At 53.5% G+C, this 57,671-nt stretch carries 49 protein-coding genes (2 of these 49 running past the window's edge); 26 read left to right on the top strand and 23 right to left on the bottom strand.

The window, feature by feature from the left end:
* Both ACK3CJ_RS20375 and ACK3CJ_RS20370 read left to right on the top strand, forming a co-directional pair.
* A protein-coding gene (locus ACK3CJ_RS20375; RefSeq protein WP_409524027.1) for an aldehyde dehydrogenase (NADP(+)) crosses the window boundary here: on the top strand, positions 1-1,399 show its 3' portion. 179 nt of this gene lie to the left of the window's left edge; only the last 1,399 of its 1,578 coding nucleotides appear in the window; the start codon falls outside the window, past its left edge; it ends in the stop codon at positions 1,397-1,399.
* Between the two features lie 96 nt (positions 1,400-1,495).
* Positions 1,496-3,385 carry a methyl-accepting chemotaxis protein gene (locus ACK3CJ_RS20370; protein ID WP_409524026.1) on the top strand — a complete coding sequence of 630 codons (1,890 nt, stop codon included), beginning with the start codon at positions 1,496-1,498 and terminating at the stop codon, positions 3,383-3,385.
* Between the two features lie 38 nt (positions 3,386-3,423).
* Here the strand turns inward: ACK3CJ_RS20370 and ACK3CJ_RS20365 are convergent, their stop codons facing one another.
* The 9 genes from ACK3CJ_RS20365 to ACK3CJ_RS20325 form a co-directional block, all read right to left on the bottom strand.
* Positions 3,424-4,926, bottom strand: a complete 1,503-nt coding sequence (locus tag ACK3CJ_RS20365) for an MFS transporter (RefSeq protein ID WP_409524025.1) — start codon at positions 4,924-4,926, stop codon at positions 3,424-3,426.
* Between the two features lie 13 nt (positions 4,927-4,939).
* Positions 4,940-5,401 (bottom strand): universal stress protein, encoded by a 462-nt coding sequence (locus ACK3CJ_RS20360; RefSeq protein WP_409524024.1) that lies wholly within the window; start codon positions 5,399-5,401, stop codon positions 4,940-4,942.
* A 57-nt stretch (positions 5,402-5,458) separates the two neighbouring features.
* Positions 5,459-7,072 carry an antiporter gene (locus tag ACK3CJ_RS20355; protein ID WP_409524023.1) on the bottom strand — a complete coding sequence of 538 codons (1,614 nt, stop codon included), beginning with the start codon at positions 7,070-7,072 and terminating at the stop codon, positions 5,459-5,461.
* Positions 7,073-7,353: 281 nt separating this feature from the next.
* On the bottom strand, positions 7,354-8,028 hold the full coding sequence (gene narL / locus ACK3CJ_RS20350) for a two-component system response regulator NarL (RefSeq protein ID WP_151702359.1): 675 nt from the start codon (positions 8,026-8,028) through the stop codon (positions 7,354-7,356).
* 11 nt (positions 8,029-8,039) lie between these two features.
* A complete protein-coding gene (locus ACK3CJ_RS20345; protein WP_409524022.1) occupies positions 8,040-9,938 on the bottom strand; it encodes a histidine kinase in 1,899 nt (632 codons plus the stop codon).
* Positions 9,939-10,181: 243 nt separating this feature from the next.
* The gene (locus ACK3CJ_RS20340) at positions 10,182-10,421 is read right to left on the bottom strand and encodes a DUF2442 domain-containing protein (RefSeq protein WP_409524021.1); all 240 of its coding nucleotides are present in this window, start codon (positions 10,419-10,421) and stop codon (positions 10,182-10,184) included.
* The gene (locus ACK3CJ_RS20335) at positions 10,402-10,632 is read right to left on the bottom strand and encodes a DUF4160 domain-containing protein (protein ID WP_409524020.1); all 231 of its coding nucleotides are present in this window, start codon (positions 10,630-10,632) and stop codon (positions 10,402-10,404) included. Before ACK3CJ_RS20335 ends, ACK3CJ_RS20340 begins: the two co-directional genes overlap by 20 nt.
* Positions 10,633-10,845: 213 nt before the next feature.
* Positions 10,846-12,015, bottom strand: a complete 1,170-nt coding sequence (locus ACK3CJ_RS20330) for a hypothetical protein (protein WP_409524019.1) — start codon at positions 12,013-12,015, stop codon at positions 10,846-10,848.
* A gap of 248 nt (positions 12,016-12,263) precedes the next feature.
* Positions 12,264-12,566: a helix-turn-helix domain-containing protein gene (locus tag ACK3CJ_RS20325; protein ID WP_409524018.1), complete on the bottom strand. Its 303-nt coding sequence runs from the start codon at positions 12,564-12,566 to the stop codon at positions 12,264-12,266.
* A 352-nt stretch (positions 12,567-12,918) separates the two neighbouring features.
* On the opposite strand from ACK3CJ_RS20325, the gene ACK3CJ_RS20320 reads away from it, so the two are divergent.
* The 21 genes from ACK3CJ_RS20320 (at position 12,919) to ACK3CJ_RS20220 (ending at position 35,722) form a co-directional block, all read left to right on the top strand.
* Positions 12,919-13,689, top strand: a complete 771-nt coding sequence (locus tag ACK3CJ_RS20320) for a response regulator (protein WP_409524017.1) — start codon at positions 12,919-12,921, stop codon at positions 13,687-13,689.
* On the top strand, positions 13,658-15,595 hold the full coding sequence (locus ACK3CJ_RS20315; RefSeq protein ID WP_409524016.1) for a sensor histidine kinase: 1,938 nt from the start codon (positions 13,658-13,660) through the stop codon (positions 15,593-15,595). Before ACK3CJ_RS20320 ends, ACK3CJ_RS20315 begins: the two co-directional genes overlap by 32 nt.
* A 250-nt stretch (positions 15,596-15,845) precedes the next feature.
* Positions 15,846-16,712, top strand: a complete 867-nt coding sequence (locus ACK3CJ_RS20310) for a formylglycine-generating enzyme family protein (RefSeq protein ID WP_409524015.1) — start codon at positions 15,846-15,848, stop codon at positions 16,710-16,712.
* A 212-nt stretch (positions 16,713-16,924) separates the two neighbouring features.
* On the top strand, positions 16,925-17,206 hold the full coding sequence (locus tag ACK3CJ_RS20305; RefSeq protein ID WP_409524014.1) for a hypothetical protein: 282 nt from the start codon (positions 16,925-16,927) through the stop codon (positions 17,204-17,206).
* Positions 17,207-17,401: 195 nt separating this feature from the next.
* Positions 17,402-17,965 (top strand): hypothetical protein, encoded by a 564-nt coding sequence (locus ACK3CJ_RS20300; protein WP_409524013.1) that lies wholly within the window; start codon positions 17,402-17,404, stop codon positions 17,963-17,965.
* A 76-nt stretch (positions 17,966-18,041) separates the two neighbouring features.
* Positions 18,042-18,686 carry a dCTP deaminase gene (gene dcd, locus ACK3CJ_RS20295; RefSeq protein WP_409524012.1) on the top strand — a complete coding sequence of 215 codons (645 nt, stop codon included), beginning with the start codon at positions 18,042-18,044 and terminating at the stop codon, positions 18,684-18,686.
* A 154-nt stretch (positions 18,687-18,840) separates the two neighbouring features.
* Complete coding sequence (locus ACK3CJ_RS20290) at positions 18,841-19,341, top strand: hypothetical protein (protein ID WP_409524011.1); 501 nt, start codon at positions 18,841-18,843, stop codon at positions 19,339-19,341.
* Between the two features lie 61 nt (positions 19,342-19,402).
* Positions 19,403-19,585 carry a hypothetical protein gene (locus ACK3CJ_RS20285; protein WP_409524010.1) on the top strand — a complete coding sequence of 61 codons (183 nt, stop codon included), beginning with the start codon at positions 19,403-19,405 and terminating at the stop codon, positions 19,583-19,585.
* 11 nt (positions 19,586-19,596) lie between these two features.
* On the top strand, positions 19,597-21,219 hold the full coding sequence (locus ACK3CJ_RS20280; RefSeq protein ID WP_409524009.1) for a hypothetical protein: 1,623 nt from the start codon (positions 19,597-19,599) through the stop codon (positions 21,217-21,219).
* A 59-nt stretch (positions 21,220-21,278) separates the two neighbouring features.
* A complete protein-coding gene (locus ACK3CJ_RS20275; protein ID WP_409524008.1) occupies positions 21,279-21,683 on the top strand; it encodes a hypothetical protein in 405 nt (134 codons plus the stop codon).
* 192 nt (positions 21,684-21,875) lie between these two features.
* On the top strand, positions 21,876-23,177 hold the full coding sequence (locus tag ACK3CJ_RS20270; RefSeq protein ID WP_409524007.1) for a hypothetical protein: 1,302 nt from the start codon (positions 21,876-21,878) through the stop codon (positions 23,175-23,177).
* Positions 23,167-24,618, top strand: coding sequence for a hypothetical protein (locus ACK3CJ_RS20265; protein WP_409524006.1), 1,452 nt, complete (start codon positions 23,167-23,169; stop codon positions 24,616-24,618). The genes ACK3CJ_RS20270 and ACK3CJ_RS20265 overlap by 11 nt, the downstream gene beginning before the upstream one ends.
* A 314-nt stretch (positions 24,619-24,932) precedes the next feature.
* On the top strand, positions 24,933-28,685 hold the full coding sequence (locus ACK3CJ_RS20260; protein WP_409524005.1) for a nitrate reductase subunit alpha: 3,753 nt from the start codon (positions 24,933-24,935) through the stop codon (positions 28,683-28,685).
* Positions 28,682-30,241 carry a nitrate reductase subunit beta gene (gene narH, locus ACK3CJ_RS20255; RefSeq protein WP_409524004.1) on the top strand — a complete coding sequence of 520 codons (1,560 nt, stop codon included), beginning with the start codon at positions 28,682-28,684 and terminating at the stop codon, positions 30,239-30,241. The genes ACK3CJ_RS20260 and narH overlap by 4 nt, the downstream gene beginning before the upstream one ends.
* Before the next feature lie 12 nt (positions 30,242-30,253).
* Positions 30,254-30,988, top strand: a complete 735-nt coding sequence (gene narJ, locus ACK3CJ_RS20250; protein ID WP_409524003.1) for a nitrate reductase molybdenum cofactor assembly chaperone — start codon at positions 30,254-30,256, stop codon at positions 30,986-30,988.
* Between the two features lie 17 nt (positions 30,989-31,005).
* Positions 31,006-31,683, top strand: a complete 678-nt coding sequence (gene narI / locus ACK3CJ_RS20245; RefSeq protein WP_409524002.1) for a respiratory nitrate reductase subunit gamma — start codon at positions 31,006-31,008, stop codon at positions 31,681-31,683.
* A 92-nt stretch (positions 31,684-31,775) separates the two neighbouring features.
* Positions 31,776-32,585 (top strand): peptidylprolyl isomerase, encoded by an 810-nt coding sequence (locus ACK3CJ_RS20240; RefSeq protein ID WP_409524001.1) that lies wholly within the window; start codon positions 31,776-31,778, stop codon positions 32,583-32,585.
* A gap of 47 nt (positions 32,586-32,632) precedes the next feature.
* Entirely contained in the window at positions 32,633-33,295 is a 663-nt protein-coding gene (gene moaB, locus ACK3CJ_RS20235) for a molybdenum cofactor biosynthesis protein B (RefSeq protein ID WP_409524000.1), read from the top strand.
* Positions 33,292-34,563 (top strand): gephyrin-like molybdotransferase Glp, encoded by a 1,272-nt coding sequence (gene glp, locus ACK3CJ_RS20230; RefSeq protein ID WP_409523999.1) that lies wholly within the window; start codon positions 33,292-33,294, stop codon positions 34,561-34,563. Before moaB ends, glp begins: the two co-directional genes overlap by 4 nt.
* On the top strand, positions 34,529-35,305 hold the full coding sequence (locus ACK3CJ_RS20225) for a Crp/Fnr family transcriptional regulator (RefSeq protein ID WP_409523998.1): 777 nt from the start codon (positions 34,529-34,531) through the stop codon (positions 35,303-35,305). Before glp ends, ACK3CJ_RS20225 begins: the two co-directional genes overlap by 35 nt.
* A 48-nt stretch (positions 35,306-35,353) precedes the next feature.
* The gene (locus ACK3CJ_RS20220) at positions 35,354-35,722 is read left to right on the top strand and encodes a putative zinc-binding protein (protein WP_409523997.1); all 369 of its coding nucleotides are present in this window, start codon (positions 35,354-35,356) and stop codon (positions 35,720-35,722) included.
* A 19-nt stretch (positions 35,723-35,741) separates the two neighbouring features.
* Here ACK3CJ_RS20220 and moaA read toward each other — a convergent pair whose 3' ends face one another.
* From moaA to ACK3CJ_RS20190, 6 genes are all read right to left on the bottom strand, one after another.
* Entirely contained in the window at positions 35,742-36,749 is a 1,008-nt protein-coding gene (gene moaA / locus ACK3CJ_RS20215) for a GTP 3',8-cyclase MoaA (RefSeq protein WP_409523996.1), read from the bottom strand.
* Between the two features lie 263 nt (positions 36,750-37,012).
* A complete protein-coding gene (locus ACK3CJ_RS20210; protein WP_409523995.1) occupies positions 37,013-37,381 on the bottom strand; it encodes a helix-turn-helix domain-containing protein in 369 nt (122 codons plus the stop codon).
* 123 nt (positions 37,382-37,504) lie between these two features.
* Positions 37,505-38,380, bottom strand: coding sequence for an S-formylglutathione hydrolase (gene fghA / locus ACK3CJ_RS20205; RefSeq protein ID WP_409526629.1), 876 nt, complete (start codon positions 38,378-38,380; stop codon positions 37,505-37,507).
* 233 nt (positions 38,381-38,613) lie between these two features.
* Positions 38,614-39,726: an S-(hydroxymethyl)glutathione dehydrogenase/class III alcohol dehydrogenase gene (locus ACK3CJ_RS20200; RefSeq protein ID WP_409526628.1), complete on the bottom strand. Its 1,113-nt coding sequence runs from the start codon at positions 39,724-39,726 to the stop codon at positions 38,614-38,616.
* 141 nt (positions 39,727-39,867) lie between these two features.
* Positions 39,868-40,926 carry a CobW family GTP-binding protein gene (locus ACK3CJ_RS20195; protein WP_409523994.1) on the bottom strand — a complete coding sequence of 353 codons (1,059 nt, stop codon included), beginning with the start codon at positions 40,924-40,926 and terminating at the stop codon, positions 39,868-39,870.
* 40 nt (positions 40,927-40,966) lie between these two features.
* Positions 40,967-41,854 carry a LysR family transcriptional regulator gene (locus tag ACK3CJ_RS20190; RefSeq protein ID WP_409523993.1) on the bottom strand — a complete coding sequence of 296 codons (888 nt, stop codon included), beginning with the start codon at positions 41,852-41,854 and terminating at the stop codon, positions 40,967-40,969.
* A gap of 254 nt (positions 41,855-42,108) precedes the next feature.
* On the opposite strand from ACK3CJ_RS20190, the gene ACK3CJ_RS20185 reads away from it, so the two are divergent.
* On the top strand, positions 42,109-43,266 hold the full coding sequence (locus ACK3CJ_RS20185) for a GlxA family transcriptional regulator (RefSeq protein WP_409523992.1): 1,158 nt from the start codon (positions 42,109-42,111) through the stop codon (positions 43,264-43,266).
* 41 nt (positions 43,267-43,307) lie between these two features.
* Here ACK3CJ_RS20185 and ACK3CJ_RS20180 read toward each other — a convergent pair whose 3' ends face one another.
* From ACK3CJ_RS20180 to ACK3CJ_RS20150, 7 genes are all read right to left on the bottom strand, one after another.
* A complete protein-coding gene (locus ACK3CJ_RS20180) occupies positions 43,308-43,919 on the bottom strand; it encodes a histidine phosphatase family protein (protein WP_409523991.1) in 612 nt (203 codons plus the stop codon).
* A 10-nt stretch (positions 43,920-43,929) separates the two neighbouring features.
* Positions 43,930-44,757: a phosphonate ABC transporter, permease protein PhnE gene (gene phnE, locus ACK3CJ_RS20175; RefSeq protein WP_409523990.1), complete on the bottom strand. Its 828-nt coding sequence runs from the start codon at positions 44,755-44,757 to the stop codon at positions 43,930-43,932.
* Positions 44,754-45,539, bottom strand: coding sequence for a phosphonate ABC transporter, permease protein PhnE (gene phnE / locus ACK3CJ_RS20170; RefSeq protein ID WP_409523989.1), 786 nt, complete (start codon positions 45,537-45,539; stop codon positions 44,754-44,756). The genes phnE (ACK3CJ_RS20175) and phnE (ACK3CJ_RS20170) overlap by 4 nt, the downstream gene beginning before the upstream one ends.
* Positions 45,527-46,282 carry a phosphonate ABC transporter ATP-binding protein gene (gene phnC / locus ACK3CJ_RS20165; protein ID WP_409523988.1) on the bottom strand — a complete coding sequence of 252 codons (756 nt, stop codon included), beginning with the start codon at positions 46,280-46,282 and terminating at the stop codon, positions 45,527-45,529. Before phnC ends, phnE (ACK3CJ_RS20170) begins: the two co-directional genes overlap by 13 nt.
* An 88-nt stretch (positions 46,283-46,370) precedes the next feature.
* Positions 46,371-47,390 (bottom strand): phosphate/phosphite/phosphonate ABC transporter substrate-binding protein, encoded by a 1,020-nt coding sequence (gene phnD / locus ACK3CJ_RS20160; protein WP_409523987.1) that lies wholly within the window; start codon positions 47,388-47,390, stop codon positions 46,371-46,373.
* Between the two features lie 249 nt (positions 47,391-47,639).
* Entirely contained in the window at positions 47,640-49,007 is a 1,368-nt protein-coding gene (locus ACK3CJ_RS20155) for a sigma-54-dependent transcriptional regulator (protein ID WP_409523986.1), read from the bottom strand.
* A 9-nt stretch (positions 49,008-49,016) separates the two neighbouring features.
* On the bottom strand, positions 49,017-50,981 hold the full coding sequence (locus tag ACK3CJ_RS20150) for an ATP-binding protein (RefSeq protein WP_409523985.1): 1,965 nt from the start codon (positions 50,979-50,981) through the stop codon (positions 49,017-49,019).
* A 205-nt stretch (positions 50,982-51,186) separates the two neighbouring features.
* Between ACK3CJ_RS20150 and ACK3CJ_RS20145 the strand changes: the two genes are divergently transcribed.
* Positions 51,187-53,442 (top strand): LemA family protein, encoded by a 2,256-nt coding sequence (locus ACK3CJ_RS20145; protein ID WP_409523984.1) that lies wholly within the window; start codon positions 51,187-51,189, stop codon positions 53,440-53,442.
* Between the two features lie 21 nt (positions 53,443-53,463).
* Here the strand turns inward: ACK3CJ_RS20145 and ACK3CJ_RS20140 are convergent, their stop codons facing one another.
* Positions 53,464-54,369: a LysR family transcriptional regulator gene (locus tag ACK3CJ_RS20140; protein ID WP_409523983.1), complete on the bottom strand. Its 906-nt coding sequence runs from the start codon at positions 54,367-54,369 to the stop codon at positions 53,464-53,466.
* Positions 54,370-54,542: 173 nt separating this feature from the next.
* Here ACK3CJ_RS20140 and ACK3CJ_RS20135 point away from each other — a divergent pair, with 173 nt between their 5' ends.
* A protein-coding gene (locus ACK3CJ_RS20135; RefSeq protein WP_409523982.1) for an indolepyruvate ferredoxin oxidoreductase family protein crosses the window boundary here: on the top strand, positions 54,543-57,671 show its 5' portion. 435 nt of this gene lie beyond the right edge of the window; 3,129 of the gene's 3,564 nt are visible here — the first part of the coding sequence; its start codon is at positions 54,543-54,545; its stop codon lies beyond the right edge, outside the window.

Below are 57,671 nucleotides of genomic sequence, written 5' to 3'. Positions count from 1 at the left end.
AACATCACTTGAAGAGCGAGCTGCTTTCTTAGAAGAGATCGCAAACCAGATCATGGGCATAGGTGATGAGTTAATTCTTCGCGCCATGTCTGAAACGGGATTGCCTCGTTTGCGTCTGGAAGGCGAAAGGGGGCGGACAGTCAATCAACTAAAACTCTTTGCTGATGTTGTCCGTAGCGGTAATTGGTTAGATATCAGGATCGACCAGGCATTGCCAGACCGCCAGCCACTACCCCGATCAGATCTTCGCCAGCGACAAATCGCGTTAGGTCCGGTCGCCGTATTCGGCGCATCAAACTTTCCCCTGGCATTTTCAGTCGCTGGCGGGGATACCGCATCAGCCCTGGCGGCGGGCTGTCCGGTGATAGTTAAAGCCCATTCTGCTCACCCTGGAACGTCTGAATTGGTCGGTAGAGCCATTCAGACAGCCGTGAAATTAAAAGGCCTTCCGGAAGGCACCTTCTCGATGTTATTTGACTCAGGAACGTCAGTAGGTGCCGCTTTAGTTGCTCATCCTACCATTAAAGCCGTAGGTTTTACGGGCTCTCGTGCGGGCGGTACCGCATTGATGAAGATAGCATCTGAACGTGCCGAACCTATCCCGGTCTATGCAGAAATGTGCAGCATTAATCCCGTGTTTTTGATGCCGGCAGCTTTGCAAGCTCGAGGCGCGGAGATTGCCAAAGAATTTATCAGCTCTTTGTCGATGGGGGCAGGCCAGTTTTGTACCAACCCTGGTTTGGTGATTGCTGTTGATGGTGATGAGCTGGATGTTTTCATGGAACACGCATCAAATGAGCTGGTTAAGGTCGCAGCACACACTATGCTGACCCCTGGTATTTGTGCAGCGTATAGAAATGGCGTCGATCGCCTCAAACACCACCCCAAGGTGACGGCGGTAGGCGAAGGGCAAACAGGTACTGAATCCAATCAATGTCAGGCAGGGCTCTATGAAGCAAGCACCGAAGATTTCCTCAGTGATGCCTCCCTCTCTGAAGAGATTTTTGGTGCAAGTTCCCTGGTGGTTCGTTGCCGGGATATAAGTGATTTTAATCTCATCGCAGAGAGCCTGGAGGGGCAACTGACCGCGACTCTTCAATTAGATATGGAGGATTATGATTCGGCAAGATCATTACTTCCTGTTTTGGAACGTCGCGTTGGACGGATCTTGTGTAACGGATTCCCAACCGGTGTAGAGGTGTGTCATGCCATGGTTCATGGCGGGCCATTCCCCGCAACATCTGATCCCCGTATGACCTCGGTAGGTAGTGCTGCAATCAACCGATTTTTACGGCCTGTGTGTTACCAGGACTTTCCCGATGAGTTAATTCCGAATGCACTCAAAGATACGAACCCACTAAGGCTGTCCCGGCTTATCGACGGACGGCGGCAGATTTAAATCGGAATCCGTGACTTCGCAGAAATATCCTGTACAGACTAGTCATTGCCTGTGAAGTCACGGAAGCAGTAAAAAATACTTATAAGAAGAGTGGCGATGATTACGAATCTGAGTTTTCGTATCAAGCTTTTGATATTGTTGCTGTCGGTGATGACCGGCGTTGTTCTGCTCGCGGCAGTCGCCTTCAAGGGGCTGCAGACACAGTCTGCGGCGGGCCATCAACTGCAGCTGCTGTCTGCGATCAAATCCAATGTTGATACGCTGGCACTGTCGATGCTGGAGAGCTCGGAGCAGCTACGTTATGTCAGTGATGCCAGCTACCCGGCCTTTACCCGTCTGCTGACCGGTCACCGGCAGCAGTTCGTCGCACAGTTGCAGGTCGATATCCGGCGCCTGCCTGACCTTTCAGACCGCGTGATGCTGCAGGTCACCGAGGAGCTGCTGATGCGCTATTTCGACACGCTGGAGCAGGTGTCGGCGCAGCAGCAGGCAGCCGGTTTCGATATCCAGTCCGGGCAGCGCGGTGCAGTGCTACGGGCCGGGGATACGGTGATGGAGAAGATCTCCTTCCTGTCGATGGTGCAGAAGGCATTTCTCAGTGTCCGTGATGCCGAGCGCCAGTATCTGTTCGATGCCAGTGCCGAGCATGAGGCGCAGTTCGAGCAGCAGTACGAGGCGTTTCTGGAACCCTTCTCCGCGCTCGGCGGCCTGGAGGAGATGTTCGGAGAGCACACCGATGCCTATCGGGCGGAGGTGGAGCGCTTCACGCAGATAAGTGGCGAGCTGGAGATAAGACATGGTGAGTATCTGCAGGCGAAGCAGGCGTTCAGTCAGCAGCATGCGCAGATCTCCGAGCGGCTAACCGAAGCGGTGGCCAGGGCGCAGGAGGCGGCGCAGCGCAGCTCGGGTCAGGCCGGTGCCACGCTGCTGCTGGTCGCGCTGGTGGTCGCATTCGGCACGCTGTTGATGTTGCTGCTGATCGGGCGTAGCGTCAAGTCCACACTGGCGGCAACCATCCGGGATCTGGGACGGGTCAAGGAGGGGGATCTGACAGTACGGCTGGCGGTCAACAGCCAGCGTAATGATGAGTTTGATGCCCTGTGCCGGTCGGTGAATGAGATGTCGTCAGGGCTGGGGCTGGTGATCGGCGATGTGATCCGGATCGGCGCGGATGTTGATCGCCGGGTAGCAGATCTGAATGGTGAGCTGGACAACATCGCCGACAGCAACCGCTCATTGAGTCAGCAGACCAACTCGCTGGCCGCCTCCACCGAGGAGATCTCTGCAACCATTAGCGGTATCTCCGATACCACTGCCCAGTTGAGCGGACAGTCGCGCGAGACGCTGAACGCTTCCAGTTCCGGTGCCGATGTTCTGCTGCGCCTGCTGGACAACCTGACTGAATCCAACCGGATGGTGGATCAGACCGGTCAGCAGTTGAATGCACTCGGGCAGTTGTCGCAGGATATCGACAAGGTGATCGGCATGATCAATGATCTGGCCAATCAGACCAATCTGCTGGCGCTGAATGCTGCGATAGAGGCGGCGCGGGCCGGTGACGCGGGGCGCGGTTTCTCGGTGGTGGCCGATGAGGTGCGGTCGCTGGCCGAGAAAACGGTGGATGCCACCTCGCGCATCACCGAGATCGTCAGTGCGATTCAGCACTCTACCGGCAGCACCATCCAGTTGATGAACTCCTCGCAGGAGAAGCTGCAGGCCAGCGAGCAACTGGGCGGACAGGCGGAGCGGGCGATACGCGAGATCGAATCGCATGCCGAAACCAGCTTTGCCTCGGCGGCGCAGATGGCACACTCGGTGCTGGAGGTGGCAAAGACAGCACTGCATATGAGCCAGGAGATGGCCTTCATCGCCCAGCGCTTGCGCAGTGATACCGATTCGATCCAGACCATCGCCAGCAACACCCGCCAGATTCACGATATGTCAACCGATCTGAGCCGAAAGGCGTCGGGTTTTCGGGTAGCGTGATTCCCTTGCACAAGGGCGGAGTTATTTGGTCTCTGCCCTCAGGTTGCTTTTGAGCCGTTCGCGGTCAACTCCTGCTCCTCAATCATCCGATCAACAGATGACACATAGTACTCATCATCAAACGCGCCCTCGGGCTCTTTCAGCCAGATAAAGCAGATGATCCAACTGATCAGTGCTCCGCCGGCAATGATGTAGAAAAACTGTGAGGGAGTGACAAAGGTGAATATAGTCAGGTAGACCACCGCACCCACATTGCCATAGGCACCTGCCATGCCGGATATCTGACCGGTCAGGCGACGCTTGATGGATGGAATGATACCGAAAGTGGCGCCCTCTGCTCCCTGTACGAATACCGAGGTGAAGATGGTGATCGCAATCGCCACGATCAAGGGCCAGGATGAGTTCAGCATGCCCATCATCAGGAAGCCGACACAGATCCCGAACATGTAGCAGAGCATCACGAAGCGCCGGTTGCCCATGCGATCCGACACCATGCCGCCCATGGGGCGTGCGACGAGATTGACGAAGGCAAAGGAGGCGGCAATCAGTCCTGCCGCAGCGGCGTTCAGCCCCCAGGTCTCTTCGAAAAACATCGGCAGCATAGAGACCACCGCCAGTTCGGCACCGAAGTTGGCAAAATAGGTAGAGTTGAGTGCGGCAACACTGGTGAAGGGGTACTTGTCATCTTCGGGTACACCCTTTTTCAGGATCGGGATATTAACGCGCAGTATCTGTACGATCTGGTAGATAACTATGGCAACGATCACCAGATAGGCGATCAGGGCCCCAGTTGCAGATATGTATCCCATCATCTGAATGCGCCAGACCAGAATCGCCAACACACCCACCAGCGGTATAGTCCAGATGATCAGCTTGATCATATCGCCCCAGGTGCTGACTTCCAGCGCGGCGGCCTTGCGTGGTTTTCTGTGTGCTTTTTCATCCGGGCCATCAGAGATGGCGAACCAGTAGTAGATGCCATAAGCGGCCATGACCACGGCGCTCTGTGCAATCGCCCAGCGCCAGCCTTCGTCACCGCCGTACATGGTCAGTGCGATAGTCGGCAGTGACATGGCGGCGGCGGCCGAGCCGAAGTTACCCCAGCCGGCGTAGAAACCCTCGGCAAATCCGATATCCTTGGGTTTGAACCACAGGGCAGTCATATGGATACCCACCACGAAACTGGCCCCGATGGAGCTCAGCACCAGACGCGAGATCAGCAACTGCATCATGGTGTCACCGAAGGCAAATACCAGGGCGGGGATGGACATGGTGACCATCAGAATCGAGAAGACTCTGCGTGGGCCGAAGCGGTCCAGCGCCATCCCGACCAGTATCCTTGCCGGTATGGTCAGGGCAACGTTGCAGATGGCGAACAGGCGGATATCGTCGGGCGTCAGCCAGTCGACACTTCTGAGCATGCTGGATGCCAGAGGTGCCATGTTGAACCAGACATAAAAAGTGATAAAAAACGCAATCCAGGTCAGATGCAGCGCTCTGATCTCCGGATTGCGAAATTTGAAAACGGCGGAAACTTTCATGACGGCATATCCTTTAAGGGCTGGGCAGTATCAACAGTGGGCATTCAGCACGGCGTGCCAGAAATGAACTCACGCTGCCGAAGGTCATGTAATCCAGTTCATCCACGAAATAGCTCAGTGACTGGGCAATGAAGCCGCCGTCCGGCTGGTGGCTGTGTCGGGCAATGACCAGCAGATTGGGTACCCTTTTCTTTGTCGCCTTCAGAATCATCTTGCGCGGGTCACCCTCTCCCAGCATGATTTCGCAATCGAGCCCTTCATCCTGGACAAATTTCATACCCCCCTCTATCGCCTGTTTCAGTTCTCGGTACTCCTGCTGAAACAGCTCCTCATTGGCATCTGTTGAATCGAGTGGGTTTTCCGCCACACCGATCAATATGATCTGCGGTCGCATCGCGCCAAACAGCGTCAGCACTTGTGCCAGCGCTAGTTTGGCGTTGCGGGAACCGTCGTACGCAACCATAATTTTCATCATCAGTACTCCCGTGCGTGATCCGGCCAGCACTATCTGGCTGGCCGGGAATCGGGTTGATCAGGGGTTTTTCACATAGGCGTTCTTGCGCAGGTAGAACCACCAGTTCACCACCAGACAGAGCGCGTAAAACACGGCAAAGCCATACATCGCCATCTCGGGTGTGCCGGCTTGAATCTGCTCGCCCATCACGCGCGGAGCGATAAAGGCGCCATAGGCGGCAACGGCTGAGGTCCATCCCAGAACAGGTCCTTTCTGATGCATGTCGAAGATCACGCCGATGGTGCGGAAGGTGGAGCCGTTGCCGATGCCACTGGCCGCGAACAGCACAATGAACAGCAGCAGGAAGGCGGCAAAGTAGGCATTGGGATCAGTTGAGTTGTAGGCCAGCATCATCACATAACCGGTGGCGACGGATGCAAACACCATCACAACCGAGATAACCTGAGTCACAATGGAGCCGCCCACCTTATCGGAAATCCAGCCACCGAGTGGACGTATCAGGGCTCCGACAAAGGGGCCTATCCAGGCCCAGGTCAGCGCGCTGGGGCCGTCGGGGTTGCGAATACGGGTTACTGTGCCATCGGCAGCGATATCCATCATGTTACCGAAGATTACTGTGATCGACAGGGGCAGGGCCGCCGAGAAGCCGATGAATGAGCCGAATGTCAGGATGTACAGCACGGTCATGGACCAGGTGTGCTTGTTGTTGAAGATGGCAAACTGCTTCTGAATATTGGGTTTGATATCACCCGGTATCATGCGCAGCATCAGCAGGGTGATCACAATGGTCAGCGGCAGAGCGACCCACATATTGAGAATGCCGAGACCAACAGGGCTTGGCAGAAAGAGATACAGGCCGATGGCAGCCGCGATAAATCCGACCAGATAAAGGCCGATGATCTTACCGAAAGCTCCCAGTGTTGAACCTGGATCCGGTGTAATAGTGCGTAGGTTGTTCATGCCGAACCAGCCGGCAAAGGCCAGTGGAATCAGGAATACCAGCCAGATAAGCCCGGCATTCTGGATCCAGGTGGGGGTGCCGACTTCAATGCGACCGATCAGTGTGCCGCTGGCGCGCTGCAGTTCCAGTGGGTCACCGGCGATCACGCCGAATACACCGGCGGTCATCACCAACGGAATCAGGATCTGCATGGTGGTGACACCGAAGTTACCCAGCCCGGCATTCATGCCCAGGGCATAACCCTGCTGGCTTTTCGGGTAGAAGGTGCTGATGTTGCTCATCGAGCAGGCAAAGTTACCGCCGCCGATGCCGGACAACAACGCCATAAGCTGGAAGACCCACAGGGGAGTGGTGGGATCCATCAGTGCCAGACCGGTACCGGCGGCAGGGATCATCAGCAGCGCCGTGGTCAGGAAGATAGTATTACGCCCCCCGGCGATGCGGATCATGAAGGAGGCGGGTATCCGCAAGGTTGCCCCGGATAAGCCCGCAATCGCGGTCAGTGTGAACAACTGGGAGGCTTCGAAGGGGAAGCCCAGGTTGAGCATCTGGACCGTGATCATGCCCCACATCAACCAGATGGCAAAACCCATCAGAAGACTCGGGATGGAGATCCACAGGTTGCGATTGGCTATCCGCCTATCGCTTTGCTCCCAGGATGCCTGATTTTCGACATCCCATTGATAGATGTCTTGATTGCTATTGGCCATAAGTTGTTTCCTGTTTTCCGTTCACTAAAGGAGTAAAAAACAACGCGGAATAACGGCTGAAAAAGCCCGTTAATGCTTTTACTGGCTTTAACCATACGCCGGGAAACAGGGAACAAAAACAGCCTGAAAATGCCCAGAAAAGGGCTTATATCACTTTGGTGATACTCATAATTAATTTTTCAGGATTATGTTTTATATGGGTTTTTTATGCGCGAACCTCTCTTTTTGTGAAGAGAGGTTGCAGGGAAGGGTTTTTGTGGGTACTTATTATTAACCGGACATTACGAGCGTGTAATGCCCTCCTGAACGGCCCAGACAGCCACCTCGACACGTGAACGCAAATGCAGCTTTTTCAGCAGATTTTTGACATGCACCTTGACCGTGCCTTCGGTCACATCCAGGCGTCGGGCAATCATCTTGTTGGACAGGCCTTCTGCGATCAGGCGCAGTATCTGCATCTCGCGCGCCGTCAGGCTGGAGATATCCGGTCCGGCCGGTCGGCTGCGCTGGTTGCGCAGGGCTTCGGCCAGCAGAGCAGTCAGGCGTTCGCTCACCACCATGCGTCCGTGCGCTGCCTGGCGCAGTTGCACGACCAGATCCTCCGGCTCCATATCCTTCAATAGATAGCCATCGGCACCAGATTTCAGGGCTGCCACCACATCCTCCTCGTGATCCGACACGGTGAAGATCACGATACGTGACATCACCCCTTCTGCACGCAGCTGCTTGAGGGTTTCGATACCGTTGACCTCTGGCATGTTCAGATCGAGCAGGATCAGATCCGGATCCAGCTCCAGTGCTTTTCTGACGCCATCGCGGGCGTTGCTGGCTTCACCGATGACCACCATGTCATCCTCCAGCTCCAGCAGTTGTGTGATGCCGCGCCTCAGCAGGGGATGATCATCGATCAACATCAGTGTAGCGGGTGAGTCTGTGTGGTCTTCCTGAACGGTCATGGGGCTATTCCTCAGGTGATATCGGTTGCACGGCTGCTGAAAAAGGGTTTGATTCGACTCGGGCCACTGGCCGGGCTGAAGGTGAGGTGTACTTCAACCCCGCCTTCAGGATGGTTGGCAATGCTCAGGTTTCCACCGAGTGTCATGGAGCGATCACGCATGATGATCAGGCCATAATGCTCATCCGGAATCTTACCATCGGTCAGCCCGATGCCGTTATCGCGAACGGACAGGTGCATGCAGGCTTCCTTGAAAAAGATACTGACCTCAATGTGACTGGCCTGCGCATGTTTTTGCGCATTGGACAGTGCCTCGCGAGCCACCTGCAGGACATGCACCTCCTCATTCGGGTTGAGGATGTTGGGCGGCAGATCGTAGTGCAGATCGACCGGGAAACCCAGCCGTTCGGAAAACTCCGCCACCGTCTGCTTGAAGGCTTCGTGCAGCCCAGGCTTGTCGAGCTGCAGGCGGAAGGTGGTCAACAGCTCTCGTAACTGCCGATAGGCACTGTTCAACCCGGTGCGCATCTCTCCGACCACCGTTGTCTGGCGCTCGGTCGTGCTCTCTTTCTGCTGCAGTTTCTGCAGTCGACTGACCTGAATCTTCAGATAGGACAGCGATTGCGCAAGTGAGTCATGCAGCTCACGTGCAATCACGGTGCGCTCCTCCAGCAGTGACAGTTGCTGCTGTTCAGACATCTTGTTGTGCAGATAGATGGCGGTACCGAGCTGATCAGCCAGTGTCTCCAGCAATCGCAGGGCCCGTTCACTCAGGACCCGACCCTTGGGATAGCTGATCTCAAGCGTGCCCAGTTCCTTGTTGCCTGCGGTGACTGGCAGAACCAGTTGATCCAGTGCTGCTGCCTTTGGCGCTTCATCACTGGCGCTATCATCAGCCAGACAGGCATTACATGAGTAGTCCTTGCAGTAAGCGGGTCGTGTTATCACCTGAGTACTCATCACCGGTAGCGAATGCTGCACTTCGGACACGTTCAGATAGAGGTTGGTAGGGCCTATCTCCAGCAGCTTTTCCAGCTCTTTCAATACGGGGATGGCACCACGGCAGAGATCACCACCATTGTCATACAGGCTGTGGTTGGCATCGTGCAACAGTTGCAGGGCGCGATGGCTGCGCTCAAGCTCCAGTGTTTTCTTCTTCACCCGGCCCTCAAGATTGGCATAGCTGGCAGACAACTGGGCGGCCATATCATCGAAGGTATGGCCCAGTGCACTCAGTTCATCTTCACCATGCAGCTCGGAACGGATATTGAAGTTGTGATTACCGGCTTCATTGACCAGCAGCATCAGCCGCTTCAGCGGCTTGACGATCTTCTTGCGGATATCATCAACCGAGATCAGGATCATCGCGATGGCAAATGCCAGACAGGTGAACTGGATAAACAGCAGTAACCGAATCTTGGTCTCGGTATTGTGCTCCAGCAGGGAGACCATCTGGTCTATCTCCTGAAACATCGCCTCAAGGTCCTGTTCGTACTCCATGAACTGAGCCGTGGAAAGCTGCTCCAACCCGCTCAGCCGGGGTAACAGCTGTTCATGCCAGATAGACCGGATCTGCAAATATTGAGTATTCAGGCGCTGATCGGTGGCCTTGGGGATTGCGTTGGTCAGATCGTCCAGTTCCAGTCTTTCGCTGAAACCATCCAGCGTTCGCTGCAGTTGTTCGGACATCAGCGCTCTTTCCGGCTGCTCATTAAACGACAGTTCATGCAGCGTATTGATGATGCGATAAGTCTGCATCCTCAGTGAGCCGGCAATATTCAGCGCCGCCGCATCGCCTCGCGTTCGATCTGCCACGATAAAAGAGGCCAGAATACTGATCAGCGCCATCAGATACACCGTCAGCATATAGGCGGAAATTCTGGCGACTATGGAGTGTTTGATCGCTTGCATGGGCTCTCGATGCTTGGTTCGGGAAAGCGGCAGTCATTAACACCTGATTAAGTGTAGTCGCTGCTTAGAGTAGAGAAACCATTCTATTGGAAGTGGTATGCATAACCAATGAATTGGACTACCTCTTAAGAGGTAGTTTGGAGCTATTGGGAGGTAGGGGGTTAGAGTGAGTTTGGGGTCAGAGTAAAAATTCGGTGTATTTGCCGATGATAATCGCACCCTGAAAGGTGCAATTGATTTAAACTAGGCTATTTTCCTAATGGTCACTTCCAACATGGCTGCAATACTGAGTTGGTAATCCAGTGCAGGCCACTCAATACCGGTTGCATCGCAAATAAATACATAGTCCCGTAGCGCCTTGACAGGAGACTGCTCTAGTTCAGGGTACCAAGACATCGGGGTTGAAATGCGCCGACCATCCACAAGATCAACATGCAAAAAATGATCATCAAAATGCACCTGTTTACCGGCCAAACCATTCATGCCATGCCTCCAAAAATTCTTTTTCATGCTCTCTTATGACTTCAAGACAGCTCTTAAGTTCTTGTTGTTTCAGTGAAGAATAGACCACAGATAAGTTGACTAGCTCTATCTTTGCCCATCCATTGCCTTTAATAACATGCACATGGGCAGGAGGATGTTCATTCGCATAGAAAAAGATCTTAAATCCATTTTTATTCAGCAGAGTTGGCATCGTGTCCTTACTCCCAACCGTTACAGCATCAATATATACCCAAACACCTCTACCTGACCAGCTCAACCGGCAGTGAGTTTGTGGGGTTGAGTTTTTGGGGGCAGAGAGAGTTTTTGGGGTCAGAGGATTATTCAGAGTACGGCCACGTCCATCAGCGTCGTTTCCGGCGTCGGATCGATGAGGATGTCCAGGTCGCTGCCTCCGGTGCAGCCATTACTTACATAACCCCGCTTCGGCCAACCGCCGCACCAAGGCGCGACGTTTGCTGTGTGGGGTGAGAAATTGCTGCAAATCCCGCTCAAATGCGGCGTGACTGGAGGTGAGGGCGTAGCCATCGGCCAGCTCGCCAATGATTGTCCTGGCCTGATCGTAGCCTGAAGCCCCGCCACGTCTTGCGTGTGCATCTGCGGCTTCCCAGTGAGTCCTGGCTTCTGCCATGATTTGCCGCAAATGGGCTTCACGTAGCCGTTGTTGCTCGGCCGCCCGCTCTTTGGCTGCCTGGGCTTCGCGCTCCTGCCGCTGTACGGCGGCGGCTTCGGCCAGTACGTACAACTCAGCCACGGTGCGCCTGGGTGCGTTGGACGGTAGTGTGGGACGCTGTGTATGCAGCCAGGCGTTATAATGTGAATGAACCCACCTTTCGGCCTCCCGCCCTTTTCCCGTGGCTATCTGCTTGAACACAGCTTTCATGTCTGCATCAGAGCAGGTCTCCAGCCAGGCATTAACATGGCGATGTTCGTTGGCACCTGCGGACGAAACATCGGCGCTGCCGATAGCCGCAGCAGCCAAGAGGTCGGGATTAATTTCCAGAAACTCCATCAATGCTTGCTGTGCGGGAGACAGGTCCGCCAGACCGGGAGGGACCTCTGGCTCCAGTACGGTATCGTCCTCCTCGACGGCGCCAGCCAACCAGCCCAGATAGAGCGGCCGCAAGTCACCGCGCAACAGCTCTTCCCGCAGAGGGACGAGACGGATCATCCAGCCGCTGCCGTCGTCTATGGCGAAGCGGGTATCGTCCAGGCTTTCATTCAGGTGCCAGTTGAAAATCCAATGTGTCTGGCTCTCGTCGATACTCAAGGTGCAAGCGGACTCATACGGCTCGAGCTCGGCTTTGCGAAATGTTGTTAGGGGTATCCGCAGTGCCAGCTGGCAACTGCACCAGTTGGCGGAATAGACAAAAGCATCAAAATAGCGCCGCATCCAGTCACTGGGGTTGGCCTTGAGATTACCCCATTGATAGTGGTTGACGAAGCTCGCGGGTGTAATCATGGCACGGGTGGAGACCGCACGCAGATGTGCCATTTCAGCCTGGCTGAGCGATCGATCAATGGCCGCAAATTCGTAGTATTGATACTCACTCATATGGGATCCCCCTCCCCCCAAAAAAGGAGGATGTTCGGTAGTTATAAGGCAAAGCGAATATATGCATGGAACAGGGAAGCCACTCTATTCGAGGTGGTAAACGTAATCAACGAAATGACCTGCCTCTTAAAAGGTGGTTTGTAACGATAGGGAAGTCGCTGGCTGAGTGGTCGATCCATGGCTTTCAGGATATGCCCGATGTCGTCCAGGACGCGTAGCGCTTTGGTTATGCCGAAACGGCTTCAGCCAACACCACATAGAGTATCGAGTTACACAGAAAATCCGTAGTGAGTGCCGTCAGGGAGTTCCACATCGAGGCGTAGCTTACCACCAGAGGCTTCAACGTAGCGCTTAAGGGATGACAGCCTTAGATCTCGACCAGGCTTCTCCATATCGGAAACTGTCGGCTGTTTGACGCCGAGAGCGGCTGCAATATCCCCTTGAGTCAGGTTCATACGCTCACGAAGCTCTGCCAGGTGGATGTTCAGCAACATTTCAGTGGCCGCTTTCTGTGCTTTTGTAACAACCTCAGGCTTTTCTGCTGCCAGTATTTGGTCAAGAGTTCTTGCCATAACGTTATGACTTCTCCTTACTTAATATAGATGCAATGCTATATAGATTCAAACCTATAATCAAGGAAGTCGGTCATCTGGATTATCCGGTTGCCAATGGCCTGCACCTTAACATCGATGATAAGGACAGCAGCTTGAGCTATGAGATGGCCATTTGCAGGATAGACTTTGTGTAATTGACTTGACATAATCGATGCAAATCAATGCAGTGTGTAAGGGTATAGCCTTACAGTAAGGCTGGTACAATCTTTGGCGGTGTCATTGTTTGGAATGAGGTTATTGTCCTGTACTGTAGTTGACTGTGCATCTAATGGTTCATAGTCTCATGTGCTTTCCGAGGTTCTCGAATAGCGTGAGTCAGTCCTGTATAAATATTGCGATCGTTGAAGATCACACGGTGTTTCGCCAAGCACTGGCAGCAACCATCGAATCCACTCAGGATATGGTTGTGTCCTGGGTAGCCGAGGATGTAGATGAAGGTCTGCGTTTACTGACGGAGTCTCGTCCAGACATCCTGCTTGTTGATCTCGGCTTGCCCTCTGGTTCCGGGATGACGCTGATCCACGAAGCGCGTCGTTGCTGGGGCGATACCTGTATAAGTGTCGTATTGACTATGACTGGCAATGAGACTCACTTGTTCAAGGCAATTCGTGCCGGTGCCAAGGGTTACCTGTTCAAGTCTGACGACGAATCGAACTGGTTGTCCGCGCTATCTACACTCGCCAACGGTGGCGGGCTTATGCATAGCAGGCTGGCCAGACATGTGTTGAGCGAACGGGAAATCAAGCTGGATGACTTATCTCGGCAGCTGTTGGATCTGTTGGCGGCAGGGTATTGTCTCAATGAAGCTGCCGAACGCTTGTCGCTCACATCCCATGAAGCTGCAACTCAGGTTTGTCGTTGCTATGCCCGTATACAGGAGTCAATGCCAGGGTTGTCAGCTCGTGAGACAGAGCTGCTGGTTTTGCTCAATCAAGGTTATTCGTTCCGACAAGGTGCGCAGCGGATGAGCATTCAGGAGTGCACCGCCAAGACACTGGCTGCCCGCGCTTACCAGAAATTGGGCGCAACCAATCTTCAAGAGGCGCTTTATGCTGCTCGGCGTGAACATCTTTTCCGCTGATCCAGCTCGAAAGGATCTGGCGTTTCGCCGGGTCATTGCACTATTTCTATTGCCTCTTGGCGTTTACATCGGTATTACCGTGTGGCAATACCGGGTAACGCCGAACATTCAGCTTGCCGACAATCTCGCCACCTGGCTGGAACCGCTGGGAGAGGTTGATTTTACCGAGGACTACCTGCAGCAATTGACAGTCCGGCCCACGGATTTTGCTGCCGCGCACTGGACGAAGTCTATTTCTCCCCCTGTGGCTGCCGCACAGGTTTCTTCCGACACCTCGAAATATCGTCTCTGGTTGCGTATTTCAATTCCAGAAAATCTTGTTGTTCAGTCGCAACACGAAGGGCGCCTCAGTGTTCTGGTCAATCGTGTTGTCGGCAGCGGGCCGTGGAGTGCCTGGTCGGAAGAGGCTCATTTGCAGGCAGCCCGGCGGGATTGGGGCATGCAGTGGAATAAGCCCATGCGGTTGATGCTTCCGCTTGGTACACGTGAAGTGTATCTCAGCCTGCCCGTGATACCCTCCGAAGGATACGCCTTTGGTACCATCTCCATCGGCATGGCAGACGATATCAATCTGGCCTGGGAAGCCAGAAATATGTGGATGGCAGATCTTCCCAGATCAACGTCCATCGTGGCGATACTGATGGCCTTGATGACCTTACCGATGGCGCTGCGACACCGGCACGAAAAAGTGTATGTGCTGTTTTCGGCAAACTCACTGGTATGGTGTCTGACAAGCCTTCAGTATTTCCATGATCATGCCGGAAACCCCGGGTTGAACACATGGCTCGGGCTGGCAATGGATCTATCCATTAACTGGAATGTCGCACTCACACTGCTTCTGGCGTTCGAGTTTCAGCGCGACCGGGGTAGCACTCTCAGCAGTTGGTTGCTGCTCTATGCTTGCATCAGCACCCTGTTGGCAATACTTATGATGTTGATTGGGAAATATTCATTCTTTATAAACCATCACGCTAATATTATTGTCTTTCTCTTTGGGCTTGGGCTCTATTTCAAAGCATGGCTGAAATCACCAGACCGCGATGGATTTGTAGTGCTATTGGCTATGCTGTCTCTGATTGGCACAGGTATTCATTCGCTCCTGTACGTTTCGAGTCTGACCCACCCCGACCATGTTCATACCTTCCCGTTTGCCGTCTTAGGCAGTTGTTTTGCCTTTCTCTATGCAATAAGCCGACGTTCAGCCCTGGCTGTAGAGGTGGCAGACCAGTATCAAACCGAACTGCAAAGCCAACTCAGTGAGCAAAAAACGCTACTTGAAACTCAGCATCAACAGATAGCTGAACTGGAAGTCCAGCGCCAACTGTCTGCGCAGCGCGAGGCGATGCTGCAGGATCTGCATGATGGTCTGGGCAGCAACCTGACCAGTGCTTTGTTTCAGGCACGCAAGGGTGAATTAACGCAACACGACACAGTACTTTTGCTGCAGGAACTGGCTAATGAACTTCGGGAACTCAGCTCAGTGTCGCCAGCGCTTCTCAGCATAAACGACATACTGGCAGAGTTGCGCCAGCGCATTCAGAAACGCTTAACCCAAGGTGGTATCGCACTTGAATGGCGGGTTGCGACTAAACTGCCTGGCCTGGATCAATTCCCTGAAGGCACCGGGCAACATTTGCGGGCAATGCTGAGTGAAGCTATTGCCAATGTACTGAAACATGCGAATGCCAGCCGTATCGTGGTGTTTGCAGAATGCATTGAGAATGCGTTGTGCATTGAAGTCACTGACAACGGTTGTGGCTATGTCCAGGACGTACGCAAAGGTGGACGAGGTTTGGCCGGTGCCCGCCATCGCGCCAAGCAACTTGGCTGCGAATTTGGGATTGAGTGCCTGCCAAAAGGGGGGAGCCGGTTCTGGATAAGAGTGCCGAGAGTAAAGCTTCGTTAAACGCTTCGTAATATTCCTTGTTAACAATCATCTATCTACTGTCCCTGACTAATCTCTCTGCTGCCATTCTCAGCGTTTCCATCATAACTTTTCGCTCAGAACTCCTGCGCATGTCATTCGATCGAAGGACAGACAGACAAAATAGTGAATTGTAAAGTACATATGCATGCTGAAGATAAGGCGAACCAGCCAGATGATTGGGTGGTGAGATGTTCGAGGCAAGGCGTTTGCAATCATGTCAGGAGTCAATATGAACAAAGCAGCCCTACTCATCGCAGCAACACTCTTCAGCGCTGGTGCCCTCTCAGCACAGGCGGCAGAGAGCACTAATAAATACGGCATCACCATGGTCGATATCCCTGCGGGCAGCTTTCTGATGGGCTCCTGCAAGGTGACTGCCGCGATGCAGGAAGAGAATAAAAAGCGTGCTTTCCTCGGCCAGCCAGCGTTAAGCACCGACTGCGCCTCTCCTGATAAGGATGCATCTGACAATGAAACTCCGCAGCATCGTGTCAGCATCAAGGCGTTCCAGATGGGCCGGACCGAAGTCACGTTGGGGCAGTTCAAGAAGTTCATTTCTGATGCCGGGCGTACCAATCTGCTGAGTAGCGACTTTATGAAATACAACAATCGGGGGGATAACGCGCCGGTGGTGTATGTGAGCTGGAATGATGCACAGGCCTTTATCGACTGGCTGAACCTGGTGGATGGTAGCGGTTGGCGCCTGCCCAGTGAAGCAGAGTGGGAATATGCCTGCCGTGCCAACACCGGGTATCGCTTCTGCACCAGTGCAAATGACTTATCTGGGGGGGGGTGGTGGGATGGCAATAGCGGTGGTCGTCAGCATCCAGTGGCGCTGAAGGAGGCCAATGCCTTTGGTTTGTACGATATGAGCGGTAATGCCTGGGAGTGGGTGCAGGATTGCTGGCACAACAGCTATAGCGGCGCGCCAACGGATGGCAGTGCCTGGACTCGTGGCTGTGATGGTGATGGGCGCGTGTTGCGCGGCGGCTACTGGAGCGACAGTCCCTGGTACAGCCGTGCCGCCTACCGTTACAACTTCACGCCCGGTAATCGGTACAACTACGGCGGGTTCCGTCTTGCCAGGACACGTTAATGCTTATTCCTTTAATCCCTTACCCCTTGATGGGGTTTTGGGGGCGTAGCTTCCAAGGACGATGATATGGCAGCGAAAGTGGTGAGCAAATGCAAGAGTTTGGTTGGCCTCGGCGGTGACTCTGGGCTGACAAGATGAAAAGCAGCCCCACTGCGTTTTGAACCAAAAACCGAGCGTGGTGGTTAATCTAACGGTAGGAAAAGGAAAGCAATATGAAAAAAACGATGTTGATCTCAGTCATGTTTACGGGTCTGGTGGCGGTCTCTTCTGCACATGCCGGAGCATTGGGTTCTGGTGGAGTCAAGGAATCCTATAACGCCGGCAGTAAATCCTCCGGTGGGCAAACCATGTATCGGGTGAACTGCAACAGTGGCGGCGGTGGTACGGTATTCCAGAAATCGGATGGTTACTGGTATGACTCATCCGGCAGCAATTATGGAAACAGCTATCGCAACCTGTCGCTATCTGATTTTGCACGCAAGGCTTGCAGTTGATTTAGGTGTGATTTTCGGAGCTGTTCTGGCCTTTATTTGAATCGTCATTTTGGGGGTTCAAATAAAGAGCCTTTAAAGCAGGTATTGATACTTGTGGATGAAATATTACCAAGATCACATATGATTTATGTCTAGCTTGCCAGGCCAACAGTTCACGCTGAGTACGAGTCGGATGCTCTTAAGGAAAATTAAAAAATGAAACCTTATTTTGTAATATTCACGCTATTTTTTACAGCACTTCCGGCACATGCAGGATTTTTTTCCAGCGTATTGGGTGGTGTTACGGCTAATGCAATAACTGGCTCCGGTGGCAGTGTGGTTTCTGACTCAAAATTAAAGCTAATTAATGCCTATATATGGGACATGCACATCAACGGTACCTATGAAGATGGCTACGAATATTACCTACCCTATTTAGATGATAGTAGTTCAGTTAGTTATCTTGATACGTTGGCTTTTGCCTACAGTGATAACGGTGATAGGGATAAGGGAGTTGAACTGTATGAAACCAGAATTTTGCCTCTACTGCGTTTTGAAAGCGATGAAGTCAAGAGCGCACTGGAAGCAAACTACAAGAAAATCAGTGGTGCGACCGAGGTCAACTATTTGAAAGCACTTACCAGAGCTGTCGAATGGCAACAGGAGAATAAAGATGTTGATAAAAATGGCTCATGGAGTATAACTGAGTGGCTGATTGTGATAATTCTGCTTATAAGCCTTTTCTATAACTACCGTTTACTTAGTGTTACAAGAAAGTGAAAGGATGTTATTTGATACGAGTATAAAAGTGGTCAATAATTATTTTATACACATCGTACATATGTAAGGATGAGAGATGGTACTTGGTGATCGGCAAATAAAAGAAGCATACGAAAATAGTGAAATACTTATTTCACCTTTTGATGAAAATCAAATCCAACCTGCGTCTTATGACCTTCGAGTGGGTGAAGAGGCTGTTACAACTAGTCATGAGGGAATAATAAATATAAAAGATAAAGGGTTTTTGAAGCTAAAGCCTGGTGACTTTGCTGTGATAACAGTGTATGAAGAAATTAAATTAGGTCCCCAATACGTTGGAAGGTTTGGCCTGCGCTCTGGTTATGCACGACGTGGTCTTATAGCAACTACAGGTCCGCAGATTGATCCTGGATATCATGGTAGATTGATTGTTGGAATCACTAATCTTACACCTCAGGATATAACTGTCGCTTACCTTGATAAGTTTCTTTCCGTTGAGTTCCATAAGTTGGATAGGGCTGTATTAAAACCCTATTCTGGACCATATCAAGGAAGGTTTAAGCTGTCAGCAGAGGAAATTAGAATAGTAGCCGAAAAAGATGGGGTGCCTTTAGTGAAGGTGCTTCAATCAGTTGAAGAAATTAGAAAAGAAGTTCATGGTCTTTCTACGAGTACATCATTAATAAAATGGGTGATCGGTATTGGTGTTCCAGTGTTGGGTGTTATTTTGGCAATTAAGTAATGTTGAGCTATATATTTTTGATGAAAAAAGTCAAAGCATGATAAACACAACTTATATATGCATTGCACGAATAATACTATTTCTTACAGCAATCACGCTGTTATCAGCTTGTGCCAGTTACCCGCTGGGTATGAGTGAAGGGGAGTGGCAGAGCTTGTCGTCTGAACAGCAGTTGCAAGCGCGGCAGCAACAGGCTGAGCGGGATAAAGCTGCTGATGTGCGCCGGTCAGCAGAGGCCGCTGCACGGCAGGCAGAAGCGGCCAGGCAAGCGGCTGAAATGGAAGTAAAGCGTAGTAATGCTGCTTATGGTGAGCGGTTGCAGTGTGTTCTTCAGCCTGCTGAGGCCTGGTTGAATCGCAAGTGGCGGGCTATTGAGCCTCAGGCACTTGACCTGGTGTCAGGCATGGAACTGCCTTTAGTGCTCAGACAGCCGAGCAAGGGCGGGGTACGTTATAGCAGCAAAGCCTATGCTCGCTTTAATGGTCAGGAGCTGACTCTGTGTCAATATTCCGAGTCGCAATCTGCCACAGGGCGCTGTGTTCGCATACTCGGCAATTCTGCTGATTACCGCCGTGGTATTCGTCAAAATTTTCAGGTTGAGCAGTTCTTGCGGGGGCATTTGCGTTGCGAGTTAGTGGCACCGAGGAGAAGATGAAAATGTGAGAGTCACTTGCTAGTAGCGCATAGGTTAAAATTCTTTGAAACAAGCAGGAGTCATGACACTAAAAGCTAATGCATTTACACCGGATCTACCCTGTAAATCAGATACTTTAGTGAAAAACGACAAAAGCATGCAAGCAAAACAACATTATAGTCAAGTAAAACTGGCGGCCGGTTATAGTGCCGATCAATTAGTGCAAAAAAATTTGAATCCAGGAACAGTAAATTTTAACCGGTGAGTAGTGTTACTATGCGTATTCTAGCCTTATTTTTCATTTTATTAACCATCAGTGCCTGTGGCAAAATGATGTACCCTGAACTTTACCGTGAGGATGGTACGGGAGGCTGGAATGGGCAATATGCAGCATTTGATGGTGTAGATTACGAAGATTTTCGTACGTTCATATTAACGGATGATTTGGATGCTGTGCTGAGTTACACTCACAGTTATCCCAGTCAAACATACAGCTACATTACCATTGAACGTCTTGCAAAGTTTCTCAATCGTGAAACCGCTGAAAGTGAGTGGTTTAATAATTATATTCATCAGATGGAAGAGAAGAAAACTCGCAACCCTCATGCGACTCATTATTCTGAAGATACTCTTTACACGGTGCTTGTCGTTAATCACTTCATTCAGCCAAAGCTAATTGAGCTTGCTCAACAATATCGGTCCACCGAGTTATTGTTGCGTGCATTGGTGCTTGATATGAAGGCTATAGGTAACAGATATGATTTGCGTTTTTCAAACCGCGATAAAATATTTAATTTGATCACACTTTTGGCAAGTGAGGAAGAATTAGTAGAGATTCTAACTGAGTTTTTTACTCCTTATGATCCTATTGCCAACCGGCATGTTTATCGAGATGCGTTCAAATCCCATATTAATAATAATCAAGCGTTTGTCGCCAGCATCAAAAATAATTATTTGAATTATTTACTCTCTGGTGATTCGGTGTATTTGACTGCACATATGGCAGCGATAAAACAAGGTCGTGCTGTGGGTGATGCACGTTTTTTTAAGGACTATTTCATCTATTCAGTTCAAGACTTCACTAATATTTCGCGTTTTTTTAATGATCTAAAATTTTGTGATAATTGTGACACCGCTAACTTCCATGAAGCAATATCTAGAGCAGAAAAGTTTGGCTATAATTTGACGTTGACAAACTTCATGAGCTCTAATGAGTACCGTCATTTTTTCAATCAATTTGGCTATAAAGTTGCTGAGCGTACTAAAGGTAGCGCCTACGGGTTGGTTGTAACATCAAATAAAAATTCTGTTTCTGTGGAATTAGCAGCACAAACACGTTGCGATAAAGCAGACCAGTTAACCAGAAAGGAAAGGATTGGATTTTTTGAAGGTATTGGGCTTTCGATCAGTAATCCGAATCAATACGCCTCCGAAAAATTTGTCACCTATCAGAATTACCGCTGTCAGGTACAAGAATCAGATAAGCGATCACTAATACAAATTTCTCAAGGACATACTGCTCAATTAAACAAGGGGTTGCACGGCTTTAATTTCCGAGATGTGATTGGAACTAATTATGTCTGGAGTGACATTCAACCTACGTACGTAGATGATTCATCGAATCAACCTATGAATACAGTTAGTAGTCGTCCTGCCGCATCCAATACAAGTACTAATTCAACGTCATCTGTATCGAATTTCTATGATGGTGGCTATCGAAGCAGTGCGGGCTACCCAATTATGATTGTGGAATGCCGAAATAAAGGACGGTTTAGTGTGTACTATGACCGCAATGATGGTGGACAGTGGAAAGATGCAGTTGGGAGTGCCTATGGAAGTCAATTCAGAGGTGTCCCGCTTAATCGCAGTACAGCAGAGCGCTTTTGTAATTCACGCTAATCATTTACGTATAGCAGCCTTAGGGTTGATTTTTTAAATTTCAATAAGAGTATAGAAAGATGAATATAAAGATTAAAGATTACTTACTGTTGATGCTCACATTATCTCTTGCAGGCTGCATGAATTTTAGTCTTGATCCTACTATGATTGGTACAAGTAAAAGCAGTGCAATTAACAGCGGTTTACAGCTTGCTATATTTGATCGTCGTCATGAACTTTGCCCTGATATGAACAGAACTAATACTAAGGCTGGTGTTGACGTATTCCGTCAACAAGTTGAAACTGTTTATTTCCATACGCATGTATATCATACATATTATAAAGACTCTTACGATAAATCCATGCGTTTATCGACAGCCGATCTTTGGGATGTGGTTGCGCCGGATATACGTATAAATAGAACGAAATGGTGTCTCAATACAGAAGATATACTAATTAAAGAAGGGGCTTATCTGTATAGGTAGCTGACAAAAAATAATGTTCCTGAACTCAGCTGTTGGCTGCAGTAAATATAATTAATTTTGAAATTTCAAATGCATGTTGGTTGAAATATATTCAACAAATATGAAAGTGATCTTAACTATGTTTGTGACAATGAAAGTGCATAAGCGAGAGTTGAAAGTAGCGCAGTAACTTCATCTATGCGAGGTAAACCTATGAAAAGTATGTTGTCTCTCTTTAATTTAAAGGTACTCATGGTGGTGCCTTTATGTCTCCCAACATCGAGTATGGCTGAATCTTCTTTAATTGATCGTTATATGCAGGCGCTGGAGGAGAAAATCATTGCTGTACAGGTTGAGGTTGAAGTGCTAGGCGAGATACTGGACCGCGCTACTTTACACCCAGGTTTTGTTACCGGTGACTTGTGGAATATTCCCAGTGGCCTGTATACGGAGGAGCATTATTCTGTTGTCAGTAACAATTACCCCTTGAGCCCATTCTGGGAGAAGGCGGTCCTTGAGTCCAGAGGGCCTGGCAACTTCGTTGAGCATAGAACTAACTATCGGCGTACCATTAATGGCGTCGAGTTGTTGCCAGGTAATGTAACGAGGAATTCAGGGTTGGGAATGCGGGCACGAGACAGATTATCGGCCTTGTCCAAACTAGATAGATCCTGGATTAGTGCTAACATGTATACTGGTCTGACCAGGTATATGGAGCAGAAAGGACCTAACTCTTTAAAACAGTTCGGCCTTGATCGCATGAGTTTGGCTGAACGTGAAGAATTTGATAAAAATTTAGAAGAAAATAGTGGAATTAAGCCCCTTTTAGATCTGATGATCGAAAAGTTGTTTATTGAGGGTTTGGACAAGCTATATGGTGGGCGTGTCACTTATGGCAACATGAGTAATGCTCAGACTAATAATGCTGGCCTGATGCGCTGCATGAAGAGTCTTGAGGACGCTTATGAGCCCGCTTTGCATCGCGAGCTACTTGCCAAATGTGACGGCCAGCAGTTGCTTGACTCCTACTATGATGCCTATCTGTTGCAAAGTGACTACGGGAAAACACCTCTCACGCCTTATGAGTTTTTCCGTAGAAACGCAACGTCCATAAGCTTTGACCTCAGCTATCAGTACTTTGTTGTCTCAGGTTATGCCGATGAACGCGAGCGTTTCAGTCAATTGTATGACCTGGAGCAGGTGCTGACTGGGCTGGTTGAAAAGGGTTTGGCGTATGAAGAGAAGCATGGCAGCTTCCGATATTTCATTGACACTCAGGTGGGTGATGGCTATCCGGGCGCCATTGCGGTCGATTTTGATAGTGGTAATGGAATGTGGTTGACTCCTCTGTATATGGCCGGGCAAGACATCGCCGAACAGGTAGCCCGCATCAACGAAGCAATCACCAGCACCTTTGAACTGAGCAGAGAAACCTTCGATATCATTCTGGATGATTTCATCATGAACTATTCCAAGCAGCGTCCGAGCACCGCGGTACAGTCGGATGGCTTCTAGGTTTCTCGCTCTATGGTTGCTGGTGCTTTATTGGCTGGCTAGCCCGGTACATGCTTATGTGTACCCTGGCAGCTACACTATTAATCTTGTTCTTAATGATGGTCGTTACCGTTTCCCCGTCATTTATCAGCTTGAAATAGACCGTACCCAGCAAGTGCAGGGCAGTGTCGAGTATCCCACTTTGCGCTGCAGGGCCATGGTGCCGGTGCAATCCATCAATGCACCAAATACTACTTTGCAGGAGCAACTGGAAGGGCAGCGGCCTTTCTGTGTGGCACGTAGCGTACAACTGACTTTTGCAGTAGGCAGCCTGCAACCAGAAAAACCGGAATATCTGACCTTGGTGCCACCTTCGGGCGAAAAAATAGCGGCGGTGGAGCATTACGAGTTTATCCCCAGTAGCCTGGGAGCCTTCTTACTCGCCCATCAGCTTACGCACCCGGAGCAGATCAACGTAGGCACGCCCGGCCTGGCTTTGGAGTTCATTGCCGATTTCGGACAATCGGATCCGCTGGCCCGCTCTTTGCTGGATGCTTTGTTCCATGCAGCGCAGCAAAAGGTCGATATCATCAGCGATTGGCAATTACAGCTAGTGCGGGAATATCCCGAGCATGCGGCCCATGGTGTGCTGCTTGGTCGTTTGTTTGCTGCCCATAAGGAGGGCAGTTATGTACAGCTACTACAGTTTAGCCAGCAAATGGGGGATTTTCTGGATCTGAGTATCGTTGAGAAGGAGCTCGGACGCTTGAGCCTTGGTTTGCCAGCGTTAACTGAGTATGAGGTTGGCAGGACAGCTGAGCTGCAGGGGCAGCGCTATTATGCCGATGAGCAACAGTTGGTCCTGCATCTTCACAATGTGGAAGATATTGCATCAAGCTATTGGCGCCTGCACGTGCCTCATGGGCTTCACGAAGAGCTGCAACATTATCTCGACAATCCGATGCTCAATCTAGCACAGGTACTGCCCGATCTTATGGATCCTGCCTCTTTTGTGGAGCAGCAATATTTTGCTCGAATCAGTGCTGAGGATCGCGCTGAACTCTGGCGAGCTTTTCTGCAGCGCTACCCAGACTCTATCCAACGTGATATCGCGGAAAGTGCCATCGCACGTTTGAACAGACAAGCCCGAGCTGATCAGGAGCGGCTTGCAGTTGAAGCTCAGGCGCGTGCAGAAGCCCGCGCAGCAGCTGCTGCACGTCGGGAGCAGCAAGTGCAGAAACGGCAGGCGGCATACCGTGCGTCCAAACATGTTGGTCAGGAAGTATGCAGGGACTTCACATTGTTTTTCTCTTCCAGTGAAATCAAAGGGTTTGTTGAGCAAGTGGTCAACCATCGGTTGCAAATTCGTATCCATTACAACGGCGGCAGCACTTTAACCAACTACCGAGAGCAAAATATTTATTGGGAAGACAGTAGCAATTGGCGGGCTTGTAGATATTGAATGTCACTGCATGCCCGCATTGTTGCCGGGAGTAACGACAGATAAATCAAGTAGCCTGCTGCTCCTATTGAAACATAGGTATACGCCCCCCCTCCCACCCCTTACCCCTCAAGAGGTAGTTTGCGTCTATCTGGAGGTAACCTTACAGATATTGTGTTGATCTTACGCCAGAATCGGTTGTGAAGAGTCGTCCTGTGCTTGTATCAGGGCGACACACTTAAGTGGCGGGCTGGACGTTCTTCCTGAGTTAACCAGCTCCGCAATCAGGTACGAAATGCTCGTACATCACATCCGAGGAGTCTGGGAGATCGACCATGAGTCACTTCATAGATCGGCTGAACTATTTCAAGAAAGCGAGAGCGCCGTTTGCCAATGGCCATGGCGAGACACAGGATAGCAACCGTGACTGGGAGGATGGTTATCGCCAGCGCTGGCAGCACGACAAGGTGGTGCGCTCCACGCATGGGGTTAACTGCACCGGTTCCTGCAGCTGGAAAATCTACGTCAAGAATGGCCTGGTCACCTGGGAGACCCAGCAGACCGACTATCCGCGTACCCGTCCGGATCTGCCCAATCATGAACCGCGTGGCTGCCCTCGTGGTGCCAGTTACTCCTGGTACATGTACAGCGCTAACCGCCTCAAATATCCGATGGCACGTAAACAGTTGCTGCAGTTGTGGCGAGAAGCCAAGAGCCAGCACGATGATCCGGTCAATGCCTGGGCATCGATTGTTGAAGATGAAGCCAAGACCAGCCGCTACAAAAGCATGCGCGGCATGGGTGGGTTTTTGCGTTCCACCTGGAGTGAGCTGAATGAGCTGATCGCGGCCTCGAATGTTTACACTGCCAAGAAATATGGCCCGGACCGTATCATCGGTTTCTCACCGATTCCGGCGATGTCGATGGTGTCCTACGCGGCTGGTAGCCGCTACCTGTCCCTGATCGGTGGCGTCTGCATGAGCTTCTACGATTGGTACTGTGACCTGCCACCGGCTTCCCCCATGACCTGGGGTGAGCAGACCGACGTACCTGAGTCGGCCGACTGGTACAACAGCAACTACATCATCGCCTGGGGATCGAATGTGCCTCAGACACGTACCCCCGATGCCCACTTCTTCACCGAGGTGCGCTACAAGGGCACCAAGACCGTTGCCATCACGCCGGACTTCTCGGAAGTGGCCAAACTGTCTGATCAGTGGATCAATCCCAAGCAGGGTACCGATGCTGCGCTGGCGATGGCATTCGGGCATGTGATCCTGAAAGAGTTCCACATCGATAATCCGAGTGAGTACTTCACCGATTACGTCCGCCGTTACACCGATATGCCCTATCTGGTGATGCTGGAAGAGCGTGAAGATGGACTGCATGCACCGGGTCGTTTCCTGCGTGCCAGCGATCTGGCCGAGAATCTGGGTGAAGAGAACAACCCGGATTGGAAAACCATTGCACTGGATGAGATCACTGATGAGCTGGTGGTACCCAATGGCTCCATCGGTTTCCGCTGGGGTGAGAAGGGCAAGTGGAATATCGAGCAGAAAACCGGCACCGACAAGCAGGATGTCAAACTGCGTCTGAGCCTGGTGGATGCGCATGATGAAGTGGTCAAGGTGGGCTTCCCTTACTTTGGCGGCATCGAGCATGAGTATTACAACCATGTCAAAGCCAGCGATGTCCTGAAGCACTACCTGCCTTCGCGCAGTGTCACGCTGGCCGATGGCCGGGTGGTTAAAGTGGTCAGTGTCTATGATCTGATGATTGCCAACTACGGCATCGACCGTGGCCTGCATGAGAATGATGACGGCGCGACCAATTTTGATCAGGTGGCACCTTATACACCCGCCTGGCAGGAGGGGATTACCGGTGTGCCACGCGATACCGTGATCCGCATAGCGCGTGAGTTTGCCGATACCGCGAACAAGACCAATGGTCGGGCGATGATCATTGTCGGTGCCGGGATGAACCACTGGTATCACATGGACATGAACTACCGTGGTCTGATCAACATGCTGATCCTGTGTGGTTGTGTGGGTCAGAGCGGTGGTGGCTGGGCGCACTATGTCGGTCAGGAGAAACTGCGCCCGCAGACTGGCTGGCAGCCATTGGCGTTTGCCCTCGACTGGCAGCGTCCGCCACGCCATATGAACTCCACCTCCTTCTTCTATGCCCACTCCGATCAGTGGCGTTATGAGAAGCTGGAAGTCAGCGAGATCCTGTCGCCTCTGGTCGATGCCAGTCGCTACAAGGGCAGTCTGATTGACTTCAACGTGCGTGCCGAACGGATGGGCTGGTTGCCCTCTGCGCCACAGATGAATACCAATCCACTGGGGATCGCTGCACAGGCCAAAGCGGCCGGTCTGGCGCCTCAGGATTATATGGTCAAGGCGATCAAGTCGGGTGAGCTGGCCTTTGCCGCTGAAGATCCCGATGCACCGCAGAACTATCCGCGAAACCTGTTTATCTGGCGTTCCAACCTGCTTGGCTCTTCCGGCAAGGGGCATGAGTACATGCTCAAGTATCTGCTGGGAACACGCCACGGTTTGCAGGGCAAGGACCTGGGTGAAGAGGGCGGTGCCATGCCGGAAGAGGTGAAATGGCACAAGGAGGTCAAAGAGGGCAAGCTGGATCTGCTGGTGACCCTGGATTTCCGCATGTCGACCACCTGTCTCTACTCCGACATCGTGCTGCCGACCGCGACCTGGTATGAGAAGGATGACCTGAACACCTCAGATATGCATCCGTTCATCCATCCATTGACTGCTGCCACTGATCCCGCCTGGGAAGCGCGCAGCGACTGGGATATCTACAAGGGGATCGCAAAATCCTTCTCGGATGCCTGCGAAGGCCATCTGGGTGTCGAGACCGATATGGTCACTCTGTCCTTGCAGCATGACTCTCCCGGCGAGCTGGGTCAGCCACTGGATGTGAAGGACTGGAAAAAAGGCGAGTGCGAGATGATCCCGGGTAAAACCGCTCCGGCCTTCCTGGCGGTGGAGCGCAACTATCCCGAGACCTATGCCCGCTTTACTTCGCTCGGTCCTGCGCTTGAAAAACTGGGCAATGGTGGCAAGGGCATCAACTGGAACACGGATGATGAAGTGGCACTGCTGGGTAAGCTGAATCACAAGCACACCTCCGGCAGCAATATCGGTCGGCCAAAAATTGAAACCGCGATTGATGCCGCAGAAGTGGTACTGACGCTGGCGCCGGAAACCAATGGTCAGGTGGCGGTAAAAGCCTGGCAGGCGCTATCGGATATCACCGGCCTGGAGCATACGCATCTGGCGCGGCCCAAGGCTGAGGAGAAGATCCGCTTCCGCGATATTGTGGCGCAACCGCGCAAGATCATCTCCAGCCCGACCTGGTCGGGGCTTGAGGATGAGCATGTTTCTTACAACGCCTGCTACACCAATGTGCATGAGTTGATCCCCTGGCGCACGCTGACCGGACGGCAGCAGTTCTATCAGGATCATGAGTGGATGCGTGCCTTTGGCGAAAGCCTGCTGGTGTATCGTCCACCGATCAACACCAAGGCGGTGGCACCGATGCTGGGCAAGCGCTCCAACGGTAATCCCGAGAAGGCGCTGAACTGGATCACACCGCATCAGAAGTGGGGTATCCATAGCACCTACAGCGATAACCTGATGATGCTGACACTCTCACGCGGTGGCCCGATCGTCTGGATGAGCGAGGATGATGCAAAAGAGATCGGCGTTGAGGATAACGACTGGATCGAGCTGTTCAACACCAACGGTGCCATCTCGGCACGTGCGGTAGTGAGTCAGCGAGTGATGCCCGGCATGGTGATGATGTACCACGCTCAGGAGCGCATCGTGAATGTGCCCGGCTCCGAGATCACCGGTACCCGTGGCGGTATCCATAACTCGGTGACCCGTGTCTGTCCGAAACCTACCCATATGATCGGTGGCTATGCCCATCAGGCGTATGGCTTCAATTACTACGGTACGGTCGGTTCCAACCGTGATGAGTTTGTCGTCGTGCGCAAGATGAAGCGTATCGACTGGCTGGACGGTGAAGGTAACGACTATGAGCAGGAGGCAGTGAAATGAAGATTCGCTCTCAGGTCGGTATGGTTCTGAATCTGGATAAGTGCATTGGATGCCACACCTGTTCAGTCACCTGCAAAAATGTCTGGACCAGTCGTGAAGGAATGGAATACGCCTGGTTCAACAACGTCGAAACCAAGCCCGGCATCGGTTACCCGAAAGAGTGGGAAAACCAGGAAAAATGGAAAGGCGGCTGGTTGCGTCGTCCGGATGGCCGTATTGAGCCGCGTATCGGTGGGCGTTTCCGCGTGTTGGCGAACATCTTCGCCAACCCGGATCTGCCGGGTATCGATGACTACTATGAGCCGTTCGATTTCGATTATCAGCATCTGCACAATGCGCCGGAAGGCAAGCATCAGCCGGTGGCGCGTCCGCGATCTCTGATCAGCGGGCAGCGCATGAACAAGATCGAATGGGGCCCCAACTGGGAGGAGATCCTCGGTACCGAGTTTGCCAAGCGCCGCAAGGACAAGAACTTTGATCAGGTGCAGGCAGATATTTACGGCCAGTTTGAAAACACCTTCATGATGTATCTGCCGCGCCTGTGCGAGCACTGCCTGAATCCGGCCTGTGTTGCATCCTGCCCGAGCGGTGCAATCTACAAGCGTGATGAAGATGGCATCGTCCTGATCGATCAGGATAAGTGTCGTGGCTGGCGCATGTGCATCAGCGGCTGCCCCTACAAAAAGATCTACTACAACTGGAAAACTGGCAAGTCAGAGAAGTGCATCTTCTGCTATCCGCGTATCGAAGCGGGCCTGCCTACCGTTTGTTCCGAGACCTGTGTCGGGCGTATCCGCTATCTCGGCGTGCTGCTTTATGACGCGGATCGCATCGAAGAGGTGGCAAGTACACCGGATGAGGGCGATCTGTATGAGAAACAGCTGGAGATCTTCCTTGATCCGTTCGATCCCAAGGTGATTGCTCAGGCGAAGCGTGATGGTGTCGAGGATAACGTCATCAAAGCCGCGCAGCAGTCGCCGGTCTACAAGATGGCGGTTGACTGGAAACTGGCGCTGCCGCTGCATCCAGAGTATCGCACTCTGCCGATGGTCTGGTATGTGCCACCACTGTCGCCGATTCAGTCTGCGGCGGATTCCGGCAAGATCGGTCATTCCGGCGTGTTGCCGGATGTCGATAGCCTGAGAATTCCGGTGCGCTATCTGGCCAACCTGCTGACGGCCGGTGACGAGAAACCCGTGCTGCTGGCGCTGAAACGCCTGCTGGCGATGCGCGAATTCAAGCGTGCTCAGCATGTCGAGAGAACCGAAAATCTGGAGGTGCTGGAGCAGGTGGGGTTGTCGGTCAATCAGGTTGAAGAGATGTATCGCTATCTGGCCATCGCCAACTATGAGGACCGCTTCGTGATTCCGACCAGCCATCGTGAGCTGGCGCGTGAGGCCTTCCCAGAACGCAATGGCTGCGGCTTCACCTTCGGTAATGGCTGCCAGGGTGGTGACAGTGGGTTCAGCCTCTTCGGTGGCCAGAAACAAACCACCACCATGGTGCAGAAACTCAGTGGGGTGCAGCAAGTTGACCCTGCATCACTGAAAGACTGACAGGAGAATATGATGAAAAGTCTGACTGTGATTGCACGATTGATGGACTACCCCTCAGCAGAGCTGATGGATGCACGCTGGGACATGATTAACTTCGTGCGAGAAGAAAAACGCCTGTCGCCAGAGGTGCAGGAAAGCCTGGTCGCCTTTATCGACCAGCTTTGCACGACGGATCTGATGGATGCTCAGGAGGCCTATGTGGCCACCTTTGATCGCGGCCGCGCCATGTCACTGCTGTTGTTTGAGCACGTGCATGGTGAGTCGCGCGACAGAGGACAGGCGATGGTGGATCTGATGGCGGAGTACGAGAAGGCGGGTTTGCATCTGGATGCCCGTGAGCTGCCCGACTATCTGCCGCTGTTTCTTGAGTTTCTGTCCACGCGTGAAACGCCCGAAATAGTCCAGTGGCTGCAATCGATTGCGCATATTCTGGTGCTGCTGGCGGAGCGTCTGCAGCAGCGTGACAGCGGTTATGCCTCACTCTTTGATGCTCTGCTGGGGGTATCTGATACTCAGGTGGACAGGCAGGAGTTGGCCGAGAAGGTCGCCACCGAGGAGCGTGATGACACGCCTGAAGCGCTGGACAAAGTCTGGGAAGAGGAGATGGTGCAGTTCATCGGTGATCAGGGCTCTTCCTGTGGCCAGTCGGATGTTGTCCGCCAGCGTCGCGAAGAGCTGGGGCGGGTGCAGACACTGCACCTGCAGAATCTTCAGCCATCCGCTGTGAATGCAGCGGGTGGGCGCTGAATACGAGGAGAGATGTCATGCAATATCTGAATAGTCTTTTGTTTGGGGTCTACCCCTATGTCGCACTGGCGATCTTCTTCATCGGCAGCTGGCTGCGTTACGACCACGCCCAGTTCACCTGGAAGACGGGTTCCAGTCAGATGGTCAGCAAGTCCGGGATGCGGCTGGCCAGTAACCTGTTTCATGTCGGGATTCTGGTGATCTTCTTCGGCCATCTGGTCGGCCTGCTGACCCCCTCCTGGGTGTATGAGCCGTTCATGTCAGCCGGAACCAAGCAGATCATGGCCATCGCCGTGGGTGGTGTTGCCGGGATCATGTGCTGGATCGGCTCCTTCCTGCTGCTCAAGCGCAGGCTGACCGACCCCCGTGTCCGTGCCACCGGCAGTGCTGCCGATACACTGGTGATCGCCATCCTGTGGGTGCAGGTCACACTGGGTCTTCTGACTATTTTCGCAAGCCTGGGGCATCTGGATGGTTCGGTGATGAAGCAGTTGTCTTACTGGGCTCAAGCGGTAGTGACCTTCCAGGGTAATCCGGCGGTGCATATTGAGGGTGTCAGCTTTATCTACAAGCTGCATATCTTCCTGGGGATCAGCATCTTTGTGATCTTCCCCTTCACCCGGTTGGTGCATGTCTGGAGTGCGCCGCTTGAATATATGACACGTCGTTATCAACTGGTGCGCAAACGCGGTTGATGAGCGGGGCCGGGTCAGCGCCCGGCTCATCGTACCGGCACCGTGCATTTGGTTGTTGCGGTGCCGGTATCACTGAATACAGGAGAGATAAGATGCAAACCATACCGGTTACTCAACTGGATGCGCAGGAGCTGGCGCAACTGTTTCCCGAAGTGCGCATCGCCGATGAAGTGCTGGCCGACGACGAAATCGCCCGCGAGATTCAGCACCACCCGCATGACAGCCTGGAAGAAGCCTGGCATGCAGCCGCCACCAGTCTGGTGGTGAAACGCCTGCTGGAGAAGCGTGCGATCGAGATGGGTCTGACCATCGAGGATGAGAGCCAACGCTTTGCGATGGTGCTGGAGCAGGAGCTGGACGTGCCTGATCCGGATGAGGCTGCCTGCGAGCGCTACTACAACCAGAACCCGCAACGCTTTCGCTCACCCACGCTGCTGGCCGTGCGTCATATTCTGCTGGCTGCCGCACCGGATGATCAGGAGCTGCGCGACAGCCAGCGTCAACTGGCAGACGTGTTACTGGCGCAACTGGCAGAAAACGCTGAGTCTTTTTCCCATCTGGCACAGCAGTTCTCTGCGTGCGAATCGCGCCATCAGGCAGGTCAGTTGGGGCAGATCAGCAAAGGTCAGACGGTGGAGGAGTTTGAACGCCAGATTCAGGATCTGCCTGTCGGTCTGCATGCCTCACCGATTGAGAGCCGCTATGGCTGGCATCTGGTCGCCATAGATCAACGCATCGAGGGCGAAGTGCTGCCCTATCAGGCGGTCAAGGGGCGGATTTTTCAGATGCTGCTGGAAAGTGTGACAAGACGTGCACTGAAACAGTATCTGCAGGTGCTGGCGACACAGGCACCGGTACTGGGTATCGACATGGGGCAAGGTGACTCTCCCCTGATGCAGTAATTTAAAGCAGTCATGTAAAACCTGACGCTGGATAGCCGGAGTAAGAGATGGGTCATGTAACGCAGAATACACCCTTTAATGCCTTGAATATTGCACTGCTGACCGTCTCTGACACGCGTGAGTTGTCGTCTGATGAGTCAGGTAATCTACTGCAGCAACGTATCGAGAGTGCGGGCCATCAGCTCGCTGAGCGGCAGATCGTGAAGGATGATATCTATCAGATCCGAGCGGTGGTGTCGCACTGGATCGCTTCTGAGCAGGTTCATGCCATAGTGATTACCGGCGGGACAGGGTTCGGTGATCGGGATAACACGCCAGAGGCGCTGTCACCTCTGTTTGATAAGCTGGTCGAGGGTTATGGCGAACTGTTCCGACAGCTGTCATTCAACAGCATCGGCACCTCGTCAATGCAGTCCAGAGCTTTGGCAGGTATCGCTAACAAAAAAGTCGTGTTTGCGATGCCGGGTTCCCCCAGAGCCTGCGCTCTGGCCTGGGATGAGCTGATTCAACCGCAACTGGATGCACGCCAGCGTCCGTGTAATTTTGTGGCCATGGTTGTGTCGCAGACCTCCTCTTGTCAGTCAAGAAGCAGTCAAGAGGCAATCAAGAAGCAATCAGAACCAAACAATAGCCAAATAATAGCCAAACAACAGCCAGACACGCGCCTGAGCGGAACTGTTGCAGTTAAGTCTGCGAGGAAATTGATATGAAACATCAGTGTGGTTGTGATGCCGGTGGTCATAAGCCGCTATTGCCGGTGGATGATGCCAGAAAGCAATTGCTGGCCTCGGCTGAGTGCCTGGTTGCGCCGGAGCCCTGCGCACTGAAATACGCATCGGGCCGTGTGTTGGCGCAGTCTCTGGTTGCCTTTGTGATGGTGCCGCCGCTGGATAACAGCGCCATGGATGGTTATGCGTTATGCCATGATGAGCTGCCGGATTCCCGGGTGATGAGCGTCAGCCAGCGCATCCCCGCAGGCGCACAGCCCGATTCTCTGCAGCCGGGTACCTGTTGCCGTATCTTCACCGGGGCGCCCATTCCTCGCGGTGCCGATACCGTGGTGATGCAGGAGCATGTGGAGTGCCAGGTGGATGGCAGCATTCGTTTTCCGACGATGATTCATCCTGAGTCTAATGTGCGCTATGCCGGTGAAGATCTCATGCCCGGTGATCATCTGCTGAATGCCGGGGTGCGTCTGGGGCCATCCGAGTGTGGTGTGCTGGCCAGTCAGGGCGTCGGTGAGGTGATGGTTTATCGTCGCCTTAAAGTGGCGATCCTGTCGACCGGTGATGAACTGATTCAGCCGGGTGTGCGTTGGACTCAGGGTAAACTCTACAACAGCAATCGCTATACCCTGGCCGCCGGGATAGAAAGCCTGGGCATGGAGGTCGTAGAGCTTGAAATAAATAACGGCATAGTGCCGGATACGCTAGAGGATACCCGTGCAGCCCTGCTGGATGCCAGTGAACGGGCAGACGTCATTATCAGTACCGGCGGCGTATCAGTCGGTGAGGAAGATTATGTGCGGCTCAGCGTAGAAGCGCTGGGTGAGATCAATCTCTGGGGCATCGCGATCAAACCGGGCAAGCCCTTCGCCTTCGGGCAGGTTCAGGGTACCCCTTTTCTTGGCTTGCCGGGTAATCCCGCTGCTGCAATGGTCACATTTGACCTGCTGGCCAGCGCCTATCTGAAACGCTGCCAGGGGCGCAGCCCGCAGCCGCTCAGAAGATTCAGCGTGGCCGCAGGTTTCAGTCGCGATAAAACACTGTCTCGTCAGGAGTATATCCGAGCTTCGCTGATTCCGGGCGATGAGTCGCAGCCAGGCAGTGGGCTGGTGGCGGTCTCGGCAGGTGATCAGGGGTCGGGTGTCTTGAGCACGGCCTGCCTGGCAGATGGTTATCTGGTGATCCCACCGGCAACGCGTATCAACAAAGGTGAGTGGTATGATTTCCTGTCCTACGCAGATTTCCGCTGGTAAGTGTATTGAAGTAGAACTGCCGGATCCACATCAGCCGGGGGAGCAGACTAAATGCAGAGACAACTGCCTTATCCGCCAGCACTCACTTTTTTGCTGCCTCAATGATGACAGCTTTACCACCTTGATCAGCCAGGCCCGAAGCATCCGCTTTGCTGCTCATCAGATGATCTATCGTGAGGGCGAGGCGGCCAGTCGCTTTTACCTGCTGCTGGAGGGCTGTGTGAAGCTGTTCAGGCCCACGGCGGATGGCAGCGAACGTGTGATAGACGCAATTCAGTCGTACCACACGCTGGGCGAAACCGATATTTTCTGTCAGACCCACTGTTACAGCTGCTTTGCCGAGACCCTGCAACCGAGCCATGTGATCAGCTTTCCGGCAGCGGCCTATCGCGAACTGGTGGCCGAAGACAAACAGAGCTCAGAAAAACTGATCAACTATTTTGCCGAGTCGCTCAAGCGCAAGAATTTTGATCTTGAAGTGATGATCAACTGTGCCGCAAGAGAGCGCGTGATCATCTATGTCCGACAGCTGCTGTCAGATATGAATGCCACCACTCAACTGCACAACAAGGCGGTGGTTCATCTGCCGATGGCCAAGTGCCAGGTAGCGGCTCGCCTGGCGATGAAGCCCGAGACCTTTTCCAGAATTCTTGCGGATCTCAAGCTCGAAGGGCTGCTGGATGTGGTGCGCAGTAATATCCTGATCGCCGATGTGAGCCGCTTTATGCGGGAGACCGATTAGCTTCAGTCGTTAACTGAAGGGTTAACTGAAGAGTTAAATGGGGGTTATATGAGACGTAAACAGCTGCCTCTGATCTACGCCTGCTCCGGCTGCTCGGATGTGGCGCAGCTCGCGAACGAGGTTGCCGTCAGGCTGGATCATGCCGGAGAAGCCGAGATGTCATGCATATCCGGCGTGGGTGGTAAGGTGCCGGCACTACTGCGAACCGCCAGAAGCGGGCGTCCAATTGTGGTGATAGATGGTTGCCAGCTGCACTGCGCTCAAGCCTGCCTGCAAAATGCCGAAGTCGAGCCATCTATCCATGTGAAGCTCTATGAACAGGGGTTCAAAAAGCACTATGGACAACTGGTCAGTGAAGAGAACATCCAGGAAGTGGAAACTCAGGTGCTGAGAATCGTCACGCAACTGAAAGAGTAATCATCCCGCCACGCAAAGTTTAACCGCCGCTTGAACTCATGAAACGCAGAATCTGGACATCCCCGTCGGTGGTGAAATGGTGCTGTTCCGGCTTGAGCTCGATGGCATCGATGATCGCTTCGCGCAGTGGTGTGTTATCCCGCGGATAGCGACGCAGAATAGCGCGCAGATCCACCGAATGCTCGTTACCCAGACACAGCAACAGACGCCCTTCGGCCGTGACTCTGACCCGATTGCATTCGCTGCAGAAGTTATGGCTGTGGGGGGAGATGAAACCAACACGACTGAGGCTGTCGGCCATCTTGAAATAGCGCGAAGGGCCACCGGTTTTCATACTGGCAGGCTGCAGGGCATAGTGTTGTTCGATAATCTGCTGCACATCATCACTGGAACAGTAGGTTTCATGCCGGTTGTGCTCGGAGATCACACCCAGCGGCATCTCTTCGATAAAACTGATATCCAGTTCCAGCCTGCGCACCAGCTCGATCAGATCCAGCACCTCATCATCATTGCGCCCACGCATGATGACAGCATTCAGTTTGATCCCCTCAAAACCCACCGCCCGCGCGGCCTCTATGCCTTCAAGCACCTTATCCAGATCACCATTACGTGTGATGCGTCGGAATTTTGCCGGATCCAGCGAGTCCAGGCTGATATTCAAACGCTTCAGACCTGCCGCCTTCAAAGACCCGGCAAAATGGCTCAACTGAGTGCCATTCGTGGTCATGGCAAAGTCCTGCAGCCCCAGCTGCCCGATATGCCCTATCAGATCCAACAGATCGCGTCGCACCAGTGGCTCACCGCCGGTAAGACGAATTTTCTCCACCCCCAGGCTGACAAACACCGACGCGATCCGCCCGATCTCCTCCAGCGACAGCACCTGCTCACGCGGCAGAAAAGTCATGTTTTCGCTCATGCAGTAAACACAACGCAGGTCACACCGGTCGGTAACTGACAAGCGGACATAATTGACCTGACGACCAAAACGATCGATCAGTGGTGAGGGTGGTGTGAAAAACTTATTCATGAAGGCCTCGCGCGGTAGCTATCAGAACAGTTATACCAGCAAGTGCGCTGCAGACCGATTCCCTGAAAGGGGTAGGGGGTGGGGGTAAAGGGGGTAGAGGATATCGTTGTGCTCTGGTTTCGCAGTAGTGATCGATGAGCCGGAGGGTGCAAACACCCCGGAAGTCGCCCCGGAAGTTGAGCGCCTACTCATAATGTTCAAGTTCAGCCAGCCTTTCATCTATAGCGGAGATGTTGCGGAATTCATCTACACCGAAGAGCTGATTAGACATGAACTTGAGGCGGTTTGATCAATGACTCAGCTGGAATACCCAAGCCTTCGTGGAGTTTCCAGATCATTTTCAAAGTCAGCGAACGTTTGTGGTTAAGTATCTCGTAAACGCGATTGCTTTTGCCGATCATTGGCTCAAGATCTTTTACCGTTAAACCTTTGCGCTCCATCTCGAATTTGATTGCTTCTACGGGATCAGGCAAGTCCATCGGGAAATGCTTCGCTTCATAAGCCTCGATAAGAGTGACCATAACATCCAGCTTTTCACCTTCTGGCGTATCAGGTTCTGCCACCATCAGGTGCTCAATCTCTTTTAATGCCGCGCGGTAGTCGGCATCAGTTTTAAGCGGTTTGATATCCATTGTATTTACCTCATGTCTACCTTTTCGGCACTTAAATCGTTTGCGCATCAATCTTGTCATACTGGGCGTGGGCGGCAACAAAACAATCCAGCCAACATCCCTGTCGACCCTCCCCACCTGTAATCAACCCTTCAGATACCGCGCATGAAAGCGCAGGTGTTCCTCAATGAAGCTGGCGATGAAGTAGTAGCTGTGATCATAGCCTTCCTGATAGCGGATCTCGGCCGGGTACTCGAAGTTGTTGCAGGCGGTTGCGAGCAGTTCGGTTTTCAACTGCTCGGCCAGAAAACCATCGGCGCTGCCCTGATCCACCAACATCGGCAGGTGCGGCGCGCCGGCACGGATCAGTTCGACGCTGTCGTACTGTTTCCAGAGTGAGCGGTCTTCGCCCAGATAGTGGCTGAACGCCTTGACTCCCCAGGGGCACTCCATCGGGTTGACGATGGGCGAGAAGGCGCTGACTGAGGTGAAGTGGAAAGTGTTACGCAGTGCGATCACCAGAGCACCGTGGCCGCCCATGGAGTGGCCGCTGATGGCGCGTTTGTCGGTCAGGGGCAGTTGGCTCTCGACCAGCCCCGGCAGTTCGCGGGTGATGTAGTCATACATCTGATAGTGCTTGTGCCAGGGCTCCTGAGTCGCGTTGAGATAGAAGCCTGCACCGAGCCCCAGATCGTAGGCTGCATCCAGATCATCCGGCACTTCTTCGCCACGTGGGCTGGTGTCGGGGATGATCAGTGCCAGGCCCAGCTCGGCGGCAACGCGCTGTGCGCCGGCCTTGGTGCTGAAGTTCTGGTCGTTGCAGGTCAGGCCAGAGAGCCAGTACACAGCCGGTACAGGTTTCTCGGCACTGGCGTTGGGTGGCAGATAGACACTGAACTGCATGGCGCAGTTGAGGGCTTTTGAGTCGTGTTGATACTGGTTCTGCTGGCCACCAAAGCAGCGGATACTGCTGAGCAGCGTCAGCTCTGTGGATAAGTCGTTTGCAGCTTGAGCGGACATAATTTCACCTGTTAAGGGTTGCTGTATGAATGACGACATGAAAACGGCAGCTGTTGACTGGTCGATCATCTGTCGGCTGCCGTGGTAGAGAGCATACGCCATTACCTGAATCTGTGAATGCATGGCGTATCCCGGAGGTCTTGGGCGAGTGTATGCCGCAGGGATGCGGCATTTAAGCCTACAAGGATGTATTCACGGCGTCTCGCCCAAGGGCATCCGGGGTATGTCTTGGATCAGTAGTGGATCACGGTACGAATCGATTTGCCTTCATGCATCAGATCAAAGGCTTCATTGATCCGCTCCAGCGGCATGGTGTGGGTGATGAAGGTATCCAGTTCATACTCGCCGTTCATGAAACGATCCACATAACCGGGCAGTTCGCTGCGGCCCTTAACGCCACCAAAAGCGCTGCCGCGCCAGACGCGACCTGTCACCAGTTGGAACGGTCGGGTGGAGATCTCCTGACCGGCACCAGCGACACCGATGATCACCGATTCACCCCAGCCTTTGTGGCAGCATTCCAGTGCCGCACGCATCACATTGACGTTGCCGATACACTCGAAGGAGAAGTCGACACCGCCATCAGTCATCTCGACAATGACATCCTGAATCGGACGGTCATGTTTGGCTGGATTGACGCAGTCGGTCGCACCCAGTTTACGTGCGATCTCGAATTTCTCTTCGTTGAGATCGATCGCAATAATGCGGCCCGCTTTGGCTTGTACAGCACCGATAAGCACCGCCAGACCAATGCCGCCGAGACCAAATACGGCAACGGTATCGCCCTCTTTTACCTTGGCGGTGTTATGTACGGCACCCATACCGGTGGTAACGCCACAACCGAGCAGGCAGACCTTCTCCAGTGGCGCTTCCTTGCTGATCTTGGCCAGGGAGATCTCCGGCACTACGGTGTGCTCAGCAAACGTTGAGGTGCCCATGTAATGGAAGATCGGCGTGCCATTTTTGGAGAAGCGGGTGGTGCCATCCGGCATCAGCCCCTTGCCTTGCGTGGCACGTACTGCCTGACACAGGTTGGTCTTGCCGGAGGTGCAGAATTTGCACACGCCGCACTCAGCGGTATAGAGCGGGATCACATGGTCGCCGACCTGCAGGCTGGTGACACCTTCGCCGACCGCTTCTACGATACCGGCCCCTTCATGGCCCAGAATCGCCGGGAAGATCCCTTCCGGATCATCGCCAGACAGCGTGAAGGCATCGGTATGACACACACCAGTGGCAACGATACGAACCAGTACCTCGCCCTTCTGCGGCGGCATCAGATCCACTTCTTCAATACTCAGTGGCTGGCCCGGCCCCCAGGCCACGGCCGCACGGGTTTTGATCATATCCATCTTCTCTCCAATGTGTTGTCAGCTGTTCTAATCAATTACCCCAGAGGGTGAACGGACCATTATAGAATTTTCCAGACCCGCTGATTGCGGGCTATGTTGAAATACACTGTTGCTGAGTAGAAATAATCCGGTATCTCAGATATTACGATAAGGTGAGTTCACTCCCAGGGTGGCTATCTCAATCAGTCTAGTCTCGATTGCGTCCCAGTCCAGCGGTGCTCTGGCGATGATCTCCACGCGGGAGTCGCGTCGATAGCTGATGGCATCAAAGCTGATCTCGTCACCCACCCGATTGAAGAATACCCAGGGGTATCCCAGGCGAAAGGCACCTTTAAGGCGCTCGATACCCTGCAGTGAGCTGATAAAGGCCTCCAGCTCATCAAAGGGAAAGATATCGTCGGGGTGGAACACCCAGCCACAACTGTAACGTTCCAGCCCTGAATTGATCTGGCGTACCGGTTTGCAGGGCAGGGGAGCATTCTCGTGGTCGTGGTCATGTTTATGGTCATGAACGTGACCCGCATCAGCAGTATGATGTGTGGTTTCATCGGCATGCCGGTGGGCATCAGGAAACTGAGCCCTTAGCTGCCCGGCGCTGACATAGTCCAGCAATGCCGGCTCAATCCGGCCCTGCTCTGTTGTCAATATCACCTGTTTGGGTGGGAAAATATCGGAACACAGGTCTGCAAAGGCTGTTTCGGCAGCCGCATCCGCTTTGTCCATTTTGTTGGCGATCAGCACATCGGCCAGATTGATCTGATCTCGAAAGGTTTCACTCTGAGTCACTTGAGGGTCCAGCAACTGGCGAGGGTCAATCAGGCAGATTGTGGCACGCAGATCCAGGCGATCACTGAAGAAGGGCTTGCGCAGTGTATCCAGAATGCCCGCCGGATGGCCCATGCCGGTCGGTTCGATGATCAGACGATCAAATGTCTGCTGCTCCAGAAGTTGGTTCAGGCTGCGTGTCAGTTCAGCACCGAGCTGGCAACAGACGCAGCCACCGGACAGTGGCGTGATGTTGATATCGCCCTGAGTGTCGAACGCCATCTCATCCACACCGACCTGCCCGAACTCATTGACGATAATCGCCCAGGTTTCATCAGCAGGTTTGAGTGACATCAGGTGGCGTATGGCTGTGGTTTTGCCAGCACCGAGAAAACCGGTGATCAGATTGGTGGGGAGACGTTGCGACATTCGTGATCCTGTAGGGTTGGGTAACATCAGCAGATGTGTGTTACCCCTGGTGTTTGGTTTTCTCTATCTCTTCGACCAGAAAGTCGATGAACATGCGAACTTTGGGTGACAGATGGCGGTGGCGAGGGTACACGATCCAGACGGCTGAGTCCTTGAACTGGAAATCACCCAGCACCGGAATCAGCTCACCTTTCTTGATATGTTCTTCGACATAATAATCTGGGAGCTGTGTCAGTCCCAGCCCCTTCAATGATGCGTCCAGCAGTGCCAGCCCCGAGTTGCCGTGCCAGCGGCCACTGACGCGCACTTCCCTGCGCACCCCCTTGTCGGAGAAGATCCAGCGGTCGCGCGAGCCAACCAGACACTGGTGTTTATTCAGATCCTGCAGGGTGCTGGGTGGTGAAAAACGCGAGAAATATTCGGGTGAACCGACCACGCGCTCGTTTCTGTCCCACAGCCGGCGTGCGATCAGAGAGGAGTCTTCCAATACCCCCATGCGAACTGCCAGATCATAACCCTCCTCAATCAGCTCCACCCGGCGGTTGGTGAAGTGTATGCGCACCTCCAACTGAGGGTGCCGCAGCATGAAATCGTTCACCAGCGGTGCAATGTAGCGCTCACCAAAGGTGGTGCCTACAGTGAGCTTGAGCACCCCCTTGGGGCTGGATTGCATATCGCTGATGGCGGCTTCTGCTTCACGAAAACCATCGAACATATGTCGGCAGTGCTCGTAGTAGATCTGCCCGGTTTCGGTCAGCTTGATCTGTCGGGTGGTGCGATAGAGCAGTTGCGTGCCCAACTGTTGCTCAAGCTTCACGATCAGACGGCTGATATGCGAGCTGGATACGTTGAGATGACGCGCCGCGGCAGAAAAGGTGCCGAGTCTCACGACTTCAACAAAGGCTTCGATACGATCCCAACGGTTCATCAGCAGTCTCGCTAGATTGACTCAACAATGATTGTTGCTGTGTGACAATAGTGATTTTATGTGTGGCTGCGAAATAAAACATGCCTGAGAGCGACATTTGTTCTATATTAGCGGCTGGACGTGCCCAAAAGCGACATCGAGGTCGGGAGAATCTTTCACAGTTCTCATCAGACACAACAACAATAAAAAAGTCTCTCATCAGAGCCATGATGCTCTGGAAGATAAGATTGATATCAAAACCCGGAGTCCAGCCCATGTCATCAGCATACCACGGCGCAAACGAGAGACGTGAAGCGCCACCCGCTGTCGTAAAACCCAAAAATGTCGGCTTTCTACTGCTCGAAAACTTTACACTGATCTCCCTTGCTTCGGCAATCGAACCCTTGCGCATGGCGAATCAACTGGCCGGCAAAGAGCTGTACCAGTGGTTCACGCTGACATCGGGTGGCGTACAGGTTCAGGCCAGTGATGGCTTGAGCGTCACTCCCGATGCCGCCATGGAGGAACCGTTGGGGCTGGATATGGTGATTGTCTGTGGCGGTGTTGCACCGCATCGCAGTGCCCGCAAGGAGCATCTGGTCTGGTTGCAGCAGCAGGGCAAACATCACCGTCAGCTCGGCGCGATCTGTACCGGTAGCTGGGTGCTGGCCAAGGCTGGTCTTCTGGATAACTTCGAAGCCAGTGTTCACTGGGAGTGTCTGGCGGCGATGCATGAGGCCTTTCCCCGTGTCGAGCTGACATCCCGCCTGTTCAGTATTGACAGGGATCGCTTTACCTCATCCGGTGGCACGGCACCACTGGATATGATGCTCAATATCATCGCCAAGGATCATGGCAAGGAGCTGTCTGCCGGTATCTCCGACATGTTCATCTATGACCGGGTGCGTGGTGAGCAGGATCAGCAGCGCGTGCCGCTGAAACACGTACTGGGCACCACGCAGCCGAAACTGCTGGAGATAGTCGCACTGATGGAGGCCAATCTGGAAGAGTTGCTGACACTGGACGAACTGGCCAACTATGCGGATGTATCGCGGCGTCAACTGGAACGTCTGTTTCAGAAGTATCTTGATTGCTCGCCATCGCGCTATTACTTGAAGCTGCGCTTGACTCGTGCGCGTCAGTTATTGAAGCAGAGCTCTTTGTCGATCATTGAGGTGGCCTCGGCCTGCGGCTTTGTATCAACACCCCATTTCTCGAAATGTTATCGGGAATACTTCGGGATTCCACCGCGTGATGAGCGCCTGGGCATTCATCAGGCCTCGACTCGTGCCGTTCCCGATCCCGCACAGATCCTCGAACAGACTCAATTGCCGCTGATGCAGGGTGTTATCAGCGATCGAGTATCAACTGCGATAGCGGCGCTGGCGCAGGCCAAGGATGAGCCCACTTTTGCGAGTGTCGTTCTACGCTGAGTTGTGTTGAATGAGAGAAGCAGGGCGTATCAATTACGCCCTTAACTTCCTAGATTTTCCAGATCAATGATGCCAGTCGGTAACAGCGGCTCACGCTGACGATGCTGACCCAGAGGTTGTTGCTCCAGCGAGGTCAGCAGAATCTGCAATGGGTCGCCGTGGCTGACCAGCAGCAGGGTTAAGCCTTCATGTTGGGCTTCGAGTCGTTCGATAACAGATCGCATGCGTAGTGCGACGCTGTCGAGTGTTTCCACCAGATTGATCTGCAATAACTCACGCTGTGTCTGTGCCTGCCTGCTGGAATCGCTTTCGGCCTTATCCAGTGCCCAGACCTCGTGATAGTGCAGATCAGCCTTACCCTCATACACTCCGAAGTAGCGTTCACGCAGCCCTGTATCAGACGTCATGATAACGTCGAAATGCTCTGCTACATATCGTGCTGTTTCGGTGGTGCGTAAAAAGTCCGAGTGCACAATGGCATCGGGTCGAGGCCATTGCCAGCTTGCTGTCAGCTGTTTGAGCTGTGTATGCCCCTCTGCCGACAGGCCATATCCACCAACACCCTGCTCAGGGTCACTGATGATCAACCCGGCTTCATTGGCCAGGCTGTGTCCATGACGCATCAGCAGGTATCGGTTGCGAAAGGGGGGCATGTACTTCTCCTCAGATCAGACGTTTGCGAACATTAACAACCAGCAGTTCGATCAACAGAACCACGACAAAAATCGCGGTCAGTGCCATGGCAACCTTGGGCCATTGGAACAGGTTCATGGCATCACTCAGTACCACTCCAATACCGCCGGCCCCGACCAGTCCAAGGACTGCAGACTCGCGGACATTAATGTCCCAGCGAAACAACACCACGCTGTAGAAGGCCGGTTTTGCCTGAGGCCAGTAGGCCTTGAGCAGCACTGATGCTGGTGATGCGCCGGTCGCCTTGAGCGCTTCGACTGTTCCCATGTTGACCTCTTCCAGCGCCTCGGAGAAGAGTTTGCCAACAAACCCCACCGAGCGCAGCGCCACCGCCAGCACACCAGCCAGTACACCAGGGCCGAATATAGCCACGAACAGCAGTGCCCAGATCAATGAGTTGACCGAGCGTGAAGACACCAGGAAAAACTTGGCGATCCAGTTCAGCCATAATGACTGAACAATGTTACGAGCATTTAACAGCGCCAGAGGAATCGCCAGCAGCAGACTCAACAGTGTGCCCAGGGTAGCGATGTGCAGCGTGTCCAGCATGGCACCATGAATCGTGGTGGGGTAAGCCGCGAAATCCATCGGCCACATGCGGGTGAACATGTCGGCCAACTGCTCCGGAGCATCATACAGAAACTCAGGGATGATCTCGACGGTGCGCAGTGAAGCAAAAAAGGCCGCCAGCACCACCAGATACACCATATAGCGAGCAGTGCGTTCGGCAGCGGTAAAGCGTTGCCATTTCGGGTTTCCACCTGTCTTTGTGCCGATAGATGCAGATGAGCTGTTCATTGGAAGATCCTCCGCACCAGATTGGACAGGGCTTCACCGACCAGAATCAGTGCAATGATGGTCAGCAGAATGGCAGTGACAAAGTCGTAGTCGAAGCGTTGGAAGGCTGCGAACAGAGTGCCACCGAGGCCACCTGCACCGACGATCCCGACCATGGTTGAGTTACGCAGATTGGAATCAAGCTGATAGATCGAGAAACCGATAAAACGAGAGAACACCTGCGGCAGAACGCCGAACAGAATGGTGCTGGCAAAGCTGGCACCGGTGGCTCGGATCGCTTCAACCTGCTTGAAGGAGATCTCCTCGATCGCCTCGGCAAACAGCTTGGCAATAAAGCCCACTGAGGCGACTATCAGGGTCAGAATACCTGCCAGCGCGCCGAAACCGACCGCCTTGACGAACAATATGGCGATGATCACCGGATGAAAAGTGCGGCACAGAGCGATAAAAACACGCACGGGGATGCTGATGATATTCGGCATCAGATTGCGTGCAGCCATCAAGCCGACAAACAGTGAAATGATGATACCGAACACGCTGGCGATGATGGCAATCTGAAGACTTTCGATCAGATCGCTGAGCAGAATCTCCCAGCGGTTGAAGTTGGGTGGAAAGAGGCGATCCACCAGTCGGCCACCCTGTTCCAGGCCCAGAATGAAACGATCCCAGCCGATATCCAGTGTCACAACAGCATAAATCAGATAAACCAGAACACCCAGCCACAGCAGGCGGGAGCCAAGGCTTGGCTTGAAGGGGTTGGCATGGGTTTTTATTGCAGCCATGACTCACCTCCATAGATGGTTTTAAGGTGGTCATCAGTGATGCCGGAGGGTGCGCCATCATAAACCACCTTGCCACCACTCATACCGATCATGCGCTGCGCATAGCGTCGTGCCAGATTGACGTCATGAATATTAACCAGCGTCGGAATGCCGCGATCAGTCGCCAGCGTTTTCAACAGTTCCATGATCTCGACTGATGTCTTAGGGTCCAGAGATGAAGTTGGCTCGTCTGCCAGCAGGATACGTGGTGCCTGCATCAGTGCACGTGCGATCCCGACCCGCTGCCGTTGCCCACCTGAAAGACTATCGGCACGCTGCATGGCAAAATCACTCAAACCCACAAAGTCCAGCAACTCGAAGGCGCGGTCGATATCTTCCGGTTTGAACTTGCGTCGCCAGGCGCTCCAGGCAGACATGTAACCGAGCCGCCCGGTCAGTACGTTTTCCAAAACACTCAGACGCTCAACCAGATTGTATTCCTGAAACACCATGCCAATCTGTCGACGCAGCTCGCGCAGCGAACGCCCCTGAACGCAGGCGATATCGGCCTCCTGAAAAATGATGCTGCCGCTGCTGGGCTGAATCAGGCGGTTGATACAGCGCAGCAGGGTGCTTTTACCGGTGCCGGATGGCCCGATGATGGCGATGATACCGGGCTCGTTAATGGCAATATTGATGTCATGCAGAATGGGTTTGCTGGCGACATAGGCGTGGTTCAGACCACGGATTTCAAGAGCGCTCATGAAGTGTTCCTTCATTTTATAGGCGTGACGACCCCTGAGGCACCCGCAATGGGGCCTCAAGGCAGTAGCGTTGGACAAGTGGGTTGAGTTACTTCTTGGCGGCAGCCGCTTCGCGCTCAGCCAGCTGTTGCAGGCCGCGCTCGGTGTAGGCTGTGCCAGTGGCGTGAGCGATATCGCGGATCACCTTCCAGTCTTCCTGATAGGTGATCGGGAAGAAGCGATCAGCGCCATCGAAGGTTTCCTGCATCTCAACCGGGAATCGATAGCTGAGGAAGGCTTCACGTACTTTTTCAGCCAGCTCCGGGTGCAGATCATGTGCATAACCGAAAGCTGAGGTCGGGAAACGCGCACTGCGGTAGATGATGCGGAAATCATCAGCGCTGACACGACCGGCATCGACCATGCGGTCATACACATCGGATGCCACGGGTGCTGCATCATAATCACCGCTCAGGACACCCATGACGGATTGGTCATGCTTACCTGAGTAGGCCACTTTGTAATCTTCATCCGGTACCAGGCCCATATCTGGAAAGAGTGCACGTGGCGCCAGGTTTCCTGAGTTGGATGAAACAGATGTGTGGGCCACGGTACGACCTTTCAGGTCTTCCATGGTATTGATGTCACTGTCGGCACGGACCAGCATGATCAGGTTGTAGCCCTGAAACTCGGTTTCATAGCCTTTGACCGCGATCGGTACATAACCTGCCAGGTTGACGGCATAGCCAGTGGGGCCAGTCGAGAAGCCTGCAATATGCAGTCGACCAGAGCGCATCGCTTCTACCTGAGCAGAGTTGGAATGAACACTGTAGTAAACCACACGCTTGCCGGTGGCTTCAGACAGATGCTTCTGGAAATCAGCAAACGCATCCTGATAAACGGCAGGATCTTCTACCGGGGTATAGGTGAATACCAGTGTGCTGGGGTCACGCCACTGGCTGGGGTCCTTGGGAGCATCCGCCACCATGTCCTGATTTTCATCACAGTAGCGGTCGTCCAGAGCGCCTTGGTTAGAGCAATCGTTAGCCATCGTGGTGCCAGACATGGCCAGCATCAAGGCACCGGCAGCGGCGAGAACAGGGTTGAGCGTGAGCTTGAATGATCTCATTCAGAGTTTCTCCGTGTTTTTATTCTAATTATCACCATTCCGGGAGGAATGGGTGACACCATCATGCGTCCTGTATCACATAGCAAAAGCGGTGCCAGATCAGTCAAAAAGCTGCGAGATACAGGTATGGGGAGGGTTGGCAGGCTTTTCTGTTGCTGGTGATAGGCACAGTGATATTAGCGGTGGGACACAGGTGTCCCATTGGTAAGGGATAATTGGACGGCATTGGGGCACATATGACCCATCCAATCAGTCCCGAAATTCACCTTTATCCAACTGATACTTCTTCATCTTCCGATACAGGGTTTTGCGTGACATCTTCAGTGCTTCGGCGGCCTTACCTATCTGACCGCCGGAGCTTTCCAGACATTCGCAGATCAACTGACGTTCATACTCCTCAAGACGCTGATCAAAGGGGTCGTGCAATGACGGCTCCTCCTCATCCACTGCAAGGGTTTCCTGCCAGAACAGCGGGCCGTCATTGGATAGCCCCAATACGAAACGGTCGGCAATATTGCGCAGTTCCCGGACATTACCGGGCCAGTCGTGTTGCAGCAGTTTATCGCGCTGGCTCGGGCGCAGGGCTGGAAGAGGGCGATCAAAGCGGATGGAGGCGTGATGGCAATAGTGCTGGAACAGCAGCAGAATATCATCGCCACGCGCTTTCAGTGGCGGCACCTGCAGGCTGGCAACATTGAGACGATAGTAAAGATCCTGACGGAAATGGCCCTGCTCGCTGAGCTGTTGCAGCTCTGATTTACTGGCCGCAATCACACGGATATCCACCTTGATCGAGCGGGTGCTGCCAAGGCGTTCGAGGCTGCGCTCCTGCAGGACACGCAGCAGGCGTATCTGCGCCGTGAGTGGCATTGTCTCTATCTCATCCAGAAACAGCGTGCCGCCATCCGCGGCTTCTATCTTGCCGATCTGCCTATGTGTGGCACCGGTGAAAGCACCTGGCTCATGTCCGAACAGCTCACTCTCAATCAGGTTCTCCGGCATGGCGCCGCAGTTGATCGCCATGAAACGCTTATTACGCCGTGGGCTGACATCATGCAGGGCGCGTGCGACGACATCCTTACCGCTGCCGGTTTCGCCGTAAATCAATGTATCGACACCCGCATTGGCCAGTACCATGATCTGATCATGCAGTTGTCGTATCTGTGCCGATTGTCCGATCAGCTGTTGTTCCAGAATTGCCCGATCATCGCCGTCCAGCCGCTGCTCACGGCGGGCAAGTGCCCACTGACGGTGGCGCTGAGCCTGACGTAACCGCTCGATCAACAGCTTGGGTGGTACCGGTTTTTCCAGAAAATCCACGGCCCCTTCACGCATTGCCTGTGTAGCCATCGGGATATCGCCATGACCACTCATCAGAATCACCGGCAGCTCGGCGTCAAAGTCCTGCAGGTGGCTCAGCAGTTGCAGACCATCCTGTCCCGGCATACAGACATCCGTCAGCACTATCGCGTTCGGGTCCTGTTGCAGGTAAGCGAGCACGCCAGATGCACTGCTGAAGCATTGAGTGCTGAAATCCTCCAGCTCAAGCATCTCGACAAAGGTTTCGAGTACGCAGGCGTCATCATCGACAAGTAGAATCTTGGGTAGTGAAGTCATGGTATTGTCTTATTCATGGCTGTTGACCCGCTGGCTGGATGCCGAAGCCTGGCTGACGGGTGTCGTGGGAAGCAGCAACTGAAAGCGCGTCCCCCCGGGAGATGATTCGAGTAAACGGATACTGCCGCCGAAATCCTGCATGATATTGTAGCTGATCGACAGGCCCAGCCCCAGACCACTGCTTTGCGACTTGGTGGTGAAATAGGGATCGAAAATATGTTCCTGCAGAGCACTGTCTATACCGGTGCCATTATCACTGATGATCACTTCAACCTGCTGTGTTTCCGAAACCTCCTGCCAGTGGATCTCGATACGAGGCTGTGCCACCGATTGTACGGCATCCAATGCGTTGATCAGCAGGTTGACCAGTACCTGCTCCAGGCGGATAGGCTCGGCCAGTGCACTGAGATGATCAGGGCCACTCAGCGTGGGTCGGCAATGCGTTGAGCGGGTCTGGCACAACTCCACTGAGGCTTGAATGATCGGTTTGAGCACGACCGGTGCGCGCCTGTGATCAGCCTTGCGGGCAAAACTGCGCAGATGATGGGTGATGCTGGCGGTTTTCTCCAGCAGTCTGGCCAGCCGTTCCAGTCCCGGCTCTGCGCGCTCTGGCTCCCCCTTTTCCAGCCAGCGACTGATACTGTGCACCTGATTGCGCATGGCAGCCAATGGTTGGTTGATCTCGTGTGTAATCGCCACACTGAGCTGGCCAAGGGCTGCGAGCTTACCCGCCTGAATCAGCTCCTGCTGTGTCAGACGCAAGCGTTTTTCGGTGGTCAGGCGCTCCTCGGTTTCGCGTGCCAGGTTGCGATGCGCCTCGGCGGAGGCTTTAGCAGTGAGCTGGAAGTGTCTCAGATCACGCGCCATTGAGGTGATCTCATCACGGCCTTCCAGAACGACATCGATATCCAGATGTCCGCTGGCGATCGCCCGCATATTGGACTGTAATCGGGACAGGCGACCCAGAATATTTCGGCGCACATAGAACCAGGAGATACTGCCGGCCAGCAGCAGGCTGATCAGCGACAGCATGAAGGTGGCATCACTGGCCTTGGAGACAGACTGCACTGCCTGCTCAATATCACGATCCAGATGCTGATTCACCCGCTCGGTATAGTGCGAAATCTGCGCCGCCAACTGCTGGATATGGCGCTGGCTGTTGGTCACCAGAAACTCCTCCTGATAACGCAGATCCAGTTCGCGGTTCTTGGCATCAAACAGCTCGCCCTCGCGTGACGTCAGCAGCAGAATGCGGTTCAGTGTTTCACGTGAATCGTCTGACTGTACCATCGCCGGGTAGAGATTGAGCTGATCGTGAATGCCCGATGCCAGGGCTTCAAGGCGTAGAAAAGTGTAATCCAGCTCGGCAAAACTGCTGTCGGTATGCAGTTTTTCAGCCAGCGCCGACAGGTAGTTCAGGCGCAGTCGCAGCGGCATCAACATGTTGGCCTCTGCCAGAGACTGGCCAGCTTGTTTATCCAGATCCTCATTCAGGCGCAGATAGAGCGGATAGAGCTCCAGTCGGTGCTGATGTGAGCGCCAGGCCTGACGCTCACGCTCCTCTACTGTCTGTTGAATCAAGCCGATGCTGTAACGGATCTGATCGCTGATCTCGATAAAGTAGCGGTTATAATCCGGCAGATGAATCACCCACTGCTGCATCTCCGCCAGTTGCTGATCCAATTGCTCGCGTGTGCGCTGGCGCAGATAGTTGGAGTCGGCACTGATCAGGCGCGGGACATAAGCGGTCAGTTGCTGGCTCAACTCATTCAGGCGCGCCGAGGCATAGAGCACCTCGATGCTCTCTTCGCGTATCTGCTCCAGCCGCTCCTCAAGCAGCAGACTACTGCGAAACGCCAGCCCCGCCGCCAGCAACGTCATCACCGCTACCAGCGCAAACGCCAGCATCAACCGTGTGCTGACACTGCGCGGCCACAGAGCGGTCAGATACTGTGAGAGAGAGGATCGGGACATGAACGGGCTACTCGGATTGAGTCAGTCTTATTTTTGTAATATACGTTATCCTGTCTGCACAGCGCATACCACCGTTTTGTGTCGCAGAAATATATCTACGACAGGAGGTACATCCACCATGTGACAATAATGTCTTCATGTAATGATGGTTTCACTTTTGCGCTAAGATACAGTTTTTCAATCAAGACACTTGTATCAGGCCAACATGGTAAAAAAGATACTTTTCGGACTTCTGGCTTGTGTGATGATGGCTGCGGGCTATTGGTTCCTGCTGACTGGTTTCTCATCCCTGAATCAATTCCGTCAGATTGAGCGGGTGCCGCCTGTGCCCGTTGTCGCAACCATGCCTGGTGAGGTCAATCTGAATGGTACGGCACTGCCCACCGCCGATGATGCAATGATCCTGTCGCCAAATACCAAGACGCCCTCGCTTTATTATCGTTACCATATTGAGCGAAAAGTGCGTGACTCTGATGGTGATACCCGTTGGGATACGGTCAGCAATAAAAACTATTCGGTCCCGTTTTTGTTGCAGGATGACACCGGCCAGATACTCATCGAAGCGGGCAGCACACCTGCATCCTTACCACTGTCACATCGACACACCGAAGGCGACATGCGCTATTCGGAGTATCGAATCGAACCTGGACAGGCGCTGTTTCTGCTTGGTTATGCAGTGCATAAGGAGCAGGATCGCTCGATGGTTGTGGTGTTTAATCGTCCCGGTAGTTATACCCCGCTGATCTCTGCTTATGGTGAGAACCACGAGCGCAGTAGTATTGCCTTTACGAGTCTTTTGCAGATGCTGGCAGGAGTGGCAGCCACTGCGTCTGCAATTTATCTGGTCTGTGTGCTGTTGAGTGTACATAAGACAGCAGTTCTGCTCGTACTCATGTCATTGGTGCTGATGATGCTGTTGGCCTATCAGGGGCTGAATCTGGCGCGTGAAGATGTGCTCGATGCAGTTCAGAATTTGCAGAGGGCTGAGTGGCGAGGGCAGGCTGCGATTACAGAGATACTGGCAGACGCAGGTGTCGAGTGGCAAGGTGATTGGGCGAGTTTACCCTCTCCTGATGAGTGGCCTTTGTTGTCCGAGCAGAAACAGCAGCGCCTGCTGGGTATCAGGCACTTTCTGCTCGCTTCTCTCTGGCGTACGGAACGTCTTTTATCTGCCTGGCCGGAACGCATGTTTGCAGCGGATCTGAAACTGCCGGAACTGATGATGACAGCAGATGAATTACAGACGCAACAATCACTCATATCAGACTTTCAAGCGACTCGCCTGAACTGGTGGCAGGCATTGATACTGGTGGGTTTTGGCATGCTTGTACTCTGGTTCGCTGGAAAGTTTGGCTTTAGACGAGTTCACCTGAAACGAATGATTGAAAATCTGCCGACGACGCCTGTGCAGGGTGTGACATATGGGCTGACAGAGGTGTCAGGTAAAGCGATTTTGCCGACAGATTCCGTGCTGCTGAGAGGCCCACTGACCGACCGGCCTTGTCTGAGTTATATCTACCGAGTGGAAGAAAAGCGCAGGAGTGGCAAAAAGCATAAATGGGTCACGATTCAGTTGGATTCTGAACTGCATCCTTTCTGGCTTACGGACGGGGAGAGCAAGGCCCATGTAGAGGTTGTGCCGCAAGACAGCGAAATGATTATCCGTGCCCCAGTCAGTAAAATTGAGGGTAATCTTCGCTATACAGAAACTGCGATAGAGCCTGATGCGGAGCTCTATATACTCGGCCCGGCACTGGTGGCTGAAGCGCGTGCCGAGCTGCAGATACGTTCCGGTGACGATAATGAACCCTTTATCATCAGCGACCTGAGCGAGCAGGAGGTGATGCTGATGAAGGTGCAAGGCGGCTTTGCCTGGCTGACGGCCAGCCTGGTGGGTGGGGTGATGCTGGCGCTGGGTGTAGCCGGTACCTGGGGTAGCTTTGGCGCCTTGCCTTGGCTGTTGTGTGCAGCCATTCCCTTACTCTATCTGCTCGTTGCACTGGGTATTCTGATGTACAACGATCTGGTGTTTCTGCGTCAGCGTGCGCGCAAGACCCTGGCCAATATTGAAGTCTCGCTGAAAAAACGCAGTGATCTGATACCCGCTCTGGAGACAGTTGCCAAAACCTATCTGCAGCATGAACAGTCAGTGCAAAGCGAGCTGGCACAACTGCGTACGCAATTGGGTAAATCAGACTGGAGTACAGAGGAAAGCAATGCCTTCCTACAGGCCGAGTCTTCATTGCACGCCATGCTGCTGGCCCGCGTGGAGGCCTATCCGGATCTCAAGGCGGATGAAACACTTCGCCAACTGATGCACAGCCTGACCCGGATGGAGGATGAGGTCAGTCTGATGCGCGTCGGTCATACCTTGGCGATCGAGCGTTACAATACCCGTCGCCAGCAGTTCCCGGAGGTGATTCTGGCGGGAGCTTTCGGTTTTGGGCCTTTGCCCGCATAACCCGAGCAGGACCAATCCCCATCAACTCCCGCAGGCATGAATCAGAAACTGCCGAAACGCATCCGCCTGCTCACTGAGCTTCACACCGGGTTTCCAGATCAGACCCACCTCCATATGTGGCACAGCATCGGTGATCGGGCGGGCTTCGATTTTCTTTCCTTCCAGTGACCAGGGGCGATACACCATGTCCGACAGGATGGTGATGCCGAAACCGTGCGCGATCAGCCCACGCAGCGCCTCGAGCGATCCGGTACGAAACCCCGTGTTGGGGGTCAGCCCTTGCGATTGCCAGTAGCGCAGTGTGGATTCCTCACCTTCGTCTACATTTAACTGGATGTAGGTGTAGGGCGCGATATCGTTCAGAGAGGGAAATGGGATGCTCGCCAGTGGGTGATCCGAGGCCATCCACAACTGACGACGCGAGCGGATCAGGACATGTTCCTCCAGTGTTGAACGATCAGGTCGATTGGACAGAATCATGATTCCCAGCTCAATCTCCTCACGCTCAATCCCCTGTTCTATCTGCTCCCGTTCCAGATCCTGCAGATCAATCTCGATATCAGGATAGTTGCGGCGAAAGCGTGCCATCAACGCCGGCAGAAAATAACCCAGAACGGTGTAGGAGGCGGCGATATGGATCGCACCGCCGAGGGTGTGGCTGAGAAATCCGGGTTCGCGCACGGCATCCTGCAGCGAGTCGAGCACATGACGACTATGCTGACAGAAGCTGTGTCCCTCTGCGGTCAGTTCCACGCCATGCGGGCGGCGTTCAAACAGACGCACGCCGAGGGTCTGCTCCAGCATCAGCACGGCGTTGGTGATGGCCGACTGGGAAACATGCTCACGGCTGGCGGCCATAGAGAACTGACCAGTTTCGGCTGCTGCGACGAAATAACGCAGTTGGCGCAGGGTGATCTCTTTAGGCATGAGTGACTCCTGAAGCGGGGCTCCTGTGGTATTGGAGTGATATCTGAATTATTGATATCAGGAGACAATATAAGTGATTTGACGATATCGCAAGCGATTCATAGGATGCTATACCAATAAAAATAGAGGGGGATAGGTAATCCTGTCCGACCTCAAAGACCTGGAGAGATGTGATGACGGCGACGCTGAAGAGTGCGGCTGAACAGGAGCTGCGTGAGATCACCCTGGATGATAAATATACCCGGACGGATGGGCGTATCTACATCAGTGGTACTCAGGCGCTGGCTCGCCTGCCGATGCTGCAGAAAGAGCGTGATCGCCGTGCCGGCCTGAATACAGCTGGCTATGTCTCCGGGTATCGCGGCTCCCCTCTTGGTGGTCTGGATATGGCGCTGTGGCAGGCGCAAAAACATCTGGCCGACCATGATGTCGTGTTCCAGCCAGGCGTGAATGAAGACTTGGCCGCCACGGCTGTCTGGGGTACGCAGCAGACCAACCTCTATGATAATGCCCGTTATGATGGTGTGTTCGGCATGTGGTATGGCAAGGGGCCGGGTGTTGATCGCTCGGCGGATGTACTCAAGCATGCCAACGCTGCCGGCAGCTCACCACATGGCGGCGTACTGCTGCTGGCGGGTGATGACCATGCCGCCAAATCCTCCTCTGTTGCACACCAATCCGAACACCTGCTGATCGCCTGCGGAATTCCCGTCCTCTATCCCTCCAATGTGCAGGAATATCTGGATTACGGCATGCATGGTTGGGCGATGAGTCGCTATTCAGGTCTCTGGGTATCGATGAAGTGTGTCACTGATGTTGTCGAATCTTCCGCGTCGATTGATGTCGATCCCGATAGAGTCGAGGTGGTGATCCCCGAGGACTTCGTCATGCCCGAAGGGGGCCTGAACATCCGCTGGCCCGATCCACCGCTGGATCAGGAAGCACGGATGCTGGATCATAAATGGTATGCGGCACTCGCCTATATCCGTGCCAACAAGCTCAATCGTATCGTAATCGACTCGCCCAAGGCGCGCTTCGGCATCATGGCGGCCGGCAAGGCCTATCTTGATGTGCGTCAGGCACTGACCGATCTGGGGTTGGATGATGAAGCCTGCTCACAGTTGGGTATACGACTGTACAAGGTCGGCTGTGTCTGGCCTCTGGAGGCTCAGGGTGCACGTGAGTTCGCGACTGGTCTGGAAGAGATTCTGGTAGTGGAGGAGAAACGCCAGATTCTGGAGTACGCGCTGAAAGAGGAGCTGTACAACTGGCGTGATGATGTCCGCCCGCGTGTGTATGGCAAGTTTGATGAGCGCGACAACTCTGGTGGCGAGTGGTCAGTACCGCGTGGTCAGTGGTTGTTGCCGGCACGTTATGAACTGTCTCCGGCGCTGATCGCCAAAGCGATCGCCAGCCGCTTGAATCGGGTCGGCCTGCCTGATGAAGTGCGTGAGCGAATCGAAGCGCGTATCGCCGTGATCGACGCCAAAGAGCTTGAGGCGGCCCGGCCACGTGAAACCGCCGAGCGCAAACCCTGGTTCTGCTCCGGTTGCCCGCACAACACCTCCACGCGCGTGCCTGAGGGTTCTCGTGCGCTGGCCGGTATCGGTTGTCATTACATGGTGATGTGGATGGACCGCAACACCGAAACCTTCAGCCAGATGGGCGGTGAAGGAGTTGCCTGGCTCGGTCAGATGCATTTCTCCGGTGACAAACATGTGTTCGTCAATCTCGGGGATGGCACCTATTTCCACTCCGGTCTGTTGGCGATACGCGCCTCTATCGCCGCGAAAGCGAATATCACTTACAAGATTCTATACAACGATGCCGTGGCGATGACCGGAGGGCAGCCGGTCGATGGCGTACTGACGGTGCCTCAGATCGTGGCGCAGGTGGTGGCTGAGGGTGCGAAAGAGGTGCTGGTAGTCACAGATGAGCCGGATAAATACACCGGTGCCATGACGCTGCCAGCGGGCATCGCCGTGCACCACCGTGATGAGCTGGATCAGATACAGCTGCGCCTGCGCGATACCGAGGGTGTCACCATTCTGGTGTATGACCAGACCTGCGCGACCGAGAAGCGCCGTCGGCGCAAGCGTGGTCAGTACCCGGATCCTGCGCGTCGTGTCTTTATCAATGATGCCGTCTGCGAAGGTTGCGGTGATTGCTCTGTGGTCTCTAACTGTCTGTCGGTGGAGCCGCTGGAAACCGAACTGGGCACCAAGCGCAAGATCAACCAGTCCTCCTGCAACAAGGATTTCTCCTGCCTGAAAGGATTCTGCCCGAGCTTTGTCACGGCGGAGGGGGCGCAACCGAAGAAACCACAGATCGCCAAAGGTGGCAGCAGCCCGCTGAAAGTTGAAGACCTGCCCCAACCGAGTCTGCCGGTCATTGCAGAGCCTTATGGTGTGGTCGTGACCGGTGTCGGTGGTACCGGTGTGGTCACCATCGGGGCATTGATCGGTATGGCAGCGCATCTGGAGAGCAAGGGCGTTACAGTGCTGGATATGACCGGCCTGGCACAGAAAGGTGGCGCCGTGATCAGCCATGTGCAGATCGCCAACCAGCCGGAGGATATTCATGCCACCCGTATCGCCACGGGTGAAGCGCATCTGGTGATCGGTTGTGATGCGATTGTTACTGCTTCGATGGATGCCCTGTCGCGTACGCGTCGTGATATCACGGCAACGGTGGTTAACAGCGCCGAAGTCCCGACTGCAGCCTTTATCGGTAACCCGAACTGGCACTTCCCGAGCGAATCGGCTGAAGCGGATATTCGCGACAGCATCGGCGAGCGATGTGACTTTATCAATGCCAATCAACTGGCGCTGGATCTTCTCGGCGATACGCTGTTCGCCAACCCGTTGCTGATGGGTTATGCCTGGCAGAAAGGTTGGATTCCGCTGTCATTGGCGGCTCTGACCCGCGCGATTGAGATGAACAATGTTGCAGTTGAGAAGAACCTGCAGGCATTCGGTTGGGGACGTCTGGTTGCACATCACGGCGAAGCCGAGGTGATGAAACATCAGGCCGCTAAGGGGGCTGTGCAGGTGATCCGTATGCCGGAGACGCTGGATCAACTGATCGCCAAGCGTGTCCAACTGCTGACTGATTATCAGGATGCGGCTTATGCAGCCCGTTTTGAGACAGCTGTGCGGTCTATCAGGCAGCTGGAGGAGACGCTGGTCGGTAAGGCACGTCTGCAATTGACTGAAGCGGTCGTGCGCAATCTGTCCAAACTGATGGCCTACAAGGATGAGTACGAGGTCGCGCGCCTGTATAGCGATCCGGCTTTCCTCGAC

The sequence above is a fragment of the Nitrincola salilacus genome, from assembly GCF_046271865.1.
In the GTDB taxonomy this organism is placed as follows: Bacteria; Pseudomonadota; Gammaproteobacteria; order Pseudomonadales; family Balneatricaceae; genus Nitrincola; species Nitrincola salilacus.
Note: the sequence above shows the minus strand (reverse complement) of the source record. Positions and strands in the feature narration are given on the sequence as shown.

What these genes read in the sequence shown, in the direction of transcription:
- ACK3CJ_RS20220 (WP_409523997.1), top strand. Translation starts at nt 35,354, where the DNA reads ATGAGACGTAAACAGCTGCCTCTGATCTACGCCTGCTCCGGCTGCTCG.
- moaA (WP_409523996.1), bottom strand. Translation starts at nt 36,749, where the DNA reads ATGAATAAGTTTTTCACACCACCCTCACCACTGATCGATCGTTTTGGT.
- ACK3CJ_RS20225 (WP_409523998.1), top strand. Translation starts at nt 34,529, where the DNA reads ATGATTTCCTGTCCTACGCAGATTTCCGCTGGTAAGTGTATTGAAGTA.
- ACK3CJ_RS20365 (WP_409524025.1), bottom strand. Translation starts at nt 4,926, where the DNA reads ATGAAAGTTTCCGCCGTTTTCAAATTTCGCAATCCGGAGATCAGAGCG.
- ACK3CJ_RS20180 (WP_409523991.1), bottom strand. Translation starts at nt 43,919, where the DNA reads ATGCCCCCCTTTCGCAACCGATACCTGCTGATGCGTCATGGACACAGC.
- ACK3CJ_RS20145 (WP_409523984.1), top strand. Translation starts at nt 51,187, where the DNA reads ATGGTAAAAAAGATACTTTTCGGACTTCTGGCTTGTGTGATGATGGCT.
- ACK3CJ_RS20300 (WP_409524013.1), top strand. Translation starts at nt 17,402, where the DNA reads ATGAAACCTTATTTTGTAATATTCACGCTATTTTTTACAGCACTTCCG.
- ACK3CJ_RS20280 (WP_409524009.1), top strand. Translation starts at nt 19,597, where the DNA reads ATGCGTATTCTAGCCTTATTTTTCATTTTATTAACCATCAGTGCCTGT.
- narI (WP_409524002.1), top strand. Translation starts at nt 31,006, where the DNA reads ATGCAATATCTGAATAGTCTTTTGTTTGGGGTCTACCCCTATGTCGCA.
- ACK3CJ_RS20190 (WP_409523993.1), bottom strand. Translation starts at nt 41,854, where the DNA reads ATGAACCGTTGGGATCGTATCGAAGCCTTTGTTGAAGTCGTGAGACTC.
- ACK3CJ_RS20265 (WP_409524006.1), top strand. Translation starts at nt 23,167, where the DNA reads ATGGCTTCTAGGTTTCTCGCTCTATGGTTGCTGGTGCTTTATTGGCTG.
- ACK3CJ_RS20150 (WP_409523985.1), bottom strand. Translation starts at nt 50,981, where the DNA reads ATGTCCCGATCCTCTCTCTCACAGTATCTGACCGCTCTGTGGCCGCGC.
- ACK3CJ_RS20315 (WP_409524016.1), top strand. Translation starts at nt 13,658, where the DNA reads ATGCTGCTCGGCGTGAACATCTTTTCCGCTGATCCAGCTCGAAAGGAT.
- narJ (WP_409524003.1), top strand. Translation starts at nt 30,254, where the DNA reads ATGAAAAGTCTGACTGTGATTGCACGATTGATGGACTACCCCTCAGCA.
- ACK3CJ_RS20140 (WP_409523983.1), bottom strand. Translation starts at nt 54,369, where the DNA reads ATGCCTAAAGAGATCACCCTGCGCCAACTGCGTTATTTCGTCGCAGCA.
- ACK3CJ_RS20370 (WP_409524026.1), top strand. Translation starts at nt 1,496, where the DNA reads ATGATTACGAATCTGAGTTTTCGTATCAAGCTTTTGATATTGTTGCTG.
- ACK3CJ_RS20335 (WP_409524020.1), bottom strand. Translation starts at nt 10,632, where the DNA reads ATGCCAACTCTGCTGAATAAAAATGGATTTAAGATCTTTTTCTATGCG.
- ACK3CJ_RS20185 (WP_409523992.1), top strand. Translation starts at nt 42,109, where the DNA reads ATGTCATCAGCATACCACGGCGCAAACGAGAGACGTGAAGCGCCACCC.
- ACK3CJ_RS20155 (WP_409523986.1), bottom strand. Translation starts at nt 49,007, where the DNA reads ATGACTTCACTACCCAAGATTCTACTTGTCGATGATGACGCCTGCGTA.
- ACK3CJ_RS20285 (WP_409524010.1), top strand. Translation starts at nt 19,403, where the DNA reads ATGACACTAAAAGCTAATGCATTTACACCGGATCTACCCTGTAAATCA.
- moaB (WP_409524000.1), top strand. Translation starts at nt 32,633, where the DNA reads ATGGGTCATGTAACGCAGAATACACCCTTTAATGCCTTGAATATTGCA.
- ACK3CJ_RS20340 (WP_409524021.1), bottom strand. Translation starts at nt 10,421, where the DNA reads ATGAATGGTTTGGCCGGTAAACAGGTGCATTTTGATGATCATTTTTTG.
- ACK3CJ_RS20310 (WP_409524015.1), top strand. Translation starts at nt 15,846, where the DNA reads ATGAACAAAGCAGCCCTACTCATCGCAGCAACACTCTTCAGCGCTGGT.
- fghA (WP_409526629.1), bottom strand. Translation starts at nt 38,380, where the DNA reads ATGTCCGCTCAAGCTGCAAACGACTTATCCACAGAGCTGACGCTGCTC.
- ACK3CJ_RS20210 (WP_409523995.1), bottom strand. Translation starts at nt 37,381, where the DNA reads ATGGATATCAAACCGCTTAAAACTGATGCCGACTACCGCGCGGCATTA.
- ACK3CJ_RS20305 (WP_409524014.1), top strand. Translation starts at nt 16,925, where the DNA reads ATGAAAAAAACGATGTTGATCTCAGTCATGTTTACGGGTCTGGTGGCG.
- phnE (WP_409523989.1), bottom strand. Translation starts at nt 45,539, where the DNA reads ATGGCTGCAATAAAAACCCATGCCAACCCCTTCAAGCCAAGCCTTGGC.
- ACK3CJ_RS20260 (WP_409524005.1), top strand. Translation starts at nt 24,933, where the DNA reads ATGAGTCACTTCATAGATCGGCTGAACTATTTCAAGAAAGCGAGAGCG.
- ACK3CJ_RS20200 (WP_409526628.1), bottom strand. Translation starts at nt 39,726, where the DNA reads ATGATCAAAACCCGTGCGGCCGTGGCCTGGGGGCCGGGCCAGCCACTG.
- phnC (WP_409523988.1), bottom strand. Translation starts at nt 46,282, where the DNA reads ATGAGCGCTCTTGAAATCCGTGGTCTGAACCACGCCTATGTCGCCAGC.
- ACK3CJ_RS20275 (WP_409524008.1), top strand. Translation starts at nt 21,279, where the DNA reads ATGAATATAAAGATTAAAGATTACTTACTGTTGATGCTCACATTATCT.
- ACK3CJ_RS20240 (WP_409524001.1), top strand. Translation starts at nt 31,776, where the DNA reads ATGCAAACCATACCGGTTACTCAACTGGATGCGCAGGAGCTGGCGCAA.
- narL (WP_151702359.1), bottom strand. Translation starts at nt 8,028, where the DNA reads ATGACCGTTCAGGAAGACCACACAGACTCACCCGCTACACTGATGTTG.
- ACK3CJ_RS20325 (WP_409524018.1), bottom strand. Translation starts at nt 12,566, where the DNA reads ATGGCAAGAACTCTTGACCAAATACTGGCAGCAGAAAAGCCTGAGGTT.
- ACK3CJ_RS20345 (WP_409524022.1), bottom strand. Translation starts at nt 9,938, where the DNA reads ATGCAAGCGATCAAACACTCCATAGTCGCCAGAATTTCCGCCTATATG.
- ACK3CJ_RS20270 (WP_409524007.1), top strand. Translation starts at nt 21,876, where the DNA reads ATGAAAAGTATGTTGTCTCTCTTTAATTTAAAGGTACTCATGGTGGTG.
- ACK3CJ_RS20195 (WP_409523994.1), bottom strand. Translation starts at nt 40,926, where the DNA reads ATGTCGCAACGTCTCCCCACCAATCTGATCACCGGTTTTCTCGGTGCT.
- narH (WP_409524004.1), top strand. Translation starts at nt 28,682, where the DNA reads ATGAAGATTCGCTCTCAGGTCGGTATGGTTCTGAATCTGGATAAGTGC.
- glp (WP_409523999.1), top strand. Translation starts at nt 33,292, where the DNA reads ATGAAACATCAGTGTGGTTGTGATGCCGGTGGTCATAAGCCGCTATTG.
- ACK3CJ_RS20360 (WP_409524024.1), bottom strand. Translation starts at nt 5,401, where the DNA reads ATGATGAAAATTATGGTTGCGTACGACGGTTCCCGCAACGCCAAACTA.
- phnE (WP_409523990.1), bottom strand. Translation starts at nt 44,757, where the DNA reads ATGAACAGCTCATCTGCATCTATCGGCACAAAGACAGGTGGAAACCCG.
- phnD (WP_409523987.1), bottom strand. Translation starts at nt 47,390, where the DNA reads ATGAGATCATTCAAGCTCACGCTCAACCCTGTTCTCGCCGCTGCCGGT.
- dcd (WP_409524012.1), top strand. Translation starts at nt 18,042, where the DNA reads ATGGTACTTGGTGATCGGCAAATAAAAGAAGCATACGAAAATAGTGAA.
- ACK3CJ_RS20355 (WP_409524023.1), bottom strand. Translation starts at nt 7,072, where the DNA reads ATGGCCAATAGCAATCAAGACATCTATCAATGGGATGTCGAAAATCAG.